Source organism: Photorhabdus sp. CRCIA-P01, assembly GCF_003545805.1.
Classification (GTDB): Bacteria; Pseudomonadota; Gammaproteobacteria; order Enterobacterales; family Enterobacteriaceae; genus Photorhabdus; species Photorhabdus antumapuensis.
Genome location: NZ_NMQR01000004.1, coordinates 173,015 through 230,685, shown reverse-complemented (window position 1 = coordinate 230,685; position 57,671 = coordinate 173,015). Strand labels below are relative to the sequence as shown.

Sequence of the window (57,671 nt, the reverse complement as noted above, 5' to 3'; positions counted from 1 at the left end):
ATGAGAGCGATGGTATCCCGCGCGAGACTCCGACCTATACGCTGGGAGTACGGTTGATCAAGCCGACCAGTGCAGAGTTGGTCACGCTGTTCGGCTTGGATGCGGCTCGCGTACCGCATCGTTACTGGATACGTACCAGCGACGGGACGTTAATCAAACCAAATTTGGAGCCACCAGCGGATCAGACCTTGAACTTCGAAGAGCGCAAACAGACCCGTAGTGCCTGGGATATTCCGGCCGATCTGGTGTTGGCGGGGAGTATTCCGCAGCCCGGTGGTAAGGAAGTGTTTTTCTTCTACAGCAAGGAGAAAAAGGCTCTGTTCCGCCAAGAAGGGCCAGGGCAGGAGGTACTCGACGCTAACCAGCCGAGCGCATTACGGGTCACCACACCGGACTTGGCTAATGTGATCAATGTGAACGGTCACCTGATTGCGATAACCGAGGATGGGTATGTGGCTCAGCTTGATGCATTGGGACAGCTTAGCTACGCAGCGGTTAACGAGCATTGGCTCAAGAAACATACCCACTGGTGGCAGGACTTGGCCGGTGTTACCGGTTTTAGAGCCACTCTGGCGGTGTTCGGGGTCAAGGGCACCAATGGCAACCAGCTGCCGGTGTGGTACCACAACGGCCAGGTGGTGGTGGCTTCGGCTCCCCTGCAAGACAAGCATCTACAGTTTCTGGGTTTTGAAGCGGACGGTTCCAGTGCACAACTGTTCGAACTCGCCAGCGGTAAGTTGTATCGTCAGCCGCCTATGACTGCCGATGCGTTGGCTGCCGCGTTCGGTACCGAGGCGGTGCTTGAAGCCTCGGCGCAGCTTCCCGCCGCCAGTGAGCTGGCGCCTGAACTGCACCTCAAGGCGGCGGAGCAAGTTGATGCCGGGCTGCGCTTGACCACTGTTAAGGGCGAGATCCTGCTGAGAACCAATGACGGCAAATTGCAGTTGGTTGCCGTCGACAAAGGTTGGCAACAGGACAACCTTGCCCGTCTGCCACAAGCACTTGCTGAGGTTGCCGGTCAGTGGTCTACTAAAGGCGTGCTGACCTTGCAAGGCAATGAAACGCGAGGATGGTTCGATGTCGACAGTGGCCAATTGTTCTCCGTTGGTGGTATCCCTGCCGCCGCAAACAACCTTCGTTTCGTCGGAGTTGATGCCGGGAAGAAGGGCGCCTATGTGTACAGCCCAACGGACCAGGCGCTGTACCGGATTCAGGGCGGTGGTATGCATTATACCGGTGTCGAGCGCATTGGTTCGTCGCTGTTGCTTCAGGGCGGGGGAATGAGTGGCTGTCAGGACGAGCTGACACCTCTGCTGATTGCTGGTGTCGACAGCGTGGTGCTGCATGGCGGGGCTGATAGTGATACCTATTGTTTCAATGAGGCGATGTGGTCTCATTACCGCACGATCATCATTGACAACGATGACCCGAGCGAGGCCCTGGATTATTTGATCATACCGGTGGCCGATGCGGAAAAAATTCTCGTCAGCCGTCACGAGGATGACCTGATATTGACCGACTCGGCCAATGGCACGGCCCTGGTGATGCGCAAGGTGTTTGGTAGTCAGGCAGTGACGCACCGGCATCTGAAAATCAAGCTGAAAGGTTCCTCGTCGGTGATCAGCGTTGATCACTTGGTCGAGTGTTTTACCAGGATGGGAGTAGTTAGGGATGGTTTGTTTGAACTGTCTTGGGCCATCCAGTAACCGGTGATGGTGTTTGCGAACACTTGCGGCAAAACTGTCAGACCGCATAGGCGGTACTGGTGTCTTCATTATTTTGAACTAGTAAAAGAAATCACGGGAGGGGCGCAAAGCCCTTTCTGTCTCTTGGCTCCAAGTAGACCATGATCAAACATGAATACTCGTGGAGTCGATAAAGGCGAGCCCCGTAGGTTTCCCTTTCACCTGCCAAATAGCTGCAAAGAGGTCCTAAAACCGAGGAGACGACGCCCAGGAAACGGGTATAGCTGAGCAGGGTGGGAAAGTCTTGTTGAGGGTATCGTCGGATTAATCCAAAGTAGAAATTTTTGAAATTGCGATAATGTGACATATGAAAAGCAGTCACAATGGTCATAATCTCGCAGGCACTTATGCGGCCATGACGTACTGCGCTAACGACGTCCTTCCTCGATACATTGTTGTTCCCAGAGTGGAATGAATACACGGTAAAAATCATCGACATCGCAGAGCAGAAGAGTTCAACTCGTTTATCCATCCCTGATGATCAGTCAGGGGATTATCGCTCTGCAAAAGTGATAATCAAGATATAAGGTTAATTAGTTAGTGTCTAATTTTTGGGGTGCAGTTCAATCCAAGTATAGAGCTTTTGCTGGCAATGGAAAGCGGTTATCATGCCAATTTATTGATTATCAGGAGGTCATGGATCATGCCATCTTTCGATATTGTTTCAGAAATTGATATGCATGAAGTTCGCAATGCGGTAGAAAATGCGCAGCGCGAGCTCGCTAGCCGTTGGGATTTTCGTAATGTCAGCGCCAGTTTCGAATTAAATGAAAAAAGTGAATCTATCAAGATTGCCAGTGAGTCAGATTTTCAGGTAAGTCAGTTGGTCGATATTATGCGTGAAAAGCTGGCTAAGCGTGGTATCGATGGCTCTGCATTGAATATCCCTGATGATATGTTGCACAGTGGTAAGACTTATAGCGTTGAAGCGACTCTGAAGCAGGGGATTGATACCCCTACGGCGAAAAAGATCGTGAAGCTGATTAAGGATAGTAAGCTGAAAGTACAGGCACAGATTCAGGGTGAGCAAGTGCGAGTGACAGGTAAAGCTCGTGATGATTTGCAAAGTGTTATGGCATTAGTTCGTGGCGCAGAGCTGGGACAGCCATTTCAGTTTACTAATTTCCGGGATTGATTTTCCACACAATGGATTGATATATCTAGTTTAATGTGGAGTGGGGTATTCCTAGCCGGGAATACCGCTCCCAATTTACCTTAATATCGAATCGGAGCGAGTAGGGGTTATCTGGTTTGATACTTAATCTATCGTGTCATTATTATTAGCTATCAATTGTTCAAGTTGTGCTCTGCTTGTCAGCTTAGTATCTACTTTTATGTAGGCACTATGCTCCTCCGGAACAATAACGACATCGCAAACGCCGGGCTGAACAAGAATTTTTTGTTCCAGCAATGCCTTATTGACTATATTTTCTGGTAGAGAAATTCTGATGCTGCTGACATAAGGAGGTTGTTTCATCGTTATACTGATAATGAACCAAATGATTGTCAGAACGATACCTGCCGCAAATACCAGCGGTGCTCCTTTTAATTCATATAACCAACCACCAAGGCCACCTCCTAAAGCGACACCTAAAAATTGGCTGGTGGAGTAGATACCCATTGCTGTACCTTTATAACCCGCTGGTGCTTCTTTACTGATGAGTGATGGCAAGATAGCTTCCATTACATTGAAAGCAATAAAGAAAATTTGTATGCCGATAAAAATCACCCATAAGTGATGTCCCGCCGCCCATAATACAATTTCAGCAATCAGCAGCATTGTGATGCACAGTGAAAACACTTGTTTCATGCGACGTTTTTTTTCTGCGTAAATAATGAAAGGTACAACAGATAGGAATGAAACTAGCATAGTGATCAGGTAAACCTTCCAAAGTTGTTGGTTAGGGAGCCCTGCTTGTTGTATCACTAGAGGAAAGGCGACAAAACTTGCCATGAGTAAAGTGTGCAAACTGAGAATGCCAAAGTTAAGTTTCAGCAATTGGCTATCAGCCAGAACCTTACGAAAGCTGTAACGGACAATGCCTGATTCACGGTTAAGCATGTGTTTATCTGCGGAGGGAACAGCAAATAGTGTTATTAGAATGCCACAACCGGCCAGAATGGTAATTACCCAAAACAGACCGTTTAACCCAATGGCATGAGTCAGGATTGGGCCAAGTACAATGGCTATGGCGAAAATTATTCCGAAACTAATGCCAATAAAAGCCATCGCTTTAGTTCGATTTTGTTCTCGGGTTAAATCAGAAAGTAGCGCCATGATTGCAGCAGATATCGCTCCAGTACCTTGTAGCGCTCGTCCAATTATTATGCCCCAGATAGAATCACTGAGAGCAGCAATGATACTGCCAAGGACGAATAGTAGTAATCCACCAATAATTAAGGGTTTAGGACCAATTTTGTCAGAAAGCAGGCCAACAGGGATCTGCAAAATTGCCTGGGTTAAACCATAAATGCCAATGGCGATGCCAATAAGTGTTTTGGTGGCATCTTCTAGATTCTGGCCATAGGTTGTTAATACAGGAATAACCATGAATATGCCTAGCATTCGCAGAGAAAAAACTGAACCTAGGCCCCATGTCGCCCGAAGCTCAAGTGGCGTCATTTTATTATCGTTCATGATTACCTCGAAATATTTTGATGCGTCATTGTAGATAGGTTTTCAATAAGGGGTAAATAGTTAATTGAATTAATAATATTGAAGTATTAAGGAGAGGGGATAATAGGCTGGAAGGAAACTGATGGCAGAGGGGGTAAGCCACTGCCATCAAGGAACATTACCGGACGTAAGTTAGGAAGGCTTCTGAGGGCACATGCGGGTCAATAGACATCATGACACTCAGGGAAGTGATTGCCACAATAGAAAATATAAATAATTTACGAGCCCAAATGCGGTCATTATCAGTTTTGTAACCGGATAACGCCATTCCTAGCCACCAGACGCTCACTGCGGCTGCAACGACCAGATATTTGTAACCAGCGTAGCCGCTGATAGCTAACATAAGGGTTGCAATCATAAATGCCAGGATATAAAGGATAATGTGGTTTTTCGCCACAGATATGCCTTTAATCACGGGCAGTACAGGAATGTTGGCTGCCTGGTAATCTTTGAAACGAAAAATAGCAATGGCATACGAGTGCGGCATTTGCCACAGGCTGAAAATCAGTAACAGGATCAACGCGCCTGTGTCAAACTGACCAGTCACTGCACAATAGCCGATAACCGGAGGTGCAGCACCGGACAAACTGCCGATCAACGTGCCATAAACAGATTTCCTTTTCATGTAGAGGCTGTAAACCCCTACATATACGACAAAACCGATAATCGCTAATTGCATTGCTAAAGCATTGGCTGCTGCATAGAGCAGCACTATGCCAGCAATACCCAGTATTGATGCATAAATCAGGCTGATTTTCGGATCAATAAGCCCTTTTACAAGGACGCGGTTTTTTGTTCTTTCCATGATCCGATCGATGTCACGGTCAATGTAGTTGTTAAATACACAACCAGAAGCCACGACTAATGAAACGCCGAGTAGAGTCGAAATGAACAAAGGGTAATCAATCACCCCTTTCGAGGCGAGTAGAAAACCACCGATGACAGAAATTAAATTGCCGAAGATAATTCCTGGTTTAGTTACTTGCAGGTATTGCTTAATCATATATGCAGCTCTTTAATCAACCATCATATTAATGTTGAGGTTGTACATGATCCATAACGAGCCAACAACAACAATACCGATAATCAAAATAGTGAACAGCAATGCGACTAAGTTCCAGCGCTCTTCTGATGAAGTGTTCATGTGCAGGAAGTAGATAAAATGAACAAGAATCTGCACCACAGCCAGACCGACTACCGTTGTCAGGATAGTGGCATGGGAGGCGGAACCATCCATTACCATCCAGAACGGAATCACTGTCAGGATGACTGAAAGAACAAAGCCGATAAGATAAGACTTCAGGCTACCGTGGCTAGCTCCAGTATGAGCGGTATTGGAATGACTCATTACATAGCTCCTAACAGATAAACAACGGTAAATACACAGATCCATACCACATCCAGGAAGTGCCAGAATAAGCTCAGGCAGTTCAGACGGGTTTTATTTACATCAGTTAAACCGCGGCGGGTTACTTGGATTATCATGATGATAATCCAGACCAGACCACAGGTAACGTGGATACCGTGAGTAGCAACCAGTGCGAAGAAACCAGATAAGAATGCACTGCGGTCAGGGCCGTGGCCGTCAACAATCAGGTGATGGAATTCGTACAATTCCATCGCCACGAAGCCAAGGCCGAACAGGAAAGTCATGCCGAGCCAGGCGTTAACCTGGCCAACTTTTCCTTTATTCATGCCTAACATGGCAAAGCCATAAGTGATACTACTGAATAGCAGTAGGAAAGTTTCGACCAATACGAAAGAGAGGTCGAAAATTTCTTTACCAGATTTGCCGCCTGCGGTTCCGTTAACCAGCACTGCATAAGTCGCAAACAGACATGCGAACAAAATACAGTCACTCATCAAGTAGATCCAGAAACCGAATACTTTAGTGGCTCCCGTATCGTGGTGCCCATGATCCTCATGGGCATGATTGTGGTTAGTCATAGTTTCAGTTGACATGGTTCAGACCTGCCTTGCTAATTTGTTCATGGTGCTGATTCTCAATTTGCTCAACTTCAGCAACTGGTACGTAGTAGTCAACATCGTCATCAAAGCTTTTCGCAATCCAAGTGATAATCATGCCAGCGAAGCCTGCGATAGCCAGCCACCAGATATGCCAAATCATAGCGAAACCAAAAAGCAAGCTGAAGCCAGCAATAATCACACCTGCACCGGCATTTTTAGGCATATGAATTTCTTCATATTTAGCAGGACGTTTATAAGCGATGCCTTTCTCTTTCATATCCCACCATGCATCACGCGTTTGCACATGTGGAACGTCAGCAAAGTTATAAAACGGTGGTGGAGAAGATGTTGCCCACTCCAGAGTACGTCCGCCCCAAGGGTCACCGGTCAGGTCACGGTTTTGGTCACGGTCACGGATACTAACGTAGAATTGAATGACCTGACACAGGATACCAACGGCGATCAGTGCAACACCAATCGCGGAGACGACCAGCAGAGTATGGAATTCAGGGTTGATATTTTGGCTGATACGACGGGTCATCCCCATGAAGCCGAGTGCGTAAACTGGCATAAAGGCGATAAAGAAGCCAATGATCCAGAACCAGAATGCGCGGACACCCCATTTTTCGTTCAGTGTGAAACCAAAGGCTTTCGGGAACCAGTAAGCAGTACCAGCGAAGCAACCGAAGACAACACCACCGATGATAACGTTGTGGAAGTGTGCAATCAGGAACAAGCTGTTATGCAGAACGAAGTTTGCACCTGGAACTGCCAGCAGAACGCCAGTCATACCACCGATAGAGAAGGTGACGATAAAGCCAACAGTCCACAACATCGGTGTCTTATACTCAATACGGCCCCGATACATGGTGAACAGCCAGTTGAAGATCTTAACACCTGTCGGAATCGAGATAATCATGGTGGCTATACCGAAGAAGGCATTAACGTTCGCACCAGAGCCCATCGTAAAGAAGTGGTGCAGCCATACGATAAACGACAATACGGTGATGGCAATGGTTGCCCATACCAGAGAAGTGTAGCCGAACAGCCGTTTTTTCGAGAACGTCGCAGTCACTTCAGAGAAAACACCAAAGACCGGCAGCACCAGAATATAAACTTCAGGGTGACCCCAAGCCCATATCAGGTTGATATACATCATCATATTACCGCCCATATCATTGGTGAAGAAATGGGTACCCATGTAACGGTCAAAAGTTAGCAGGGCAATGGTAACCGTCAGAATCGGGAATGCTGCGATGATCAGTACGTTAGTACAGAGTGCTGCCCAGGAGAATACAGGCATTTTCATCATAGACATGCCAGGAGCGCGCATACGCAGGATCGTGGCAAAGAAGTTAACGCCTGTCAGCAATGTACCGATACCGGATATCTGAAGACTCCATATCCAATAATCGACTCCAACGCCTGGGCTATATTCTATACCTGAGAGCGGAGGATAAGCTAACCAGCCGGTCTGAGCGAATTCACCTATACCCAGAGAGATGTTAATCAGTGCAACACCAACGACGAAGAACCAGAAACTCAGTGAGTTCAGGAATGGGAATGCCACGTCACGAGCGCCGATCTGTAGTGGAACCACGATGTTCATCAGGCCGACAACAAAAGGTGTCGCCATGAAGAAAATCATGATGACGCCGTGGGCGGTAAAAATCTGGTCATAGTGATGCGGTGGCAGGAAACCTGCTTCACTCGCGGAAGCAACAGCCTGCTGACCACGCATCATGATGGCATCGGCGAAGCCACGGAGCATCATGACCAGAGCCACGATAATGTACATAATACCGATTTTCTTGTGGTCAACGCTGGTTAACCACTCGCTCCATAGCCATTTCCATTTACGGAAATAGGTCAGGGCTCCGACAATTGCGAGCCCTGCGAAGAGAATCCCTGCAAGAGTGACCATGACAATGGGCTCATGCAATGGGATTGCATCAAGTGTTAATTTTCCCAACATTACTTTATTCCTCAACTCCGGCATGAGCCGTTTCGCTCATATTCATGTTATGACCTGTCGTTGCACCGTGGCCGCCATGCATATTCATGTTGCCCATAAATTTGGCAATAATGTCTTGATACAGGTTAGGCTTAACGCTTGAGAAGTATTCAACCGGATGGTTTTGGCTCTGTTTGGCTAACTCATCAAATGCTTGCATGGTATCCAAGGTTTTGGGAGAAGCTTTCACTGTTTGAACCCATTGTTCAAAACCTTCACGATCTGCGGTAGCTGTAGCAGTAAATTTCATGCCAGAGAAGCCGTGACCACTATAGCTACTGGATAAACCTTTATAAGTGCCAGGTTCATCGGCAATTAAGTGAAGTTTAGTCTGCATACCAGCCATTGCATAGATTTGACCTCCTAACTGTGGGATGAAGAATGAGTTCATCACAGAATCAGAGGTGATTTTGAAGTTAATGGGAACCCCGGTAGGGAAAGCAATTTCGTTAACTGTAGCGATGCCTTGCTCCGGGTAAACGAACAGCCATTTCCAATCAAGAGAAATAACTTCGATAGTCACTGGTTTTTCATCACTGACCAGTGGCTTATATGGGTCAAGCTCGTGGGTTGTTTTCCAGGTAATGGTTGCTAAAATAATAATGATAATGATAGGAACGGTCCATACTACCAGCTCAATTTTATTTGAGTGTGCCCAATTAGGGCGATAGGTAGCACTTCTGTTGGCTTCGCGGTAACGCAGGGCAAAAGTGAATGCCATGATGATTACCGGAATAACGATGATCAGCATCAGGCCAATAGCCGTGAGTATCAGCGTTTTTTGTTCAGCGCCGATGGCGCCTTTAGGATTCATCAATACCATATCGCAGCCACTCAGCACGAGAGTAGCCGCTAGTATTGACAATATCCCAATACCTTTATTGTATTTCATAAGTCTCATCTAACGACTCCAAATAACAAAAGCTCTATTGTCGTTTCATCAGTGCGGGCATTCTACGGTAAGGCTACTGGAGTGTAAACATTTGTAATAGTTAGTTGAGGGGTTGTTACCCTTTATGTCGATGGGATCACATGCAAGTGGAGGATTAATCAGAAGTTAGCTTGAAAAGGTTATTTAATTGTAACGAAATAGGGCGGAAATACGAATCTATACCAAAGTTATTTTATATTTTTTAGAGAAGAGGAAAAAAATAAAAAAATTTGCTTTAAAAATTTCCACCGCGGCCATTTTATTTAAAAATTAAATTAATTGTGAGCCACTTTTGGTCGCTCACAATTAAAATCAATAATTAGAAATTATATTTGATAGTGTAAACAATCCCATCCTGCCAGAAGTCTTCACCCAGTTTATGATCGGCATATCGATATTGAATGCCGGTTGTGAAGGATTGGTGGGGTGTCCACCATAACGCTATTGCACCATTGATACCGTCCCGTCCACCGTTGCCGTAGCGTTCATTCCGGTTAAGTTCTATTTCATTCCAGTTAGTTATGCTGAATTTTTCTTCCCAGAGTTGAAAGTCGTAACCCGCAACCCAACCAACGACATAGCCGTTATTACCGGAGTAGAAAGTTTGGTCAACATAGTGCAGCGCAACAAACGGTTTGAACCAGACACCGGCGAAATCAGTGTTGTAGCCAATACCGTAGAGGGTATTTACCTCATGGAAATTCCCGCCATGTGCTGTACCTGGGAGGGAGTAAGTACCGTAAACGTGACCATAGAGATTGAAGCCAGTATCAGCCAGATAAAAACGCCCGGTGGTTTTAAAAGTGTATCTTTGGTTATCTCCTGGTTGAGCATGCTGACTGTTGAAGGCATTTTCCAGATCAAAGAACCCGTATAATTCACCCCAGTTAAACCCGGCTCCGCCTTCTAGCTCCAAGTAGGCAAAGTCATCTTTATGGGAGGTTTGCCCTGACTTGTGTGTGGTATGGCTAGTCCAGTCAAGGTAGTTCATACTGATATTAGCAAAGCCTCCTTGATATTCAGCATAAGCTGGAACTGAGACGGTGGTGAATAAAGCAGTAGCCAGAATGGTTGTTCTCATAAATTTCTCTAACGCATCCATGAAAAGAGGTTTTGGGTTTTAAAGCTATATTAAATAACCCTTAAAATGGTAGTCTAATTCTACGCGGATATGAATATTGAACAATCAAATAATCACTTGAAAATAGCACTTTTGGGCAAATGACTATTTGAAGTGTGATCGCTATCACTTAAATATTAAAAAAGAGGACAGAGATATCAAAGGCTGACAGCCGTCAACCTTTAATAAATTAACTTAATGTTTTTGCCTTTTAAGCCAATTTGTTCCTTCTTAATGCGCGATAATCTAGAAAGCTACCGAGAATGATGCCTGTGATACCAATCTGTGCTCCCCATAATAGTAATGTTTCGGCTAGATCAGGTGCATGAGTCCAGTTAAGAGCATTGGTGGTGATGGTAAATAACCAGAATGTAAGCAAGATACTTGCTAATGATAGTAAGCCAAGTGCTAGACGATAAAAATTTCTAAACTCAGTACGTGGCATAAAATCGTTAGCTCGCTGGGTATAAGCCAGAGTCTGGCGGCAGATAAATAACAGTAATAAGCCTGGAACAGAGGCCGCTATAGAGAATAGATAGAAGTCTGGCCAGCCATGTAATTCAACGAACCAACCCGCAATTGGGCCGACATAGACGCGTCCAACAGCAGATAAGGCAGATAATAAAGCAAACTGTGTTGCAGAGAATGATTTATGACATAACGCCATAAGTAAGGCAACAAATGCAGCGGTTCCCATTCCGCCACAGATATTTTCCAGAAAAACGGCGCTGCCCATAGTGTAGATATTTTTGTCAGTAATGGATAACAGCCAGTATCCAATATTAGAAATCGTTTGAAGAATGCCAAAGATCATTAGTGAGCGGAATAAACTCCATCGTTGCATCAGATAACCACCATATAATGCACCAACGATAGTTGCTGTTAATCCCAGAGTTTTGTTGATCATTCCAACCTCACCAGCATCAAAGCCAATACCACGGATAAGAAATGGGGTACTTAGGCTGGCAGCAAAGGCATCTCCCATTTTATACATGACAATTAGCAGCAGTATCAGCCACGCATTATTGCGACTGAAAAAATCGGCTAATGGTTCTATTGCAGCTTGTTGGAGTGTTTTTGGTGGCAGAGCGCCAATTTCAGGTTCTTTAGCTTTTAACGTCGCATAGACGCCAATCAGCATCAGTCCAGCCATCAACCAGTAGGTGTGTTGCCAGCCAATATAGCGGTCTGCGATCCATAATGCTAACCCGCCTGAAACTAACATGGCTAATCGATAACCAAGTACCGAAACGGCAGCACCTACACCCCGCTCTTCGCTACTCAATAAATCGGTTTTATAAGCATCAAAGACAATATCCTGTGATGCAGAACAGAAAGCGACGGTTACCGCCAGTGTGGCTAGCCACCATAAATGTTGAGACGGTTGGAGAAAACCCATTGTAGCGATACAGGCGATGAGTAATAACTGTGTAACAAGTAGCCAACCACGGCGACGCCCAAGAAAAGGGGGGATAAAGCGGTCCATAAAAGGGGACCAAAGAAATTTGAAAACATACGCTTGGCCGACAAGAGAAAAGAAGCCAATTGTTTTAAGATCAATGTTTTCAACGGTCATCCATGCTTGCAGGGTGCTGGCAGTCAGTGCGAGTGGTAAACCAGAAACAAAGCCGAGTAAAAGCAGGATTCGTGAGTTATGTTGGGTAAAAACGGTGAGATAACGATAAGACATGTGCCTCCCAAAACTCTGCCCTTGGCGGGCAGAGTAAATAATTAATCCTTTAATTAGCGAGCATTTTGTTTGATGAAATTGCTGACGGAAGGATCTTGAGCCATATCTGCTATGACTTCTGATAATACAGTATTGACTGCATCAGCAATTTTTTCATTAGTTGCGCCTAAAGGACCTTGTACATTATAGCTAGTGCGATAATTCTTAACTTGTTTACTGCCATTTTGCGCTGTACTAATGATGGAAATATCGGCTTTTGTTGAAATATTATGGCGCAGGCTGCCTTCTTTAACGTCTGCATATAAATTGTTCACAATAATTTGCAGATTGGCATTGGCTGGAGAGCCAATCATATAACCACGGGCAGTCATCTGTTTTTCCAGGATTTCCTGGAGTAGAAAGCGCAGATCACGGGATGGTTTCAGTATTTCCAGCTTCGCATCGCGGTTAACTTGAGCAAGTGTCTGAGACTGACGATTGTCAGCACCGCTGATACTGATGGTAATCGCGCCCATCGTTGGGTCTGCTGTTGGCAATGTAATTTTAGGTTCGATGGTCAGAGTATTACTGGGAGCGGCGCAACCAGCAAGAAGAGCAAGCGCAATGAGTGGGAATAAGATTATTTTCAACATGTTAATTTTCTCATCAGTGATAAGGATATCCAGTAATACTTATCAATAGCATAAATTGCGCCAATAATAGCACTGCCTTTTGATCATGGCATATCCCTGATGAGGTAAACGCATATAAAAACCTTATGATGTGGGATTCGATTAAAAGATATTTTAATGCGTTGATGCTATAACTTATGGAGAATAGACTAAAATTATTAGTATGGTTGGCAGTACGACTGCTGTGCGGTTAAGGAGAATGATATGGTGTATCAGGATATAGAAGAGAAATTACAGGCTGCATTTAATCCCTCATATCTTGAGGTCATTGATGAAAGTTATCGTCACAATGTACCCGTAGGTTCTGAAAGCCATTTTAAAATCGTCATCATCAGTAACAAATTTGTTGGTGAACGTATGCTAAACCGCCATCGTTCCGTTTACGGCGTATTATCGGCGGAATTGTCCGCAGGTGTTCATGCTTTGGCGCTGCATACTTATACAGAAAAAGAGTGGAATGAATTACAGGATACTGTTTTAGCGTCACCGGCATGTCGCGGGGGGAATATTGTTGCCTGAAATCCGCTGATTGATACTTAATTTGGGGCGTTTTTTTACACAATAGAATAAATTCAGCGAGCGGTCTTCGGGCCGTTTTTACGTTTTATATATGATACGTTTTGGATGCAAATTTAGCCGCTGAATAATCGCTATCCTGTGAAGTTGATGAATAGTTCGGCCTTTTTTCAGCAATTCTCGACTCACACCCTCTGCATCGCTATAATGTCGCGTCTAATTTTTAGAATGGTTTCGGGACGCTTCTGACATCAGGGATTCTCGGTTTTTAAATGCGACCGCCCCGGTTCTTAGAGAGTGTTGCGATTGGTACATAATATGTGCTGGTTGTATGGTCTCTGGAGTTGACCGAGCACTATGATTTTTTTGAGGTAAAAAGATGCAAGTTTCTGTTGAAACCACTCAAGGCCTTGGGCGTCGTGTGACAATCACCGTTCCTGCTGCCGATGTTGAAAAAGCAGTTAGTAGTGAGTTGGTCAATGTAGCAAAAAAAGTTCGTATCGATGGTTTCCGTAAAGGCAAAGTGCCTATGAACATCGTTAAACAGCGCTATGGTGCTTCTGTTATTCAGGATGTTCTGAGTGATTTGATGCAACGTAACTTTATTAACGCAATCATCGAACAAAAAATTAATCCAGCCGGTGCACCAAGTTATGCACCAGAACAGTTTAAAAATGGTGAAGATTTCACTTACTCTGTAGAGTTTGAAGTTTATCCAGAAGTTGAATTGAAAGATCTGGAAGCTATTGAAGTTGAAAAGCCCGTTGTTGAAGTAAAAGACGAAGATGTTGATGCAATGCTGGAAACATTGCGTAAGCAGCAGGCTAATTGGAAAGAAACCGAAGAAGCTGTTGGCGCAGAAGATCGTGTGACTGTTGACTTCAATGGTTCTATTGATGGTGAAGAGTTTGAAGGTGGTAAGGCTTCTGATTTTGTTCTGGCTATGGGTCAGGGTCGTATGATCCCAGGTTTTGAAGAGGGCATTATTAGCCATAAAGCGGGTGAAGAATTTACCATTGATGTGAATTTCCCAGAAGATTATCACGCTGAAAATCTGAAAGGCAAAGCTGCTAAATTTGCAATCACGTTGAAAAAAGTGGAACAGCGCGAGCTGCCAGAGTTGAATGAAGAATTCATCAAACGTTTCGGTATTGCTGATGGCACTGTTGATGGTCTGCGTGCGGAAGTACGTAAAAATATGGAACGTGAACTGAAAAATGCAGTTCGTAACCGTATAAAATCCCAGGTTATCGAGGGATTAGTTAAGGCTAACGAAATCGAAGTTCCTGCTGCTGTTGTTGATAGCGAAATTGATGTTCTGCGCCGTCAATCTGCTCAGCGTTTCGGTGGCAACGAAAAACAAGCTCTAGAATTGCCTCGTGAACTGTTTGAAGAACAGGCTAAGCGTCGCGTTGTTGTTGGCTTGTTATTAGGCGAAGTTATCAGTAGTAATGAACTGAAAGCTGATGAAGAACGAGTTAAAGTATTAATTGAGGAAATGGCTTCTGCCTATGAAGATCCTCAAGAAGTGATCGAATTCTATGGTAAAAACCAAGAATTGATGAGTAATGTTCGTAATATTGCTTTAGAAGAACAAGCTGTTGAAGTTCTTCTGGGTAAAGCAAAAGTTTCTGAAAAAGAAACAACTTTCAATGAGTTAATGAATCAGAATCAAATGGCATAAGTTTTATTTTTGCCATGAGATAATCAATTTATTATCTTAGTGAAATGAACCCGCAGATTAACCTGCGGGTTTTTTTATAAATAAGAGGCAAGATTTTTCTTGAAAAAAGTGGGATTACCCCCAGATCCTTTTTAATATTATGTATATGATTGCAAAATTTTTCAGGGGGAATTCCCCCTTGATTGACTAACTTTGAATCATGGTCATCATCGCTTATCTCAAGTAGAATTGGTTATGAATGGCACCAACATGAATTCTATTAGGAGACGAAAATGTCATATAGCGACAAGCGGGATCAATATGCGCCTCACATGGCTTTGGTGCCGATGGTAGTTGAACAGACTGCTCGTGGAGAACGTTCATACGATATCTATTCGCGCTTATTAAAAGAGCGTATTATTTTCCTGACCGGTCAGGTTGAAGATCACATGGCAAACCTGGTTGCAGCTCAGATGTTGTTTCTTGAAGCAGAGAATCCGGAAAAAGATATTTTCTTATATATCAATTCACCGGGTGGTGTGATTACTGCGGGAATGTCCATCTATGATACGATGGAGTTTATTAAACCGGATGTCAGTACTATTTGTATGGGGCAAGCATGTTCAATGGGAGCATTCTTGTTGACTGCTGGGGCAAAGGGAAAACGTATCTGCTTGCCAAATTCCCGGGTTATGATCCATCAGCCATTAGGCGGTTTCCAGGGACAAGCGACAGATATTGAAATTCATGCTCAGGAAATATTGAAAGTAAAATCGCGTATGAACGAGTTGATGGCACAACATACGGGAAGACCTGTTGACGAGATCGCGAAAGATACAGAACGTGATCGTTTTTTGTCAGCAGACGAAGCCGTAGAATATGGATTGGTTGATAAGATTTTCACCCATCGCGATTAATTTATTATTCCCGGAAGCTATAATATAAACATTCGGCTTATCATTTGGTAAGGCTATGACGTTCGGGGTAATAGCAGAAGTTTCCTGCTTTGCCAGACGAATCTGGGTGAGCAGTTGATAAAGTGAGGTTGTGACTGATGACAGATAAGCGCAAAGACGGTTCAGGAAAGCTGCTGTATTGCTCTTTCTGCGGGAAAAGCCAACATGAAGTGCGAAAATTGATTGCTGGCCCGTCAGTGTATATCTGCGATGAATGTGTGGATTTATGTAACGACATCATTCGCGAAGAAATTAAAGAGCTTGTACCACATCGTGAGCGTAATGCATTACCAACGCCTCATGAAATTCGTCAGCATTTGGATGATTATGTGATCGGCCAGGAAACGGCGAAAAAAGTGTTGGCGGTTGCTGTTTATAACCATTACAAGCGGTTACGTAATGGCGATATCAGTAACGGTATTGAATTAGGTAAAAGTAATATCCTGCTTATTGGGCCGACAGGGAGTGGTAAAACCCTCTTGGCTGAAACATTGGCTCGTTATCTTGATGTTCCCTTTACTATGGCAGATGCGACTACGCTGACTGAAGCGGGATATGTGGGAGAAGACGTAGAAAACATTATTCAGAAATTACTGCAAAAATGTGACTACGATGTGCAAAAGGCTCAGCGCGGTATTGTTTACATTGATGAAATTGACAAAATTTCACGTAAATCTGATAACCCGTCGATTACTCGGGATGTTTCAGGTGAGGGGGTACAGCAAGCGCTGCTGAAACTGATTGAAGGTACAATTGCGGCGGTTCCTCCTCAGGGGGGGCGTAAACATCCACAACAGGAGTTTTTACAGGTAGATACCTCTAAAATCCTATTTATTTGTGGTGGTGCGTTCGCAGGTCTGGATAAAGTGATTGGCCAGCGCCTAAATACCAGTACAGGTATTGGGTTTGGTGCAAAAGTCAAAGGTGAGTCAGAAAAAGCGACTGAAGGCGAATTGCTGGCACAGGCTGAGCCAGAAGATCTCATCAAATTTGGTCTTATCCCTGAATTTATTGGGCGGTTACCTGTTGTTGCCACGCTCAGTGAATTGAGTGAGGAAGCGTTGATCCAGATTTTGAAAGAGCCTAAAAATGCGTTGACTAAGCAGTATCAAGCACTGTTTAACCTTGAAGGTGTTGATCTGGAATTCAGAAGTGAAGCCTTGACGGCTATTGCCAAGAAAGCAATGGTTCGTAAGACTGGTGCCCGCGGCCTACGTTCTATCGTTGAAGGCGCATTGCTGGATACCATGTATGATCTGCCATCAATGGAAAACGTTGGGAAAGTTGTTGTAGATGAATCGGTTGTCAATGGTCAATCTGCGCCTTTACTGATTTACAGCAAACCGGATGCCCAAGTTTCTGGTGAATAATTGAGTCTAGGATAGGGAATTCACTAAACGAGATATTATTGAATAAAATGAGGGGATTACCCTCATTTTATTTTTATTAAAGTATCATACTATTGAATGTCAAATTCCTGTCCCCATATATTTTATATTCTATGGAGTGAAACTCGTGAGAACCGCGTTTCACGAGATTCCCTAAAAACTGGCGAAAGCTAAACGAAGAGAGAGCTCTATGAATCTTGAGCGTTCCGAACGCATAGAAATCCCTGTATTGCCTCTGCGCGATGTGGTGGTTTACCCGCATATGGTGATCCCATTGTTTGTAGGGCGTGAGAAGTCTATTCACTGCCTAGAAGCAGCAATGGATCATGACAAACAGATCATGTTGGTTGCGCAAAAAGAAGCTTCAACTGATGAGCCAGGGGTTAATGACCTTTTCTCCGTTGGTACAGTAGCTTCTATTTTACAGATGTTAAAATTGCCTGACGGCACTGTAAAAGTGCTTGTCGAAGGGTTGAAACGTGCCCGCATTACAACTCTGACTGACAATGGCGAACATTTTTCTGCTCATGCTGAGTATCTTGACTCACCGATCGTTGATGAACGTGAGCAGGAAGTTATGATCAGGACAGCTATTAATCAGTTTGAAGGCTACATTAAGCTAAATAAGAAAATACCGCCAGAGGTTTTGACTTCGCTACACAGTGTTGAAGATGCAGCTAAATTAGCTGATACAATTGCTGCGCATATGCCATTGAAACTTAGTGATAAACAGACTGTTTTGGAAATGTCTGATGTCGTTGAGCGTCTTGAATATCTGATGGCAATGATGGAATCAGAAATTGATTTGTTACAGGTAGAAAAGCGTATCCGTAACCGCGTGAAAAAACAAATGGAAAAAAGCCAGCGCGAGTACTACCTGAATGAGCAGATGAAAGCGATTCAGAAAGAACTGGGTGAAATGGATGATGCGCCCGATGAGTATGAAACCCTTAAGCGCAAAATTGAAGCGGCAAAAATGCCCAAAGAAGCTCGTGAAAAAGCCGAAGCTGAATTGCAAAAACTGAAAATGATGTCTCCTATGTCGGCGGAAGCGACGGTTGTCCGTAGCTATATCGATTGGATGGTGCAGGTTCCGTGGGTTGCTCGCAGTAAAGTTAAAAAAGATTTGGTTAAAGCTCAGGAAACTCTGGATACCGACCATTATGGTTTAGAGCGTGTGAAAGAGCGTATCCTTGAGTATCTGGCAGTACAAAGCCGAATTAGCAAAATTAAAGGGCCGATTTTATGTCTGGTTGGGCCTCCTGGGGTGGGTAAAACCTCTTTAGGTCAGTCTATTGCACGAGCGACCGGGCGGAAATATGTGCGAATGGCATTGGGTGGGGTCCGTGATGAAGCGGAAATTCGTGGTCATCGCCGTACCTATATTGGCTCTATGCCGGGCAAATTAATTCAAAAAATGTCCAAAGTTGGAGTAAAAAATCCTCTATTCCTACTGGACGAGATTGATAAGATGTCGTCCGATATGCGTGGTGATCCAGCTTCTGCCTTATTGGAAGTTTTGGACCCAGAACAGAACGTGGCATTTAACGACCATTATCTGGAGGTCGATTATGATCTGTCAGATGTCATGTTTGTTGCAACATCCAACTCTATGAATATTCCAGCCCCATTGTTGGATCGTATGGAGATTATTCGTCTTTCCGGTTATACCGAAGATGAAAAGTTGAATATTGCCAAGCGCCATTTGCTGCCTAAGCAAATTGAACGTAATGCGCTGAAAAAAAATGAATTAACTATTGATGACAGCGCAATTATTAGCATTATCCGTTATTACACTCGTGAAGCTGGAGTGCGTAGTTTAGAGCGAGAAATTTCTAAGCTGTGCCGTAAAACGGTGAAAACATTGTTAATGGATAAAAATTTAAAACATATTGAAATCAACGCAGATAACTTGAAAGATTATCTGGGTGTTCAACGTGTGGATTATGGACGCGCAGATACGGAAAACCGTATTGGTCAGGTTACGGGACTTGCATGGACTGAGGTTGGTGGTGATTTACTGACCATTGAAACCGCGTGTGTTCCAGGGAAAGGTAAACTAACCTATACTGGCTCACTCGGTGAGGTTATGCAGGAATCCATTCAGGCAGCATTAACAGTTGTTCGTGCTCGTGCTGATAAGTTGGGTATCAACTCTGATTTCTATGAGAAACGGGATATTCATGTCCACGTTCCTGAAGGTGCGACGCCAAAAGATGGCCCAAGTGCGGGTATCGCCATGTGTACAGCATTGGTCTCCTGTTTGACTGGTAATCCAGTTCGGGCGGATGTTGCTATGACGGGTGAAATCACATTGCGTGGTTTAGTTCTGCCAATCGGTGGCTTGAAAGAGAAACTATTAGCTGCTCATCGAGGTGGAATTAAAACGGTCTTAATTCCGGAAGAGAATAAACGTGATCTGGAAGAAATTCCCCAGAACATTGTTGCAGATCTACAGATCCATCCAGTTAAACGTATTGAAGATGTTTTGGCTATTACATTGCAGGACCCTGTGTTTGGCGCAGAATTAGTGTCAGTCAAGTAGTACAAAAAATAGTGAACTTTTTCAATAAGTATGAATGAAATATAGGCTGGTAAGTGAATTCAGGCTTACCAGTTTTTTTGTATTATTAACTTGGATAAACTGCTTAATAAATATTTTGTTGTCTTATGATTTCTTGCCAATATCGGAAAGGATTGATATAACGGCACTGCTATCGGGTTATCCGTTGGGATTCTGATGCGGTAGTAAAAACTATATGGGGATGATAAGAGTGAATAAATCACAACTGATCGACAAAATTGCTGCTGACTCTAATATTTCTAAAGCAGCTGCAGGGCGTGTAGTAGATGCATTCATTTCTTCTGTAACGGGTGCATTGAAGGATGGTGATGATGTTGCTCTGGTGGGATTCGGTACTTTTGCTGTTCGTGAACGTTCTGCACGTACAGGCCGTAACCCTCAAACAGGAAAAGAGCTCAAAATTGCTGCGGCTAAAGTACCTGCTTTCCGTCCAGGTAAAGGTTTGAAAGACGCTGTTAATGGGTGATACGAACCAAATATTGTTTATCAGCCCTTGCTATATTGGCAAACAATAGACTGACGAGATAGGTTTGGTAAGTTAAAATAGAAGCGCATCAATTGATTGGTGCGCTTTTTTTCTCTTAGCGCTTGAATTAGCGTAATATGGCGTTTTCAATTTCACCAAAGCGGAGTTTTGCCTCTTTATGATGGACAACCTACGCACGGCGGCAAACAGTCCTGTGCTTAAAATCGTGCTGGCTCTCATTATCCTGTCTTTTGTTTTGACGGGGGTTGGGGGCTACCTGACAAGTGGAGCTGGTAGTTATGCTGCCGAAGTGAATGGCCAGACTATCAGTCGTGCTCAATTGGAGCAGGCGTTTCAGCAAGAGAGAAATGCATTGCAAGATCAATTGGGAGATAAATTCTCGGTGTTGGCAAGTGACGAACAAAGCATGAAGCAGATTCGTAATCAGGCTTTGGATCGTCTAATTAATAATGCGTTGATTGATCAATATTCCCGTGAATTAGGTTTATCTGCTAGCGATGAGCAAGTTAAGGATTCTATCCGAAATACTTCTTACTTTCAGACAAACGGTAAATTTGATAATAACAAATATCTGGAGTTGCTCGACCGTTTCAATATGAGTCCGGATATTTTTGCTGAACAAACACGCCAGAATTTAATTAATCAACAATTAATTATGGCTTTCTCTGGTAGTGAAATAGCATTGCCTCGTGAGGTGAAACTCAATGCTGAATTGTTTCTGCAACAGAGAACTGCCCGTATGGCTACGCTGGAGCTGAAGAAAATTCAGGCGCAGCAGGAAGCAACAGATAAAGATCTGCAAGATTACTATAATCTGAATAGGAACAGCTTTATTGCTCCTGAAGAAGTAAAAGTCAGCTATATCAAGATGGATGCTGTAGATGAAATGAATAAAGTTTCAGCTACATCCGCTGATGTTGATGCTTATTATGAGCATAATTTGAAGCGTTATACTCAACCAGAACAGAAAAAATACAGTCTGATTCAGCTTGCAACTGAATCTGAAGCCGGAACAGTGCTTGATGAGCTAAATAAGGGTGCTGATTTTGGTAAATTAGCGACTAAAAAATCTACGGATAAGCTTTCAGCGAAAAATCATGGTGAGATCGGCTGGATGGAAGAGGACGCTCTTCCTGAAGAGTTGAAACAAGTTAATTTGAAAGAAAAAGGCCAAATTTCTTCTGTAATCAAGGTGCCTAATGGCTTCGCTATTTTCCATTTAGATGATATTAAACCTCAAATAATTAAGCCTTTATCTGAAGTTCGCTCTGAAATTGAGAAAATGGTTACGCAGGAAAAAGCAGTAGATGCTTTCTATGCTCTGCAACAGAAGGTCAGTGATGCTGCTACCAGCGATAATGAATCTTTAGCTGCGGCTGAGGAAATTTCAGGTATTAAGGTTGTGACGACTGATTGGTTTGATCGCAATAGTGTGCCGGCAGAGATTAATTTTGGTGCCATCATTCATGCCATTTTTGAAGGTAATCTTGTTGATGGGCAGGGGTCAACAGGAACTAACTCTGATGTTATTTCCGTTGAAGGTGATCGTGCATTTGTTCTGCGTGTAGATAGTTATAAGCCAGAAACAGTACAGCCTTTTGAAAAAGTTGAAGAGCAAGTTACTGAACTGGTTAAACGTCAGAAAGCTGAAAAACATCTTCAAGTCGAAAGTGAGAAATTACTGGCCGCCTTAAAAGAAGGTAAAGGTGAGCAAGCCTTGAAAGATGCAGGTATTCAATTTGGTGAATCTCAGGTTATTCAGCGTACATCTCAGGATAATGTGTTAGTTGGTTCAGTATTCGCTTTACCACTGCCAAAAGAAGGTAAGGCAGAATATGGTTTGACGAAAAACAGTTTGGATGACGTTGTACTGATCCAACTAGATAAAGTTACTCCAGGTGTTGTACCCGAAGAACAAGTTAAAAGCATGACTGATGGCTATCAGAGTGAAATGGGTAACGCTATGTTGGAGTCTTTACTGATTAGTCTGCGTGAAAAAGCCAAAATTAAGTTAGGTCATACCGAATAAAAATTTGCGGAGAGTATCGCAAATATCTTTGTAATTATCTTGTCAATAAAGGCCGCTTTCGCGGCCTTTCGCATATCTGATCTTCGTCCATTGTGCTCAAATTTATCTGTGGCAATCTTTTTTCCGTTCATAAAACATGGAGGAATTAATATGAAAAAATCGGGAATTTTATCTGTTTTGCTCGCTGGCTTGCTTTATGCGTGTGGAGGGCAATTCGCTATTGCCGCCGAGCAAGTAAAAGATAAAGTAGCTAAAGCAGCCAGTACTACCAGTCATTCTTCATCAGAAAAGCAATTACAGCAGCAGGACGCTTTGAAGGTAGAAGAAAAGGGAAAGGTGAATATTAATACTGCAAGTGCCGAAGAGTTAGCAAGAGCATTAAATGGTATTGGGGTCAAAAAAGCACAAGGAATTGTTGAATATCGAGAAAAAAATGGTGCGTTTACTGCGGTGGAACAATTACAGGAGGTTCAGGGAATAGGGCCAGTTTTTATTGAACGAAACAGAGATAAGTTGAGTTACTAGTATAGTATCTATCATCCTCATTCATGATTTTTTTTGTGAATGGGGATGTTGTGATCAAGGTTGCAAATAAATCACTTTAATTAGTGTGAATTTTTTGTTTTGCTATTGTGAAATCAACCTGGTCAGATGAGTGACTTTAACATTAAGGCAATATTATGAGTTCAATTATAAAAGTTCATGGTTATCATATAGATTTGTTTCAACATGTGAACAATGCTCGCTATTTGGAATTTCTGGAAAGTGCTCGGTGGGAATGGTTACATAAGCATTCTGTAGTGGAATGGATACAGAAAAACAATGTTGGGTTTGCAGTGGTCAACATCAATATTAATTATCGCAGTTCAGCAATTCTTGGCGATGAATTGGAAGTGGATTGCCGATTGACGGAGCTGAGAAACAGAAGTGGTGTATTTTCTCAGGAAATCATACGCAGAAGGAACAATCAACTCATTGCAGATGCTAAGACTACGTTTGTCTGGATTGATAGAAAAACACAAAGAGCATTGTCTATTGAAGGTGAATTACGTGAAATAATGGGAGCTTTGGTGAAAACAGGACAATGAGAGGGGAAGGCTCTCATTGCCATTTGGATTAAACTAAATGTGTTTTTGCTTTCATTTCAGTCATTATTTTCTCCGGAGCATTCAGATATTGTTCCAGTCCGTTAGCTCTGAGATGACAAGCTGCACATGTACCACACCCATTACCTTGAATGCCGTTGTAGCAAGTTAGTGTCTGACTACGAACAAAGTCTAAATGCTGGTAGTAGTCGGACAATGCCCAAGTTTCAGCTTTGTTGAGCCACATCAATGGAGTTTCAAAACGGATATCACGGGCAATACCAAGGCTTACAGCTTTGTTCAGTGCCTTGACAAATTCATCACGGCAATCAGGGTAACCGGAGAAATCAGTTTCGCATACGCCAGTAATAACTGCTTCGGCTTCAACTTGGTAAGCATATATAGCAGCCAGTGTCAGGAATAAAATATTGCGGCCAGGGACAAATGTACTGGGTATGGCACTTTTTTCACTTTCATTGTAGTCGGGAATAGGGATGTTATCGCGAGTTAGACTGCTGAGAGCCAGTTCATTAAGTAATGTGACATCCAGTACTTTATGTGCAACAACACCAAGAGAATGGCTGACATTACGTGCAACATCAATTTCGGCACGATGGCGCTGGCCATAATCAAAAGTGACACAATGTACTTCGTCATATTGATTAATTGCCTGAATCAGGCAGGTAGTGGAGTCTTGCCCTCCACTGAATACAACAACAGCTCGTCTCATTGTAACATCCTCATTGGAATAAAATGGTTATGTTACTTATAACTACGGAAATTGGATAGTTGTTTGAGATAAGGTGAGATATCGCCGATGTTATTTTTTACCCAATCTGGATTGTAATAAGTATCGAGATAACGTTCACCACTGTCGCACAGTAAAGTTACTATTGCACCTTGTTCTCCACGTTCATGCATTTGGTTAGCAAGCAGAAGAGCTCCCCAGACATTAGTTCCCGTAGAGGCGCCAACTTTTCTGCCTAGTAATTTTTCCAACCAGTAAATTGTTGCAATGCTGGCGCAATCGGGTATTTGGATCATGTCATCAATAACTGAGGGAATAAAAGAAGGCTCAGCTCGAGGGCGGCCAATACCCTCAATCTTGCTGCTATAATTGCCACGAATATCACAGCAATTTTGACGGTAGTAGTCATAAAATATAGAGTTTTCTGGATCGACAACAATCAGTTTAGTGTTATGCCCTTGGTAACGGATATAGCGTCCTAAAGTTGCAGAAGTTCCCCCAGTACCAGCGCTCATAACGATATAATTCGGTTCAGGAAATGGCTCCATTTGCATCTGGCGAAAAATACTTTCAGCAATATTATTGTTGCCTCGCCAGTCTGTTGCTCGTTCGGCGTAAGTAAATTGATCCATATAATGACCATTTAGTTCTTTCGCTAGTCGTTCTGACTCGTCATAAATTTGTGCTGAATGGTTAACAAAATGGCATTTACCACCGTAAAATTCAATTTCCTGAATTTTACGTTTCGCAGTGTATGAGGGCATAACAGCAATAAAAGGTAACCCAAGCAAGCGGGCAAAATAGGCTTCGGATACAGCAGTACTACCCGATGAGGATTCAATAACCGGAGTACCTTCCTTTATCCAACCATTACTAAGTGAGTAAAGGAATAAAGAACGAGCAAGCCTGTGTTTCAGACTACCGGTTGGATGGGTGCTTTCATCTTTTAGATATAAATGGATACCTGGAAAAACTGGCAAATTAAGGCGGATAAGATGAGTGTCAGAGCTGCGTTGATGGTCTGCTTGAATCTCTCTGATTGCCTTGGTGGTCCAACTGTGTGACATTAATTATTAACTCTATAATTTAAAAATAATTGGCAGCGGGTAGATTAACTTGATACTGGGAGAAATAGATTGTTATTTTTCTTAATATGTGGTTTCTTTATGGAAAAATTTTCTATAAGAGGTAGCTATGTTGGATAAAACAGACCGCAAGTTGCTTAAGTTACTACAGAAAGATTGTAGTCTGTCTCTGAATGCATTGGCGGAAGCTGTTAATCTTACTTCTACTCCTTGTTGGAAACGGCTAAAACGACTTGAAGATGAAGGCTATATCGTTGGCAAAGTTGCTTTGCTTGATAGCGAAAAATTAGGATTAGGGCTGACAGTGATTGTTATGATCAGAACTCAGCAGCATAGCAGTGGTTGGTATGAGCAATTTGTTGCATTTATAAAGCAAATGCCAGAAGTCCTAGCTTTTTATCGCATGGCTGGTGAGTGTGATTATTTAATGCACGTAGAAGTTGTGGATATGAAAAGTTATGATCTTTTCTACAAGCGTATGGTTAATGGTGTTTCGGGGTTGATTGATGTGACATCGAGTTTTGCAATGGAAAAAATCAAATACACTACAGCATTACCGATACCAGATTAACCAATTATTAATTCATTGCTTTAATTCAATTATTCTGAGTGTCGTTCAACATTTCTACTATCTATTTCATTTCGGGATATACACGTGTGAGATTGTTTTCTCAATTAAGTTGGTACTTCCGTAGCGAGTGGCGTCGCTATCTTGGGGCTGTGACTCTGCTTATTATTATCTCTATTCTACTACTAATTCCTCCATATCTGGTGGGTGTAATCGTTGATGGGATCAGTACTGCATCTATGTCATTTTACCAATTAATGGTGTGGATTGGTGTTATGCTGGTTATCGCATTGATTGTCTATATCTTGCGTTATATATGGCGTTTATGGTTGTTTGGGGCGTCATATCAATTAGCAGTTAAATTACGGAATAATTTTTACCAGCAACTTAGCCGACAAAACCCTGAATTTTATTTGCGTCACCGCACAGGGGATTTAATGGCTCGTGCTACTAATGATGTGGATCGTGTGGTGTTTGCTGCGGGTGAAGGTGTACTTACGTTAGTTGATTCGCTAGTTATGGGCTGTGCAGTGCTAATTATGATGAGCATACAAATTAGTTGGCAATTAACTTTACTGTCTCTGTTACCTATGCCGATTATGGCCATCATTATTAAACGATATGGTGATCAACTTCATCGTCGCTTCAAATCTGCACAAGGCGCATTTTCTGCTCTGAATAACCAGGCTCAAGAAAGTCTGACCAGTATTCGTATGATTAAGGCGTTTGGCCTTGAAGATCTGCAATCAAATCAGTTTGAACAAGTTGCAGTGGAAGCCGGTCGTAAGAATATGTATGTTGCTAGGGTGGATGCTCGATTTGATCCGACAATTTTTATTGCTATCGGTATGTCAAATTTACTGGCTATCGGTGGTGGTAGTTGGATGGTGTTGAATGGTGTTTTAACACTTGGTGAGCTCACTAGTTTTGTGATGTACCTTGGCTTGATGATTTGGCCAATGTTGGCGCTGGCATGGATGTTTAATATCGTTGAACGGGGAAGTGCCGCTTATAGTCGTATCCGTAGCTTGTTGCAGGAGCCTCCGGTCATTAAGGACGGTATTGGCCATTTATTGCCTGAGCGCGGTATTTTGGATGTGAATATCAAAGCGTTTAATTATCCGCAAAGTAACAAAATTGTTCTCAGTCAAATTAATTTCCAGTTATTACCTGGACAGTTATTAGGGATCTGTGGTCCGACAGGTTCAGGTAAGAGCACACTACTTGCGCTGATACAGAGACAGTTTGATGTGACTGGTGGAGAAATTCTTTTCCAGTCGCTCAAAATTGCGGATATCAGGTTAGATGAATGGCGAGCACGATTTGCTGTTGTCAATCAAATTCCCTTTTTATTTTCAGATACTGTTGCCAGGAATATCGCTTTGGGATGTCCTGATGCAACGCAGGAACAGATTGAAGAAGTTGCCCGCCTTGCCAATGTCCATGAAGATATTCTTCGTTTGCCTGATGGGTATCAGACAGAAGTAGGCGAGCGTGGGGTAATGCTTTCTGGTGGGCAGAAGCAGCGTATTTCCATTGCGAGAGCATTACTTTTAGATGCCGAGATTCTGATTCTGGATGACGCTTTATCTGCGGTTGATGGGCAAACCGAATACAATATCCTACAAAACCTCAGTCAGTGGAGGCAACAACGGACGGTTATTATTAGTGCCCACCGCCTGTCTGCATTAACTGATGCGGATAATATCCTAGTGATGCAGCAAGGTTCTATTATACATCAGGGACGGCATCCGGAACTGGCAGAGCAGCCGGGATGGTATCGTGATATGTATTATTATCAGCAACTTGAAGCAGAATTGGATGACGAGGAAACAGCAGAAGGAGATAAAGATGACTAAAGTTCGTCAATTGTGGCCGTCTCTGAAGCGTCTGCTGGTTTATGGAAAAAATTATCGTAAGCCGTTGGGGTTGGCTGTACTCATGTTATGGGGGGCTGCAATTGCGGAAGTCAGTGGTCCGGTTCTTATTAGTTACTTTATCGATAATATGGTTGCAACGGGTAATATGCCTACTAGAGTGGTTATCGGGCTAGCTATAACCTTTATTGTTCTGCAATTGATTACGGCTGCGTTACACTATTTTCAGGCTTTATTGTTCAATCAAGTGTCAGTCGATGTGGTTCAGCAGCTTCGTACTGATGTGATGAATGCAGCATTGCGCCAGCCTCTGAGTGCTTTTGATAATCAACCGGTAGGGCAGTTGATTTCGCGTGTAACGAATGACACCGAAGTCATTAAAGATCTTTATGTTAATGTAGTTCCTGCGGTATTTCGCAGCATGGCATTGATTAGTGCGATGCTGATTGCCATGTTTGTGTTGGAATGGCGCATGGCATTGATTGCAATTCTTATTTTTCCTGTCGTATTGATTGTTATGGCAATATATCAGCATTTTAGTACACCAATTGTCCGCCGGGTACGCAGTTATTTGGCTGATATTAATGATGAGTTTAACGAAGTCATTAATGGAATGAGTGTTGTTCAGCAGTTCCGGCAGCAGGCGCGTTTTGGTGAACGTATGTTGTTAACCAATCGGGCTCATTATCAGGCGAGAATGCAAGCGTTGAGATTAGATGGGCTTTTGTTACGCCCATTACTGAGTTTTCTATCTGCTATGGCATTGTGCGGTCTTATCGTGTTGTTTGGAATTAGTGGGCCAGGGGTGATTGGTATTGGGGTATTGTATGCTTTTATTAATTATTTGGGGCGGTTGAATGAACCTCTTATTGAGCTGACATCTCAGCAATCGATTTTGCAACAAGCTGTCGTTTCTGGCGAGAGAATATTTGAATTAATGGATAGCCCTCAACAAGGCTATGGCATGGATAGTCAGCCACTGTCCAGTGGTCGAATTGATATAGAAAATGTCAGTTTTTCCTACCGACATGGAAAAATAGTTTTGCAAGATATTAATTTACAGGTTCCGGCTCATGGTTTTGTTGCTTTGGTTGGTCATACCGGCAGTGGTAAAAGTACGCTGGCAAATTTGCTGATGGGGTATTACCCATGGCAGAAAGGGGAAATTTATCTTGATGGCCGGCCTGTATCATCCCTGTCTCATTCGGTATTACGCAATGGTGTGGCAATAGTTCAGCAGGACCCGGTTGTTCTTGCGGACTCTTTCTTTGACAATATTACGCTTGGTCGGAATATTTCAGAAGAGAAGGTTTGGCAAGTACTGGAAACTGTTCAATTAGCTGAGTTAGTACGTACATTGCCTGATGGACTTCATACTATCTTGGGAGAGCAGGGTAATACGTTGTCAGCCGGTCAAAAACAATTGCTTGCTATGGCGAGAGTGTTAGTGCAAACGCCACAAATTTTGATCCTTGATGAAGCGACTGCAAATATTGATTCCGGTACGGAACAGGCGGTACAACAGGCTTTGAGATTGATTCGTCAACAAACAACATTGATCGTGATTGCTCATCGTCTGTCTACCATTGTGGAGGCTAATGCTATTCTGGTGCTGCATCGTGGTGCAGTTGTTGAACAGGGATACCATCAACAATTATTTGCGAGTCGTGGACGTTACTATCAGATGTATCAGTTGCAACAAGTCGGTGAGACATTAAATGAATGTAGCATAATCTCTGAGAAAGAGATGCTAATTTAATCAAGTTTGCACTGATTCGGTGCACTCAATGGAGAGTATATTTGCTGCTCTCCTCCCTTCTTATTCTCCATAATTTTTACTCTCTTTATTATTATTTGATTTTTATATGTTTTTAGTTTCTGGCACACCCCTTGCTATTTCCTTATTGAAAACATAATAGCCGGATGGAAGGGGGATATATGAAGCTCATTACGACAATTATAAAGCCATTCAAATTGGAGGATATTCGGGAAGTTCTCTCTGGTCTTGGTGTTCAGGGGTTGACTATAACAGAGGTAAAAGGATTTGGGCGTCAGAAAGGACATGCGGAGCTTTATCGTGGAGCTGAATATAGTGTCAATTTTTTACCTAAAATAAAGATAGATATTGCTGTAGCGGATGAATTGGTTGAGGGGGTAATTCATGCTATTCAGCAATCAGCTTTCACTGGAAAAGTTGGCGACGGTAAAATCTTTGTCATCGAATTGCAACAGGCTATTCGTATTAGAACAGGAGAAACTAACGATGCGGCACTGTAACTAACTGATAGAGAAGATAGATATGAAAAGGCAATTCTCAGTGGCTGCCGGTGTTGTGGCCGGTTGTGTACCATCATTATCTCAGGCAGCGGAAGGTGCGGCTGATAAAGCTGATAATGCTTTTATGATGATTTGTACAGTTCTTGTTCTGTTTATGACCATTCCGGGAATTGCTCTGTTTTATGGTGGATTGCTACGGAGTAAAAACGTTTTATCGTTAATGGCTCAGGTCATGGTGAGCTTTGCTTTAGTCTGTGTATTGTGGGTGATTTACGGTTACAGCTTGGCTTTTGAACCAGGGAATGGTTTTTTCGGTGGTTTTAGTCAAATGATGCTAAAGAATTTGGCATTCACTGACTTAAGTGGCAATTTTTATCAGCTAATTCATGTGGCATTTCAGGGCTCTTTCGCTTGTATCACAGTTGCTTTGATTATTGGTGCGTTAGGAGAGCGTATTCGTTTTCCAGCTTTGTTAATTTTTAGTGTGCTGTGGTTGACATTTTCTTACCTGCCTATGGCACACATGGTTTGGGGTGGTGGTGTGCTTTCACAGGATGGAGCATTGGATTTTGCTGGTGGTACGGTTGTCCATATTAATGCTGCCGTAGCTGGATTGGTTGGTGCTTACTTACTGGGAAAACGTACTGGTTTTGGGAAAGAAGCATTTAAACCACATAACTTGCCGATGGTCTTCACTGGTACTGCTGTGCTCTATATTGGTTGGTTTGGTTTTAATGCTGGTTCTGCTAATGCTGCTAATGAGATAGCTGCTCTGGCATTTTTAAATACCATTGTGGCGACTGCTGCCGCTATTCTGTCATGGGTTTTTGCAGAATGGCTTTTCCGTAATAAACCGTCTCTTTTAGGGGCATGTTCAGGCTGTATTGCTGGTCTGGTTGGTATTACACCTGCGGCGGGAATGGTTGGTATTGGTGGTGCATTAATCATTGGTCTGATCGCGGGTTTTACCGGACTTTGGGGGGTGGTGGCCTTAAAACGGTGGTTACGTGTTGACGATGTGTGTGATGTATTCGGTATACACGGCGTATGTGGGATCGTGGGTTGCCTCCTAACAGGGGTTTTTACGGCTAAATCTTTGGGAGGAACCGGCCATGCAGAGGGTATAACCATGTTGGAACAAGTTGGTATTCAGGCTTTTAGTATACTGGTTTGTGTGATTTGGTCAGTCGTTGTTGCCTTTATTGCTTTTAAAATAGCAGATCTGTTGGTAGGGTTGCGAGTTACGGTTGAAATTGAAAGGGAAGGGTTGGATATTAATTCTCACGGAGAGAGTGCTTATAATTAAGTTGTAATATAAAAGGGCAGCGATAAGACCATAAAATGTAATGCTGGTTTCTTAGTTTGCTGCCTTATTCATTTATCTATTGCGTTTCCTAATCAGACCTTCCTGTACAGTGGAAGCAACAAGTATCCCTTCACGATTATAAATCTGTCCCCGAACAAAACCACGGGCACCAGAAACTGACGGACTATCTATAGCATATAGCAGCCAGTTGTCTAGTTTAAACGGGCGGTGGAACCACATAGAATGGTCAATTGTTGCTATCTGAATATTTTTCTCAAGAAACCCGACACCATGTGGCTGTAATGCTGTTGGTAGAAAATTAAAATCGGAGGCATAGCCAAGTAGATATTGATGAATAAAAGGATTATCAGGCATATTGCCGTTACTGCGGAACCAAACATAGCGTATAGGTTCTTCTGGTGGACAATTAAATGGACTGTGATATTTTACGGGTCTCATTTCTAACGGGCAGGGAAAAAGAAGAGTATTCTGCATCTTCTGTGGCAGTAGATGCGACATTTTTTTCACGATTTCATCCTGAGGGATAAGTTCTTCTGGGTAGGGTACATCCGGCATTATATTTTGGTGTTCAAAACTTTCTTCGTGACTTTGAAATGAGGCAGTCATATAAAAGATAGGCTTACCATTCTGAATTGCACTAACTCGCCGGGCACTAAAACTTCCTCCATCACGTAAAATCTCAACGTCATAGACGATAGGTTTGTGACTGTCACCGGGACGTAAGAAATAGCTATGGAAAGAGTTGCCCATTCGGTCATCGACAACGGTTTGTTTGGCAGCATACAGTGCCTGACCAATCACTTGTCCTCCGAAAACCTGAGGAAAACCGAGATCTTCGCTTTGCCCTCGGTAAATACCTTCCTCAATTTTTTCCAATTTCATCAAATTTATCAGATTCTGTAATGACTTGCTCATAATACGCCTTTGTTTTCTATTAGGTTATCGAGAGTACAAGGGATGATTATTGTCTCATTAATAGATGATTAATAAATAACTAAATTGTAAATGTTTTAAGTCCTGACAGTAGTGCAATAAAGAATATGAGATTTATTGGTGTTTTATGTTCAAATTTTTAATCTATAATTCAAATGATTTAGATTTTATGATTTGATATTTCAATTTATTTTAATATTTATATAGATTAGTTAATAATGGAGGAATGTGTATGAAATTATGGCAGCTCCCCGCTGGCGTATTACTAGCGGTTGCTTTGGTCGGGTGTAATGCCAAAGGTGCTGAGGTGGTGGATACCCAGGTGGAAAAGATTGAAAATCCAATGAAACGGTCTTTTGTTGAAGGCAATATTAATATACTACAGCGTATCGCATTGCCAGCAGATGCTGTCCTGACGGTGGCCTTATCTGATGTATCTTTGGCTGATGCACCTTCTGTTACTCTGTCTCAGAAGGTAGAGCGTTTAGGTGGGAAACAATCACCTTTCCATTTTGTTTTGCCTTATCAGACAAACAAAATTAAGCCGAATGCACGCATTGTTGTCAGAGCTTCTGTTTCGTTGCATAGCCGCTTGATGTTTGTTACAGATACAGCATATGAAGTGATTAATAATGGGAAGACTAAAGATGTCGAAATTACGTTGAAAGCCGTTAGATAATACATTTCCTTATTGTATTAATTTGCAATGTGCAATAAATCAGCATTCGGGCCTGCTTGTCTTGCTATTTAAGTAGGTATGAATGATAATGGCGCCGCTTTGAAGTTAAAGCAACACGTCACAATGGGGGCTCTGTTGGTTCTCCCGCAACGCTAACTTGTTAACTTGGTCAGGTCCGGAAGGAAGCAGCCATAGCAGGGGATGTGTGTGCCGGGATGTCGCTGGCAGAGCCCTCGCCAATTTCATTGGTAACCTAATAAGCCGATAGCACTTTACCGGCTCGGATCACTCTCTATCTGATAAAGACTATTTTAGCGAACATATTTCCATACTGAAGGTGGAATTCTATCATACAGTTTATTCATGGTCAGCTCAGCTAGGCGGTGATCCGCAGCAGAGTAGAATAGTTCAAGTTCATCTCCTGAAAGTTCGTATTTGTTCTTTTCAATCACACGTTCCAGTGTATCAATCGTGGTGCATTTTCTTAAACGCATCAGATAATCAGTTTTAGTCATAATCGCCTTTCTTATTTAACATATATAAAAAATTATTGAGGGAAATATTCAATCAAGTTTTGCTCAAGGAGCAATTTAAATCCTGTAACAGGACGCTGGTTAAGCGTTCATTAGTTTTTTTACCATTCCATAAGTTTAGAAACGCTAATCTTAATTTGTTTCCAAGCAAAGTATAAGTATATGTATTATCAATACATTTATCAATTCAAGTGAGAAGGTTGAAATCATCAGAATATTTTATTTTAAAGTACTAAACGAAAGTTGATATGTATTCAATCTATTTGTTTAGCTTTAAATTATCCTGACATGTAAAAGCTATTTCTACAACCAGTCTCATCTCTGTGTACTCTGCACTAGAAGTGCTTCTTGCCTTGGATTTTCACATAAGCATTCTAATTCATCAATATTATGTCATCTTGAGTGAATCTTCATCCATGCTATGTTGATCTTCCTGTATATGCCATTACTTAATTTTTTGAGTTAAACACTAAGCATATACATGTATTATAAAATTTTTTTCGAGAGATTATTATTATGTATCTATAATCGTTCTTTGGGATTATTTATCTTTTTTACAGATGGCTCTGATTCGCTTCCTAGTAAATCAGAATCAGCTCTTAACAAAAATTCATACCTTAACTCAATAAACTATAAATATCGGCTAGTATGTGTGAGTTAATATGCAGGCTTATATAAAACAGTATTACCCTCAGATACCAGTAACGGCAGATTATAGCCTGATGGCTACAATAATCAATGAATATAACATCATTATTACATAAGTCACTATGTGCTGGTATTGTTTTTTGTCATTTAGTGTAAAAAAAGATAAAGTAATTTTTGTTCGACGACTTTCATATTAATTTTATTAAAGTCACTAATGCTTGGATTTTTAAAGCTATTTTATACTCATAAGTGGTAATTATAATTAAATTTAAACAAAATTACTTAAATATTAAGCGGATAGATTAATGATCAGAATCTTGTCAGATGGAAGCAACTATTATATTTAAGAAGGCCGATTTGACGGCCTTCTGGTTATTGTTGGTAGCATTTAGTGAGATTCTGACGCGGGTTCAATCTCCTCCGCTTTCTTACTGAAACGTCGTTTTATAACCACAAAGAATACCGGTACGAAAAAGATTGCTAGCGAGGTTGCTGCAATCATTCCGCCTAATACCCCAGTACCCACTGCGTTTTGAGAGCCGGATCCTGCACCATTACTCAGTACTAGGGGGATAACACCCAGCATAAATGCTAGTGATGTCATTAGGATTGGGCGAAGACGCATTCTTACCGCATCTAGGGTAGCTTCTATCAACCCCTTGCCCTCTTTTTCCATCAGGTCCTTGGCGAATTCAACGATAAGTATCGCGTTCTTAGCTGACAAACCGATAGTGGTCAACAAGCCAACTTTAAAGTAAACATCGTTATCCAAACCGCGGAATGTTGTTGCTAACAAGGCTCCAACGATACCTAATGGTACTACTAGCATAACTGAGAATGGAATTGACCAGCTTTCATATAGTGCAGCCAGACAGAGGAATACCACTATCAATGATAATGCATATAGAGCTGGGGCTTGATTACCAGATAGGCGTTCCTGATAGGACATACCTGTCCAGTCGAAGCCGATTCCATTTGGTAGCTTAGATGCCAATTCTTCCATCAGGGCCATTGCATCACCAGTACTTTTACCCGGAGCTGCTTCACCCAGAATTTCCATTGATGGTAAACCGTTGTAACGTTCCAGACGTGGCGAACCGTAGGTCCAGGGTTCTTTGGACGTATCTGTAAAGGCAGAGAATGGAACCATTTCACCCTGTTTATTACGGACATACAGTTTGTAGATATCACTTGGCAACATACGATAAGGTGCTTCCGATTGAACGTAAACTTTTTTGACACGACCGCGATCGATAAAGTCGTTCACATAGTTACTACCAAACATTGTGCTGAGTGTTGAGTTAATATCAGCTATGGAAACACCGAGAGCTTCAGCTTTTTCTTGATCGATCCTGAGCCGATATTGAGGGGTATCTTCCTGACCATTAGGACGAACGCCTACTAACATATCTGGATGCTGTTGTATCATGCCAAGTAATTGGTTACGGGCTTCTGTCAGTTTGTCATGTCCAAGGTTTGCTTTATCAATTAATTCAAAATCAAAACCGGTCGCTGAACCTAACTCTACAATTGCCGGGATGTTAAACGCAAAAACCATACCTTCTTTGATTTTCTGGAAGTGGGCACTAGCTCTGGCAACAATAGCAGGTACTTTGTTTTCAGCACCAGGACGTTCACTCCAGTCTTTCAGGCTTATAAATCCCAACCCTGTGTTTTGCCCTTGCCCACTAAAACCAAAGCCACTGACGGTAAATACAGAAACCACACGATCTTTTTCTTCTGTATTGAAGTAATCGCTTATTTTATCTAGAACTTTTTCTGTTTGTTCCTGTGTTGCCCCCGCAGGTAATTGAACCATTGTCAGCAATACTCCCTGATCTTCTTCAGGAAGAAAAGAGGATGGTAAACGTGTGAACATGATGGCCATACCCGCCACCAGGAATACATAAATTACCAGGTAACGGCCTGTATTGCGTAGAATGCGACCAATGCTGTCAGTATAGTGGTGGGTACTTTTGTCAAATACTCGGTTGAACCAGCCAAAGATGCCGGTCTGCTTACCATGGCTACCTTTGGCAATGGGTTTCAACATAGTGGCACATAGAGCTGGTGTTAGGATTAATGCTACCAGCACAGACAATACCATTGCAGATACGATAGTGATCGAGAATTGACGATAAATTGCACCGGTTGAACCACCGAAGAAGGCCATTGGGATAAATACAGCAGACAGCACCATTGCAATACCAACTAGGGCGCTTTGGATTTGCCCCATTGATTTCCTGGTTGCTTCTTTCGGTGATAGACCTTCTTCCTGCATAACACGTTCAACGTTTTCTACAACAACAATGGCATCATCTACCAATAAGCCAATGGCGAGAACCATGGCAAACATGGTTAATGTATTTATTGAATAGCCAAATGTAGCGAGTATTGCAAATGTTCCTAAGAGCACGACTGGAACCGCAATGGTTGGAATGAGTGTTGCACGGAAATTTTGGAGAAATAGGTACATTACCACGAACACCAGCATGATGGCTTCAACCAGTGTTTTTACCACTTCGTTTATAGAGATTTTAACGAATGGTGTGGTGTCATATGGATAGACGATTTTCAGCCCGTGAGGGAAGAAAGGTTCCATATTTTTTAGCGCTTCTTTTACTGCTTTGGATGTATCCAGAGCGTTAGCGCCTGTCGCTAGTTTGACACCGATACCCGCAGCAGGTTTTCCATTATAGCGGGCAATGATGTTATAGCTTTCTGCACCTAGTTCCACCTTTGCTACATCTTTCAGACGGACCTGAGAGCCGTCAGTATTGACGCGCAGAAGAATATTGCTGAACTCTTCCGGTGAGGTTAGACGTGTTTGAGCAATGATCGAGGCATTCAAGCGTTGACCTGGAACGGGAGGGGTTCCCCCTAATTGACCAGCGGCTATTTGGTTATTTTGTGCTTTGATTGCATTTATTATATCCAGAGTCGTCATTTTGTAATTAACGAGCTTGTCAGGATTTAACCAGATGCGCATGGCATACTGGTTACCAAAAAGCATTGTATCACCCACACCAGTTACACGGCTCAGAGGGTCTTTGACGGTTGCACCAACATAGTCAGAGATATCGTCCTGTGACATAGAGCCATCTTCAGAGATGAATCCGGCAACCATCAAAAAAGAGGTCGTGGACTTATCTACACGTATACCTTGCTGTTGCACTTCTTGTGGTAACAGAGGCATAGCGAGTTGCAGCTTGTTTTGTACCTGTACCTGTGCAATATCGGGATCAGTACCGGCCTCAAAGGTTAGTGTGATGTTCATGTTTCCAGCAGAATCACTGTCGGAAGACATATAAACTAGGTTATCGATACCATTCATGTTCTGTTCGATAACCTGAGTCACTGTGTTTTGCACAGTAGTGGCGTCTGCGCCGGGGTAAGTTGCAGAGATAGAAATCGCCGGTGGTGCAATAGTAGGGTATTGCGCTACGGGTAATTTCATAATTGCCAACAGCCCAGCCAGCATGGTGATAATTGCGATTACCCATGCAAAGATTGGCCGATCTATAAAAAATTTAGGCATGAATCACTGACTCCTATGACTCCTAAATTAAGACTTTTTCGCAGGTTCAGCTTGGTTCGCAGCAGATTTTGCATTTAAGTTCACTTCTTCTGCTTTAACCGGTATGCCGGGTTTAATTTTTTGCAAACCAGTAACGATGACCCGATCACCTGCTTTCAGACCGGAAGCTACTAGCCATTTATCACCAATAGCTTGGTTGGCAGTGATAACGCGCGGTGCGACTTTTTCATCTGCACCAACCACCATGACAGTAGCTTCACCACGAGGTGTACGGGTAACCCCTTGCTGAGGAACCAGTATTGAATCCTGGCGAATACCTTCTTCCAGTTTTGCACGAACAAACATGCCTGGAAGTAGCTCTTCATTCGGGTTAGGGAATATTGCACGGATAGTGATAGAGCCCGTTGTTTCATCTACAGTAATATCAGAGAATTCCAAGTAGCCTGTTTCACTGTAATTTTTACCATTTTCCATGATCAGGTGAACTTTAGCCTTACTGTCCCCTTTCTGCACGGCACCTTTAGCGATTTCATTTTTAAGACGCAGATAGTCATCACTTGACTGAGTGACATCCACATAAATTGGATCCAGCTGTTGAACCGTTGTCAGTGCTGTTGGTTGACCAACAGAAACCAGAGCACCTTCAGTTATAGTAGATTTGCCGGAACGACCACTAATCGGTGCTGTAACTTTGGTATATGCCAAATTGATACGGGTGGTCTCTACGGCCGCTTTTGCCGCCTGTACTATAGCATTTGCCTGCGCATAGTCGGCACTGGCTTTATCAAATTCCTGTTGACTAACATAGTTTGTACCTAACAGTGACTTGTATCGATTCACTGTCAAGCGTGCGATCTCTGCATTAGCCTGAGCTTTTACCAAATCAGCTTTAGCACTGTCATAGTCAGCCTGGTAAGTTGCTGGATCTATCTGATATAAAGAAGTGCCTGCTTTTACATCGCTACCTTCTTTATAATTTCGTTTCAGAATTATACCACTTACTTGTGGACGAACTTCTGCAATGCGGAAGGCTGATGTTCGGCCTGGAAGTTCCGTCGTGACCGTCAGAGGTTCAGTTTTCAGCGTCACGATACCGACTTCAGGAGCCTGTTGGTTCCCAGCAACCTGCTGAGAGTCTTTGTCGTTACATCCTGAAAGAGCTAAGCTGCCTGAGAGTACCAGTACTGTAGCCAGAGGCAAAACTCCCCTGTTTATTCGCATAAGTAAACCTCAATATTTTTAGATGTTGACCCTTCAATCCGTAAAACCATTACTCCATTAATAACAGCATGCTATAATACAAACATACGTGAATGTATGTAAATCCATTTTAGGTTAAAATTAGAGTGTATGGCACGAAAAACTAAACAACAGGCTAAAGAGACCCGGCAACAGATTATAGACGCAGCTATAAAAGAGTTTTCTGAGCGCGGTGTCTCTGCTACTTCACTGACAGATATTGCCACAACGGCTGGGGTAACCCGTGGGGCAATTTACTGGCATTTTAAAAACAAAGTAGACCTGTTTTCCGAAGCCTGTAGAATAACAGATTCTAAGATTGACGAATTAGAAAAAGAGTATCAAGCAAAATATCCTAATAATCCACTCCTGATTTTAAGAACTTTAATCATCCATATCCTGACGTCGGTCGTTGATGATCCGAAAAACCGGCTATTAATGGAGATTTTTTTCCACAAATGTGAGTTTGTTGGTGAAATGTCTGCCTTGGTGGAAGTTCGTCAGGAACTGTGTGTTGCAGACTATGTTCGTATTGAAGAGTCTCTTTCTGGTTGTATTGCATCAGGCCAGCTTCCTTATAATCTTCATCTGCGGCGAGCGGCTATCATGTTAAGAGGATTGATAACGGGCTTGTTGGAAAATTGGTTATTTGCACCAGATAGTTTTGATATTCAGAAAGAAGCGGAGTCGTTAGTGGATAGTTTTATCGATATGCTTAAATATAGTGAGCATATGAAAGTCGCTGAAAAATGAAGAACCAGAATAATAAAGGTGAATTCTATTTTGGTAATTGCTAACAATGTGGCTAATTGCCAAGAGTCATTATCTTATGCCTTTTGTTTATCTGTTGCTATATAAGAGATAAGACTGAGAAACTAAGCTGAAATTATTTCTAATGTCAGATACTGCTGCCGGTTTTGTTAGAGAAGAGATCAAAGAAAGGCTATAACCTAAGGTAAATGTTGAAGATTCTGACTGTGTAAAATGTACTGATTAAATTCGGCAAGGGTAAAGTGAGAGCTCGTAATATCAGCAAGTTGGAACTGATTGATAACGCTGAAATCAGTGCATTGATTGAATTTTTCTTACGGATTTTGCAGGCAGACACAGTGCTAAGTGGGATCAGTGTTAAGTTGCTGGCCGCAATGTTAAGAGATAATCATCTATGTTGGAAATACGAAATGTAACGCACGCCTATGGTGAGCGTGTGATATTGAAAGAATTAAATTTGCAGCTAAAGGAAAAACGAATTGCCATCATAGGCAGCAACGGTTGTGGCAAAAGTACATTCGCACGTCTTCTTAATGGATTATTGGTACCGAAAAGTGGTGATGTTTTGGTGGATGGTTTGAACACCAGAACGGAAGGTAAAGCGATCCGGCGTAAGGTTGGTTTTGTATTTCAGAATCCTGACAATCAGATCGTTTTTCCAGTCGTTGAAGAAGATTTGGCCTTTGGAATGAAAAATCTCGGTTTTTCCAAGGATACGATTCGGCAAAGAACGCAGGAGGTGCTTTCTCGATATGATTTACTTCAATTTAGGGAGCATCCTGCCCATCTTTTAAGTGGTGGTCAGAAACAACTCCTTGCGATTTCTGGTGTTCTGGTGATGGAGCCCGATTACATCATTTTCGATGAGCCTACAACCTTGCTGGATTTACGAAACAAACGTCGTGTTGCCGAAGCAATCGATAACTTATCTCAAACTGTGATTGTAGTTTCTCATGACCTTGATTTTTTGGCGGGATTTGATCGTGTTCTGGTTTTTGATAATGGTCGTGTCGTTGTTGATGACAGACCCTCTATTGCTATTCCTGAATACGTAAGGATGATGTTATGAGCCTGTCTGGATATAATCCTGGTTCATCATTTGTGCATCGAGTTAGCCCTGGGCTCAAAATTATTTCTTTGCTTATTTTGGGAACATTGCTTTTCGTTGTTCCGCGTATTGATCTTTCTGTTGCGGCATTGACAGGCATCGTACTTTTATACTTGTTAGCCAAAATCTCATTAAAAACTGCTTGGATGCAATTACGGTCGGCACTATGGATACTCGCACTTATTTTTATAGTCCAATTGTTTCTACACCACTGGACCGCAGGTGTACTTGTGGTGGTTCGTCTTGTCTCTCTTTTGTTGCTGGCCTCGCTTGTTACTCTCACTACGCGCTCTTCTGATATGATCGATGCATTGGAAAAAGGGCTTTGGTGGTTGTACTATCTTGGCATCAATCCTGGAAAAGTGAGCTTGGCTCTATCGCTTGCCTTGCGGTTTATCCCTGTTCTGGCGTCAATTACAGGAGAAGTACGAGAGGCACAGAAAGCAAGGGGTCGCGATAAGAGTGTCATTGCAATTGCAGTCCCTGTTATTGTGCGAATGCTCAAAATGGCAGACGATATCTCTGCTGCTATTGAAGCTAGGTCCTATGACCCTGGATTTGATAGAAAGAAATTGGGCAGCAAGTAAAGCGGGATTTGTGGTTTTATCGAAAAGAAAGAGGGGATTAAATGTCTACCAAAGATATTGTTTATATAGCTCTATTTGCCTCTCTAACCGTAGCATTGGGTTTATTTCCGCCATTGACACTTCCCGTTGTGGGCGTTCCGATAACAGCGCAGTCGATGGGAGCAATGCTTGCTGGTGCCATTATTGGTGCGAAACGGGGTGGATTAGCATTGTTGCTTTTTTGTGTGCTTGTGACCGTTGGATTACCAGTAATGGCTGGAGGGCGGGGAGGATTGGGTGTCTTTCTCAGTCCAAGTGGTGGTTTTATTTTAGCATGGCCGATTGCCGCTTTTGTTATCGGCTATTTGTATGAGAAAAATCTTACAAAACTAAATACCTTTAAAGAAGCTGCATTTCTTGTCTTTGGTGGAGTTATGGTTGTTTATGTGATCGGTATCCCGTGGGTTGCCGTACTTGCCAATATCAGCATCTGGCAAGCAACCGTAGGTTCGATTGGATTCGTACCGGGAGATATTATCAAAATAGTACTAGTTATTTTGATTGCGAAAACGGTTCGTCGGGCTTATCCCACTCTTGAACCGCGTTCTTAAGGGGCAGTTTTTGTCGTGGGTTGATGTTTGTTTGTGATTACCCAATAGTTACCGCTAAGTGTCATCATTGTGCCGATTATGGCCCAAATGGTTGGACGATAGCCCTCTGTAACGCTGGAGATCGTTAAGGCTACGAGTGGAACGATAAGCATGGCATAAGCTCCTCGTTCAGCCCCCAAACGACCGACAACGGCAAAGTAAGTTGTATACCCAATTACCGAAGGAAACAGGATCAAATAGAATAGAGATGTTACATAGGCTGGTGATAGATCAAAATCAAATGTTTGCTTGGTCAAAAAGGCATAGCTGAACAAGAATATGGTGCCATATCCCATAGAAATCCCGGTCATTGGCAGAACAGTGACACCTTTTCTCTGTAACTGAACTGCGGAAATGTTAGCAAATGAGAATGTCAGGGTTGCTGCAATTGCGTAACCGAACCCTGTCCAATTCCACTCATTATTTAAAAATTCTGGGCTAAAGACTAAAATTATCCCAGTTAGCCCGACTACAGCGCCTACCAGCACTGTCCATGAAATCGATTGCCGTAGAAAGAGAATTGCATTTATGGCGTTGAATAATATGACTGAAGAGTAGGTAAGGGCGATTAAACCGGTAGTGATCAAGGCCGTAGCCTTGTAAATCAGCAAGAATGTGACAGCGAATCCGAATGTACCAAGTGCGGCAAAAGAGAGGTGCTCGCGCCAGGTGTGTGTAAGTCTTTCCCGTGAAATTACAGCAATCAGAAGTAGCAGTACTGACGCACATCCAAAACGGTAAATCAGGGATATTACAGGTGAAACATCAGTTAATTGTAGTTTTGCTGCATACCACGATGTTCCCCCAGTGATGATCGTCACGACATATAGAGCAGCAGTGGAGTAAGAAGAGGCACTCTTCATATTCAGGCCCCAAATGTTTCGCTGAGATGTATTACGACCATAAGGTTAACTTTTTCTCATTTAATACACCGATGAAGGAGCCTGTTGCAATGCGATTGCTACTTGCAGGTAGGACAATATGAGGGTTAGTTGTGTTGAAAATGACGACTGAACCAACTTGAGGTCGGAAAGTGAAAGATTCGCAATCAACTAATAGAGAACTGTCATATGGCTTGTATGTTTTATCGACTACAGTACTCTTGAATGGTTGATTATAGATCACGGTTTCTCCTCCCTGAGAGGGAGATAAAATATAGAGGTTCCAAGCAAGCTGAGTCGATATATCTCCGATGATTAAATTTCCTTTCGCAAAAGTGGGTGCGTAATCTATATGTAGATCCGAGCCACTGGAGATAATTCGGACGATACCAGCAAAATAGGGGCCGAACCCCGGTTCTTCTGCGACTGAAATGCTGAAATTTGTATCGTGATTGATGTATCGCATGAACCGATCAACTGGATCAAAAGCTTGATTGATAATTTGGATGCGATCTTGCTCAGCTACGCTAACTTGAGCAAAATATTGCTCTTTTGGTCGATCACGGTAATGGGCAAGTGAATTTCCCAAATAGAATCCCGGCCTTCCAAATTCATATGGCTTTGCCTGTATGCTCAGTATTGCAGACGAAAGCTGTTCTGCTTCTTCCATAGTTGCAAAATCATCTATCATCACTGCTGGAATCTTATTATCTATGATTGCCTGCAAGCTTTCTGATGATAATTTGACAAGCTCGTTTGATACCCACCGTGACGACATAAGAGTCGACTCCTAGCCGATTTTATTTATATTAGAAAAATTGATCTATTGATGGTCAGTGTCAATCGTATAACATTGATTGTATAAAAATGCAATATTTGATCACATTTGGGAATGTAACAATGACAATATCTCTGAGAGGTCATCACCTTTTGTGTATTCTTACCTACGCAGGTAACGGATATTCCCCTGATTTTGTCGAAAATTACAATAGGATTATTCCTCGAATTTGGGACGAAGATATCTTGATTGTGGCAGGACCGGATGACATATGTATTCCTTTGCTTGGAGAAGATGAACCTCATTGTTTTGGCGAGAGTGTTATTATCCGGGATAGTCGAGCTTTGAAAGCAGTTAGCGCTCTTATGGGCCGACCAATTGAGATAGGTCATACGTTGAGGCTTGATGAGACCTATTTAAAACAGGCGCGATGGGCTTTCAGTCGTGGGATCATAAGATCCGCTTGTATAGGCTGTGAATGGGAACCGCTTTGCACTCGAATTGCTGCGGATGATTATTCTTCAACGTTTCTTAAACGAAATAGTGGAAAGAGCGAGTGACGATATAAAGCCGTTTGAAATTTTGCAAAGGCTGATATTGATATGAATGTATGATCATATACTTAAGACAAACGTGAATCTTTTATAGTATCGATCAAGATATCTATTAAGGTGTTTGAAGTAAATCGTTCAATATTCCTTCGTCGACTGTGATTGCTTCGCTAATTTTGCTTGATAGTCGTATTTGACTATTTCCAGTGCGGCGAGTGCGATTTCAGGAGTGATTTCATTACATTCCAGTAAATAGATCAGATCAACAGCAAGTTGAACTTCAGGTGGTGCTTGTTCGACTGACATAAAACATTCCTCATTTGAATCGTTAATCCATGTTCTCTTTGTATTCGATTGATTTTTCAATTCGCGTCAGAGATTGGCGGCAACGTGCTAGTCTTCCGGCTAATGCCGCGATCTCTTTCTGTATTTTTTGCTGGTTACTCAGTGTAGTTTGTTGATTTAATTTTAGCTCTCTATCATTGATCATTGCGAGCAGACGGCGTTCATAATCCTGATGTTCAGCCAGTTTGTGATACAGGTCAGTAGCTTGTTGTTTATGTTCGAACCTGCTCTCTTTTTTTCTCAGTGGCTGGGTGGACAATTCACGCCTTAATGCTTCTATTTGGGCAACTAAGCGCTCAGTCAGAAATGCAACCTGTTCGGTTCGGTGATCCTGTACACATTCTTTGAGTTGTACCATGTTGTGCCTGACCTCTTGTAGATAACCACGGAGTTTATCGCTATGTCGGTTAAATAAAGCCTGATCAAACCGGGCAGTAGAGAATGGTGTATCTGCTAATGGTGCTAGCTCTTCGGCCAGTATATCGACCTGTTTTTCGAGTAAATTTAATAACGGTTGTGTACTCATTTATACCCTGCGATGATTATGTTCTGCGAAGCAGAATTAACTTGGAACGACAAAAAATAGGCTGATGCATGTTCATCAGTTGCTTTTTTTTATCAGTTTGCATAGATTTTAGCACTCTCGTTGTTCTACTCACTGGCACCGATTATGACCGCAAACGCGCAGCAACTGCAATTTATTAAAGACAGTATTGAAACTATTCCTGATTACCCTAAACCGGGGGTTCTTTTTCGTGATATCACGACTTTATTGGATAACCCTCTTGCCTACCAGGCAACAATTAATCTTCTGGTAGAACGATATCAGGACAAAGGAATCACAAAAATTGTGGGTACTGAGGCTCGCGGTTTTCTATTTGGAGCTCCAGTTGCGTTGCGTCTCGGTGTTGGTTTTATCCCTGTCCGTAAAGCAGGCAAATTACCTCGTGAAACATTGAGTGAAACTTACGATTTAGAGTATGGCACCGATACACTGGAAATACATAAGGACAGCATTAAAGAAGGTGATAAGGTGTTAGTTGTTGATGACCTGCTGGCAACGGGTGGCACTATTGAGGCAACTGTTCGCTTAATCCGTCATTTAGATGGTGAAGTTTCTGAAGCTGCCTTTGTTATTGGCCTGCCTGATTTGGGAGGGAGTGAGCGTCTGCAAAAACAAGGCGTGAACAGCTTCACTCTATTGGAATTCCCAGGCCATTAATCTGCTTATTTTCGTATTACTAACATATCGGCCTCGCTGTCTGTAGTGAGGCTGTGTTAGCATGGTACTCAACTGTATTCGATTTTTTCCGGTATCAATGAGCTATCAGGTACTTGCCCGTAAGTGGCGCCCACAAATATTTTCTGATGTAATTGGTCAGGAATATGTCCTGACTGCGTTAGCTAATGGTCTTGCCCATGGTCGGCTTCATCACGCCTATTTATTTTCTGGCACTAGAGGTGTTGGGAAAACAACGATCGCCCGTTTGTTTGCCAAGGGGCTAAATTGTGAAATAGGTATTACGGATAAGCCTTGTGGTAAATGTGTTAATTGCCTTGAGATTGAACAGGGGCGATTTGTCGATTTAATTGAAATTGATGCGGCTTCCCGTACTAAAGTTGAAGATACGCGCGAATTGCTGGATAACGTGCAATATGCTCCGGCTCGTGGGCGTTTTAAAGTCTACCTGATTGATGAAGTGCATATGCTTTCCCGCCACAGTTTCAATGCATTATTGAAAACGTTGGAAGAGCCGCCTGAGCATGTGAAGTTTCTACTGGCAACGACTGATCCGCAAAAATTGCCTGTGACTATTCTTTCCCGTTGTTTGCAGTTCCATCTCAAATCGCTGGATATTGGTCAGATAAGTGATCAGCTTGAGCGTATTCTTAAAGCTGAACATATAGAGAGTGACAGCCGTGCTCGTCAGCTATTGGCTCGTGCTGCTGATGGCAGCATGCGTGATGCGTTGAGTCTGACAGATCAGGCTATTGCTATCGGACAAGGGCTGGTGACAGCTGAAATAGTCAGCTTGATGCTAGGAACTTTAGATGATGAACAGCCGTTATCAATTATTGAAGCATTGATTCGAGCTGACGGTCAGCGGGTTATGGCATTGGTGGAACAAGTCGCTGCGCGGGGGGCTGACTGGGAGGATTTGCTGGTAGAAATTCTTGCATTGCTGCATCGTATTGCAATGCTCCAGTTGTTACCTTCTCAGCCAGAAATCGCTTCTTCATCAATTGAAGGCCGTTTGCGGATATTGGCAAAAGCTGTTTCACCGGAAGATTTGCAACTTTATTATCAAACTTTGCTGATTGGTCGTAGGGACTTGCCGTATGCACCGGAGCGTAGGATGGGTGTTGAAATGGCTCTGTTCAGAGCTTTGGCATTTCATCCGAAAGCCGTTATTGAAGAGGTTGTGGCACCGGTGGTACATTCTGCGGTTATACCATCAGTTACAGCACGGCCGAAACATAGTGATCAGGGGGATGTGCCACCTGCTAATTATATTAATGAACCGGCACAATTGGATAGAGCTTCTCAGTCGGAGCCCCAGATACCACAGGCGCTTGCATCAAGCCCAACAGCGCAGTTGCTGAAAGCAAGGAATGTGTTATCCCGACAGCAAGAGCAAACGTCAACAAAAAAGCCTGAATCAGCTACGCCTGTTAAGATGAAGTCAGCAACTTCAGCATTGGAACGGCTTGCCGCAGTGTCAGGACAGCGACCTCAGCCATCAATAGATAAAAAACAGGAAAACAAACCTGAGAAAAAAGAAGCTTACCGTTGGCGTGCCAAGAATATTGAGGAGAAAACAGAAACTCATGTGGCCACACCAAAGGCTTTAAGAACAGCTTTGGAACATGAGAAAACATCAGAGCTGGCAGAGAAATTAACGGAAGAGTCTAAACAGAGAGACGCATGGGCCACAGAAGTTGGTAAACTTAAAATTCCTAAACTGGTGCAGCAATTGGCATTAAATGCATTCAAAGAGCAGGTTAGTGCAAATAATATCCGTTTACACTTGCGTTCGAGCCAGCGTCACCTTAATTCCGCTTTCGCACAAAAGTCATTAGCGGGGGCTTTAAGCGAGTTGTATGGCGTAACGGTTGAATTCAGTATTATTGAAGATGATAATCCTGCGGAGAAAACTCCGCTGGAGTGGCGACAAGCCATTTATGAAGAGAAATTGGCACAAGCTCGCCAATCAATTATTGCGGATAAAACTATTCAAACATTGCGGCAGGTATTTGATGCTGAATTGGATGAAGAGAGTATCCGGCCGGTTTAACCATGCTGCAATCTGTACCTTTGTACGATGTAGCCATAGCGAAGAGAGAAATCTATGTTTGGTAAAGGTGGTTTGGGCAATTTGATGAAACAGGCCCAGCAAATGCAGGACAAAATGCAGAAAATGCAAGAAGAGATCGCCAATCTGGAAGTGACGGGGGAGTCGGGTGCAGGTCTGGTTAAAGTGACTATCAATGGTGCTCATAATTGCCGTCGTGTTGAGATCGATCCAAGCCTGATGGAAGATGATAAAGAGATGTTGGAAGACCTGATTGCCGCTGCATTCAATGACGCAGCCCGTCGTATTGAAGAAACTCAGAAAGAGAAAATGTCAGGTATTTCCAGTGGGATGCAATTGCCACCAGGCTTTAAGATGCCATTCTGATGCAAACTAGTCCTCTCCTTGAATCCTTGATGGAAGCGTTACGCTGTTTACCAGGGGTTGGCCCTAAATCTGCACAGCGGATGGCTTTTCATCTGCTACAGCGTGATCGCAGTGGTGGAATGCGTTTGGCTCAGGCATTGACCAGAGCAATGTCAGAAATTGGACACTGTAAATATTGCCGGACTTTTACCGAACAGGAACAGTGTACAATTTGTGCTAATCCACGCCGTCAACAAAATGGTCAAATCTGTGTGGTTGAAAGCCCTGCGGATATTCATGCTATTGAACAAACCGGGCAGTTTGCCGGGCGTTACTTTGTATTGATGGGGCATTTATCCCCATTGGATGGCATTGGCCCAATGGATATTGGTTTAGATTGTCTTGAGGATCGTCTCTCTACTGAAGAGGTTTCAGAGGTGATTTTGGCGACTAATCCGACAGTGGAGGGAGAGGCCACTGCCAATTATATCGCAGAGATATGCTTTCAGTATGGTGTAACAGCAAGTCGTATTGCTCATGGTGTACCGGTTGGTGGTGAACTTGAGATGGTAGACGGTACAACATTGTCTCATTCAATTGCCGGGCGGCAGAAGATTACTTATTGATTTTCCATTAATGGCTTACGGTTTTATCTAGTTGGAAAGGAATAGTGTTGTAATTTTGTTTAGATCAAATCGTAAAGACTTTGAGGCGCTACATTTATGTGGCGCATGTCTCTTAGATCATTCTGCTATGATGAAAGTTATTTCAAACTCTTTTGGATAATCAAACTTGAAATTCAACTTATTTATCCCCATCTGCATATTATCGTCTGATTTTGTCTGTCTGAACTGGATTTAGATTGAGGTAATAAATGAGTATGAAAGGTCAGGAAACCCGTGGATTTCAGTCTGAAGTAAAACAACTTCTGCAATTAATGATCCATTCACTCTATTCCAATAAAGAGATTTTCCTTCGTGAGCTAATCTCAAACGCTTCCGATGCTGCTGACAAATTGCGTTTCCGCGCATTATCTGCGCCAAAACTTTATGAAAATGATGGTGAACTACGCGTTCGCCTTTCTTTTGATAAAGAAAAGAGAAGCATCACGATTAGTGATAATGGCATTGGTATGACTCGTGATGAGGTTATCGATAATCTTGGAACAATCGCTAAATCAGGAACAAAAGCTTTTCTGGAATCTATTGGTTCAGATCAAGCTAAAGACAGCCAGTTAATTGGTCAGTTTGGTGTTGGGTTTTACTCCGCATTTATTGTGTCTGATAAAGTCACTGTACGTACTCGTGCTGCCGGCGCTTCAATTGATCAGGGTGTATTCTGGGAATCTGCCGGAGAAGGCGATTACACAGTTGCTGATATTGAAAAAGAGACGCGCGGTACAGAGATCACCCTTCATTTACGTGAAGGAGAAGATGAATTCCTGAATGACTGGCGTTTGCGTTCTGTTATCAGTAAATACTCTGACCATATTGCCTTGCCGGTTGAAATTGAAACCAAGAATAAGAGCGAAGAAGAGGGTGAAGAGGACACAGTAACGTGGGAGAAGATTAATAAAGCTCAAGCTTTGTGGACTCGTGGTAAATCTGAAATTACAGATGAAGAGTACAAAGAGTTCTACAAACATATTTCTCATGATTTTTCTGATCCTCTGATCTGGAGCCATAACCGCGTAGAAGGTAAACAGGAATATACTAGCATGCTCTATATTCCATCTCAGGCTCCGTGGGATATGTGGAACCGTGAGCATAAGCACGGGCTGAAATTGTATGTCCAGCGTGTGTTTATTATGGATGATGCGGAACAGTTTATGCCGAACTATTTACGCTTTGTCCGTGGCCTGATTGACTCCAACGACTTGCCGCTGAACGTTTCCCGTGAAATTTTGCAAGATAATTCTATTACCCGTAATTTACGTAATGCATTGACTAAACGTGCATTACAGATGCTGGATAAACTGGCGAAAGATGATGCGGAAAAGTACCAGCAATTTTGGCAACAGTTTGGTCTGGTGATAAAAGAAGGTCCGGCAGAGGATAGTACCAATAAAGAAGCTATCGCTAAATTGCTGCGTTTTGCTTCTACTCATAATGACAGCTCGGCACAAACAGTTTCTCTGGAAGAGTATGTTAGTAGGATGACGGAAGGTCAGGATAAGATCTACTACATCACCGCAGACAGTTATGCTGCGGCGAAAAACAGTCCTCATCTGGAGTTGTTTCGTAAGAAAGGTATTGAAGTTCTGTTGCTGTCAGATCGCATTGATGAATGGATGATGGGATACCTCACTGATTTTGATGGTAAAAAATTCCAGTCAGTCAGTAAAGCCGATGAATCCCTGGATAAACTGGCAGATGAAAACAAAGCTGAACAGGAAGAAATTGAAAAACAACTGGAGCCGTTTGTTGAGCGTGTGAAAACATTGCTTGGTGATCGAGTAAAAGAGGTTAAATTGACTCACCGTCTGACTGATACTCCGGCAATTGTGACTACAAATGCAGATGAAATGAGTACGCAGATGGCGAAATTATTTGCTGCGGCAGGTCAACAGGTGCCGGATGTTAAGTACAATTTTGAACTGAATCCTGATCATCAGTTAGTAAAACTGGCTGCTGATATCAGTGATGAAGCTCAATTCGCGGATTGGATTGAACTGTTGCTTGATCAGGCATTGTTTGCTGAGCGTGGCACGTTGGAAGACCCAAATCAGTTTATTCGCCGTATGAATCAGCTATTGTTGTCTGAGAAAGCTTGATTTAATCATTTTTGGTGACGATTGGAAACCACGCCTCTGATAATGTGATGGGGCGTGGTTTATTTTTATAGAAAAATATCACGAAATCGTTTACCTGTTTCCTTGAGCGAACCCCATGCTAAATGGTATGGTGACTCGTTTTCTCAAAATATAAAAACTAACTAGCAAGGGGATTTACGCAATGCGTATCATTCTGCTGGGCGCTCCGGGCGCCGGTAAAGGGACTCAGGCGCAATTTATCGTGGAGAAATATGGGATCCCTCAAATTTCTACTGGCGATATGTTGCGTACTGCGGTTAAGGCTGGCACAGAATTGGGTTTAAAAGCGAAAGCGTTGATGGATCATGGTAAGCTGGTTACCGATGAACTGGTTATTGCTTTGGTCAAAGAGCGCATCAAACAAGATGACTGCCGTGATGGTTTCTTGTTGGATGGGTTCCCCCGTACTATTCCCCAGGCTGATGCAATGAAAGAAGCGGGTATTAATGTTGATTATGTCTTGGAATTTGATGTTCCCGATGAACTCATTATTGAACGTATCATTGGGCGTCGTATACATGCGCCATCTGGCCGTGTCTATCACATCAAATTTAATCCGCCGACAGTAGAAAACAAGGATGATATTACGGGTGAAGAGTTGACCGTTCGTAAAGACGATCACGAAGATATCGTGCGTAAACGTTTAGTTGAATACCATCAACAGACAGCACCTTTAGTATCTTACTATCAAAAAGAAGCAGAGGCAGATTATACCAAATATTTTAGAATTGATGGTACTCGTAAGGTATCTGAGATTAGTGAAGAATTATCTAAAATTTTGGATTAATCAACCTAAATGATTCTTAGAGGGCGACTAATAAGTCGCCTTATCCTATATTATTTATTTACTGTATCAGGTAAATTAGTCGGTTTTTCTTCACTGTTTTCGTAGATAAACATGATTTTCATCTGTATTTTATTATGTTAGGGTTTTCACCAGCGAAACAATAAAGGATCGACATAATGAACAACGGTAAATTTGGTGTTTTATTAGTTAATCTTGGCACTCCTGATAAACCGACAACTACGGCTATAAGACGTTATTTAGCTGAGTTTCTTAGTGATAAAAGAGTCATAGACTTATCTCGATTTATCTGGAAGCCAATATTATATGGTTTTGTTTTGCCTTTCCGCTCTTCACGTGTAGCAAAGTTATATCAGAAAATTTGGACTGATGAAGGTTCTCCTCTGTTAGTATATGGCCGTCGGCAACAGAAATTACTGGCAGAAAGACTTGCTGACATCCCTGTTGAACTGGCAATGAATTACGGTTCTCCATCTCTTGAACAAGCGATTGACAACTTACTTAAGCAGAATGTTGAGCAGCTGATTGTTTTACCACTTTATCCCCAATATTCTGGTTCCTCATCTGCGGCTGTATTTGATGGTGTCAGTCTAGTATTACAAAAATACCGCACTATTCCTGGGATTCACTTTATTCGTAGTTATGCTGATCATCCGGCTTATATTTCCGCACTGAAAGAAACTATTGAGCAGAGTTTCGATAAGCATGGTCAACCGGACAGATTATTGCTTTCCTATCATGGTATTCCGCAGCGTTTTGTTGATACGGGTGATATTTATGCTGAGCAGTGTAAATTAACAACACGGTTGCTAAAGCAAGCTATTCATTATCCGGCAGAGCGGGTAATGATGGCTTATCAATCACGTTTTGGTCGTGAGCAATGGCTGACACCATACGTAGATCAAACTATGAAAACTCTACCTAATCAGGGAATAAAACATATTCAGGTACTTTGCCCTGGTTTTTCGTCTGATTGTCTGGAAACGCTGGAAGAGATAAAACAGCTAAATAAAGAGATGTTTCTTAATGCTGGTGGGGAAAAATTTGAATATATTCCGGCGCTTAACGACAATGCTAGTCATATTTTACTACTTGAAGAGTTGGTCAACGGGTTGGTCAGAAACAGAAATGAATAGTGATAGGATTAATCTATCATTAGGGTCCATTGGCTTTTTAAGGTATATTGCTACACGGATGCCAGCCTCGTGGAACTGCCATACTTGTTTCAGAGTAAATGGGAATTAACCTATAGGCGCAGTGGAATGATGTTCTGTATATCAATGAGTAACAGCATATTTGAATTTGGATATAAATAATGAGTAATAAACCGATTAAAGGCACTAATTTCAGTGAAGAATATTTTAATTATTACAATTCAAAACGAGATGATGAAATTGATTTGTTTGAGTTATTCTCTGTTTTATTTCAATCAAAGTTATTGATTATTGCTGTTACTATCCTTTTTGCTGTCATTGGCTTTGCAGCGGTATCTTTGATGCCACAAAAGTGGAGCAGTTCAGCTTCTATTGTTAAACCTCAACTTGAAGAGATACAGCCACTTAAAAATCTTCTGACTAAGTTCGAGGTTTTAAGTTTACAATCATCAGTAACTTCGTCGTCACTGTATAATAGTTTTTTAAATAATTTTAATTCACGGGTTTTACGTGAAGAATATCTGGTTAATACAGAATATTTTAAAAATCTGGTGGCTAAATCAGGTGATCGCTCACCACTTGCAGAAAGAAAACTTATTGAAAAGATTGTGAATGATAATATTTCATCTTCTTCAAAAGCGGAAAAAGATGATGAAAATAGTGAAACTAAATTGACTTTTAGTGCTGGAACCTCAGAAGATGCATATAATCTGTTAAATGGCTATATTGACTATGTGTCGTCTATTGTCCATGAACAGGTGAAGAGTGAATTAAGCGATATGGTGAAACAAAAGCTTGCTTACTCTGAAGGTTTGTATAGCGTTGATTTAAACCGTGTGAATAATATACAGGAAGCTAATATTGAGCGATTGAAATATGCATTATCTATCGCCAATTCGGCAGGAATTAAAAAACCTATTTCCAGTGAAGGGGCGATGATCAAAGACGATCCAGATTATTCCATTGCTTTGGGTGCTGATGCATTACAACGTAAGCTGCAAATTACGGAGGAGATCAAAGATCCAGCCTTGATTGATGCTGATTTACGTAACCGATTGTTTTATATAAAGGAGCTGAAAGCGCTTATAATAGACAAAGTTAACTTCCAACCATTTAGATATATGCAGGCTCCTTATGAGCCAACAGCGAAAGATTCACCAAAGCGTCTACTTATCTTAATAGGCGGTGCTTTCCTTGGGCTGATCTTGGCTGTGGTGTTTGTTTTAATTCGTCATATGGTACGTAGTCGTCAGCAAGCGGTTTAAGTTTTCCTTGGCAGTAAATGTCGTCGTGACATTTGCTGCCTGTCAGTTTTTATTGTGCTAATATGCTGCACCTTTTGGCGTCATAGCATCAATCAAAAATGAAATTCCCTGGTAAACGTAAATCAAAACACTATTTTCCCGTCAGTCTGCGTGATCCTTTACTCCAGCCAATTAAAGAGATGATGGATGGTGAGAATAACCGAGCTTATATCGTTGGTATCGATCAGACATTAGTGGATATTGAGGCGAAAGTAGATGAAGATTTTATCCAGCGCTATAACCTCAGCCAAGGGCATTCATTAGTTATTGAAGATGATGTAGCTGAAACCCTGTATAAAGAACTTACTGATAATAATCTTATTAGCCACGAATTCGCGGGTGGCACTATTGGTAATACTTTACATAATTACTCAGTTCTTGCCGATGATCGTTCCGTCTTACTGGGTACTATGTGCAGTAATATTCAGATTGGTAGTTATGCTTACCGCTATTTATGTAACACGTCTAGCCGGACTGATCTGAACTACTTACAAGGTGTGAACGGGGCAATTGGGCGTTGTTTTACGCTAGTAACGGAAAATGGTGAGCGCACTTTTGCCATTAGTCCTGGGCAAATGAATCAACTTAAACCGGAAAGTATTCCTGAGAAGATTATTGCTGAAGCTTCTGCTTTGGTATTGACTGCTTACTTGATTCGTTGCAAGCCGGGAGAACCCATGCCAGAAGCAACCATGAAAGCTATCGAATATGCGAAAAAGCATAGTGTGCCTGTGGTTCTGACGCTAGGGACAAAATATGTTATTGCTGATGATCCACAATTGTGGCGTGATTTTCTGGTTGAGAATATTTCTGTTCTAGCAATGAATGAAGATGAAGCTTATGAGCTTACTGGTTTCAGTGATCCACTATTGGCTTCAGATATTGCATTGGATTGGGTCGATTTAGTTTTGTGTACTGCGGGGCCGGCTGGATTATATATGGCAGGTTATACGGAAAAAGATTATATGCGTCAGACAACCCACCCATTGTTACCGGGTGCTATTGCTGAATTTAATCGTTATGAGTTCAGTCGCGCTATGCGTAAATCTGATTGCCAAATCCCGATGAAAGTTTATTCCCATATTGAACCTTATATGGGGGGGCCAGAAAAAATCATGAATACCAATGGGGCAGGTGATGGTGCTTTATCTGCTTTACTGCATGATATAACGGCCAACAATCACCATAGAATGAATGTGCCTAATTCCAGTAAACATATCCGTACTTATCTGACATATTCATCACTTGCTCAAGTGTGTAAATATGCCAACAGAGTTAGTTATCAGGTATTGAGTCAGCATTCCCCTCGATTAAGCCGTGGTTTACCTGAAAAGGAAGATAGTTTGGAAGAATCTTACTGGGAACGATAATTATAAAATTCTGGCACCGTATAAATTAATGCGGTGCTGAAATTTAGGTATAAAATTATTTATTAGGATTGTGAATGGTAGTTAGGATTTATTTTATTATAAGTAATGATTTTTCGTTGAATGTATAAAAGCCAAAGTATCTCGTTATTATTTATATATCTGTTTGAATAAATTCACATAATATTTGAATCTATCTAGAATGTTTATATCACTTAGATAGCAATAATATGTAAATTGAATTCTCTGTTTGTCTTTTATCTTTCAATGATCCTTTTGTTCTATGTATGGAAATTCCACATGATGGCGTATTGCTAATATAGTTGGATGTCGTTAGTATTACCAACACTAATCATGCTGATTTAATTATTTCTCTAATTTTTCTATTTATTTTAGGAGGGATTAGATAAAGGATGATTTTGAACTAAAATCACATTTTTTAAAAATCTTGGAACTGAGTTTTCAATTGTTGATTCTACTAATTATAATCAAGATGATTGGCTAGAAAACATTCCTTCATTAGTAATATGTTGAAATGATATTGGCTGTGTATTGAAATGATATTCTTTATATATTGAAATGATATTGCCCATATATAGAAATGATATTAGTTATACATGGATTGGAGCTGCTATATTTTAGGAATATTCCCCAAGTTGATACGGAATTTCATATTTTTGTATAGTATTGATATATGGATTAGTGTTTTCTGATGCTAATTTAGATAACGAAACTTTGGCGATGATTGATAACTAAGAAGGATCATTTAGCGAAATACTTTTTGTTTTCTGTAATTATTTTATTTTGTTGCCTATATTAGGAAAGATTTTTTGTATCTTTTATTACTGAATTGGAGTTATTGAGATTACTAACATTTAGAGAAAAGACGAGACTAATAGCTATTAAGTGAAAGTAATGGTATTTAATGACCATAACTTATTATTGTTAATTTAGAGAGAAGGAGGAGCATGATGAAATTTTTTACTAAAAATTTCCTATTATATTTCAAATGATTAATTATTATGCATAACAGCCATTGAGGATACTATGAATAGTTACTACGATTATATAAGAATTGCCAGTATGGTGAGCATGGTCCTAATTATGCCAGGACCAACAAATACGCTTTTGGTATCATCTGGATATTCACATGGTTTTATTAGTACACTCAGGCTGATATTGGCTGAGGCATTTGGTTATATAACAGCAATTAGTTTGTGGGGATTATTTTTATCCACAGCCTCGCACACTTTTGTGTGGTCACTGGTCGCCTTAAAGGTTTGCGCTTCGACATACATTGCTTATCTAGCCTTGAAAGTTTGGCATTTCTCATTAGACAAAAACAAGACGAAAGTCCATTTTGTCACGGTATTATTTACCACACTGTTGAATCCTAAGGCTTTTGTGTTTGCTACATATGTATTTCCTCTTACTGCATTTACTTTGTGGTCAGAATACATTCCATGCATGACAGTTTTTGTTTGTGCATTATTACCCGTTTCCCTGATTTGGGTTGGGGTTGGGAAAATGCTATGTATAGAAAAGTTAGCAAAAGGGAGTTTAAAGCCTGATTTGTTTTATCGTCTTGCTTCTTTAGTGTTATGTGTTTTCTCAGTCTCAATGTTTTACACGTCAATGAAAGGTGTTTTATATCTTTAACGCAATGAAATGTTTGATATTGCGATCTTCTGATTAATTGGCTTTTTCATGAGGCTAATGGTGATTGAAGGTGGCTGAAATTGTGTAGAGTGTCTTTATTTTAATTGGGTAAATACCATGATCATGTTAAGTAACGCTAAAAATTCAATGCATGGTATTTACCTTCCCTATTAATAAAAAACATTTACCTCAATGAGTTGCTGAATCTTGTTTTGAATGGGCTAAGGATTAATTGATAATCCGATTGATTTTTGTTGTACAGAATTGAATAGCTACTTTAGCTGA

General features: G+C 42.0%; 52 protein-coding genes, 1 other RNA gene and 1 pseudogene (1 of these 54 cut by a window edge). 34 read left to right on the top strand and 20 right to left on the bottom strand.

What is annotated here, in order from left to right:
- A protein-coding gene (locus tag D3222_RS04785; RefSeq protein WP_118985119.1) for a TcdA/TcdB pore-forming domain-containing protein crosses the window boundary here: on the top strand, nt 1–1,706 show its 3' end. Its footprint begins 7,141 nt before the window's first position; the window shows 1,706 of its 8,847 coding nt (coding positions 7,142–8,847); its start codon lies off the left edge, out of view; its stop codon occupies nt 1,704–1,706.
- A 147-nt stretch (nt 1,707–1,853) separates the two neighbouring features.
- On the opposite strand, the pseudogene D3222_RS25800 reads toward D3222_RS04785, so the two are convergent.
- A pseudogene (locus D3222_RS25800) lies at nt 1,854–2,194 on the bottom strand (IS982 family transposase); the annotation flags it as partial.
- Nucleotides 2,195–2,388: 194 nt separating this feature from the next.
- Here D3222_RS25800 and D3222_RS04775 point away from each other — a divergent pair.
- Complete coding sequence (locus D3222_RS04775) at nt 2,389–2,880, top strand: YajQ family cyclic di-GMP-binding protein (protein ID WP_118985118.1); 492 nt, start codon at nt 2,389–2,391, stop codon at nt 2,878–2,880.
- Between the two features lie 123 nt (nt 2,881–3,003).
- Here the strand turns inward: D3222_RS04775 and D3222_RS04770 are convergent, their stop codons facing one another.
- The 9 genes from D3222_RS04770 to D3222_RS04730 form a co-directional block, all read right to left on the bottom strand.
- On the bottom strand, nt 3,004–4,383 hold the full coding sequence (locus D3222_RS04770; protein ID WP_118985117.1) for an MFS transporter: 1,380 nt from the start codon (nt 4,381–4,383) through the stop codon (nt 3,004–3,006).
- Between the two features lie 157 nt (nt 4,384–4,540).
- Nucleotides 4,541–5,425, bottom strand: coding sequence for a heme o synthase (gene cyoE / locus D3222_RS04765; protein ID WP_011148018.1), 885 nt, complete (start codon nt 5,423–5,425; stop codon nt 4,541–4,543).
- 12 nt (nt 5,426–5,437) lie between these two features.
- Entirely contained in the window at nt 5,438–5,770 is a 333-nt protein-coding gene (locus D3222_RS04760) for a cytochrome o ubiquinol oxidase subunit IV (protein ID WP_118985116.1), read from the bottom strand.
- On the bottom strand, nt 5,770–6,384 hold the full coding sequence (locus D3222_RS04755; protein ID WP_118985115.1) for a cytochrome o ubiquinol oxidase subunit III: 615 nt from the start codon (nt 6,382–6,384) through the stop codon (nt 5,770–5,772). The genes D3222_RS04760 and D3222_RS04755 overlap by 1 nt, the downstream gene beginning before the upstream one ends.
- Nucleotides 6,374–8,365 (bottom strand): cytochrome o ubiquinol oxidase subunit I, encoded by a 1,992-nt coding sequence (gene cyoB / locus D3222_RS04750; protein ID WP_118985114.1) that lies wholly within the window; start codon nt 8,363–8,365, stop codon nt 6,374–6,376. The genes D3222_RS04755 and cyoB overlap by 11 nt, the downstream gene beginning before the upstream one ends.
- A 4-nt stretch (nt 8,366–8,369) precedes the next feature.
- Complete coding sequence (gene cyoA / locus D3222_RS04745; RefSeq protein WP_118985113.1) at nt 8,370–9,305, bottom strand: cytochrome o ubiquinol oxidase subunit II; 936 nt, start codon at nt 9,303–9,305, stop codon at nt 8,370–8,372.
- 349 nt (nt 9,306–9,654) lie between these two features.
- Entirely contained in the window at nt 9,655–10,416 is a 762-nt protein-coding gene (locus D3222_RS04740) for a nucleoside-specific channel-forming Tsx family protein (RefSeq protein WP_118985112.1), read from the bottom strand.
- 250 nt (nt 10,417–10,666) lie between these two features.
- Nucleotides 10,667–12,145, bottom strand: coding sequence for a muropeptide MFS transporter AmpG (gene ampG, locus D3222_RS04735; RefSeq protein WP_118985111.1), 1,479 nt, complete (start codon nt 12,143–12,145; stop codon nt 10,667–10,669).
- Nucleotides 12,146–12,198: 53 nt separating this feature from the next.
- Nucleotides 12,199–12,777 (bottom strand): lipoprotein, encoded by a 579-nt coding sequence (locus D3222_RS04730; RefSeq protein WP_118985110.1) that lies wholly within the window; start codon nt 12,775–12,777, stop codon nt 12,199–12,201.
- A gap of 243 nt (nt 12,778–13,020) precedes the next feature.
- Here D3222_RS04730 and bolA point away from each other — a divergent pair, with 243 nt between their 5' ends.
- The 9 genes from bolA (at nt 13,021) to D3222_RS04685 (ending at nt 23,527) form a co-directional block, all read left to right on the top strand.
- Nucleotides 13,021–13,335 carry a transcriptional regulator BolA gene (bolA, locus tag D3222_RS04725; protein ID WP_118985109.1) on the top strand — a complete coding sequence of 105 codons (315 nt, stop codon included), beginning with the start codon at nt 13,021–13,023 and terminating at the stop codon, nt 13,333–13,335.
- A 376-nt stretch (nt 13,336–13,711) separates the two neighbouring features.
- Nucleotides 13,712–15,016: a trigger factor gene (gene tig / locus D3222_RS04720; protein WP_118985108.1), complete on the top strand. Its 1,305-nt coding sequence runs from the start codon at nt 13,712–13,714 to the stop codon at nt 15,014–15,016.
- Nucleotides 15,017–15,288: 272 nt separating this feature from the next.
- Nucleotides 15,289–15,912 (top strand): ATP-dependent Clp endopeptidase proteolytic subunit ClpP, encoded by a 624-nt coding sequence (gene clpP / locus D3222_RS04715; protein WP_118985107.1) that lies wholly within the window; start codon nt 15,289–15,291, stop codon nt 15,910–15,912.
- Between the two features lie 137 nt (nt 15,913–16,049).
- Entirely contained in the window at nt 16,050–17,321 is a 1,272-nt protein-coding gene (gene clpX, locus D3222_RS04710) for an ATP-dependent protease ATP-binding subunit ClpX (protein WP_118985106.1), read from the top strand.
- Nucleotides 17,322–17,529: 208 nt separating this feature from the next.
- Nucleotides 17,530–19,884, top strand: coding sequence for an endopeptidase La (gene lon, locus D3222_RS04705; protein ID WP_118985105.1), 2,355 nt, complete (start codon nt 17,530–17,532; stop codon nt 19,882–19,884).
- Between the two features lie 220 nt (nt 19,885–20,104).
- Nucleotides 20,105–20,389 (top strand): nucleoid-associated protein HU-beta, encoded by a 285-nt coding sequence (gene hupB / locus D3222_RS04700; RefSeq protein WP_202926130.1) that lies wholly within the window; start codon nt 20,105–20,107, stop codon nt 20,387–20,389.
- 178 nt (nt 20,390–20,567) lie between these two features.
- Nucleotides 20,568–22,439, top strand: coding sequence for a peptidylprolyl isomerase (gene ppiD, locus D3222_RS04695; protein WP_118985104.1), 1,872 nt, complete (start codon nt 20,568–20,570; stop codon nt 22,437–22,439).
- Between the two features lie 150 nt (nt 22,440–22,589).
- Nucleotides 22,590–22,964: a ComEA family DNA-binding protein gene (locus D3222_RS04690; RefSeq protein WP_118985103.1), complete on the top strand. Its 375-nt coding sequence runs from the start codon at nt 22,590–22,592 to the stop codon at nt 22,962–22,964.
- 155 nt (nt 22,965–23,119) lie between these two features.
- Nucleotides 23,120–23,527, top strand: a complete 408-nt coding sequence (locus D3222_RS04685) for an acyl-CoA thioesterase (protein WP_118985102.1) — start codon at nt 23,120–23,122, stop codon at nt 23,525–23,527.
- A 28-nt stretch (nt 23,528–23,555) separates the two neighbouring features.
- Here the strand turns inward: D3222_RS04685 and queC are convergent, their stop codons facing one another.
- Together queC and D3222_RS04675 are read right to left on the bottom strand one after the other, a co-directional pair.
- Complete coding sequence (gene queC / locus D3222_RS04680) at nt 23,556–24,254, bottom strand: 7-cyano-7-deazaguanine synthase QueC (RefSeq protein ID WP_118985101.1); 699 nt, start codon at nt 24,252–24,254, stop codon at nt 23,556–23,558.
- Between the two features lie 32 nt (nt 24,255–24,286).
- Complete coding sequence (locus tag D3222_RS04675; RefSeq protein ID WP_118985100.1) at nt 24,287–25,339, bottom strand: PLP-dependent cysteine synthase family protein; 1,053 nt, start codon at nt 25,337–25,339, stop codon at nt 24,287–24,289.
- A 127-nt stretch (nt 25,340–25,466) separates the two neighbouring features.
- Between D3222_RS04675 and D3222_RS04670 the strand changes: the two genes are divergently transcribed.
- From D3222_RS04670 to amtB, 5 genes are all read left to right on the top strand, one after another.
- Nucleotides 25,467–25,928 (top strand): Lrp/AsnC family transcriptional regulator, encoded by a 462-nt coding sequence (locus D3222_RS04670; RefSeq protein ID WP_118985099.1) that lies wholly within the window; start codon nt 25,467–25,469, stop codon nt 25,926–25,928.
- Nucleotides 25,929–26,014: 86 nt separating this feature from the next.
- Complete coding sequence (locus tag D3222_RS04665) at nt 26,015–27,784, top strand: SmdA family multidrug ABC transporter permease/ATP-binding protein (RefSeq protein ID WP_118985098.1); 1,770 nt, start codon at nt 26,015–26,017, stop codon at nt 27,782–27,784.
- Entirely contained in the window at nt 27,777–29,561 is a 1,785-nt protein-coding gene (locus tag D3222_RS04660) for a SmdB family multidrug efflux ABC transporter permease/ATP-binding protein (protein ID WP_118985097.1), read from the top strand. Before D3222_RS04665 ends, D3222_RS04660 begins: the two co-directional genes overlap by 8 nt.
- A 179-nt stretch (nt 29,562–29,740) precedes the next feature.
- Nucleotides 29,741–30,079, top strand: a complete 339-nt coding sequence (gene glnK / locus D3222_RS04655; RefSeq protein WP_113024568.1) for a P-II family nitrogen regulator — start codon at nt 29,741–29,743, stop codon at nt 30,077–30,079.
- A gap of 22 nt (nt 30,080–30,101) precedes the next feature.
- The gene (amtB, locus tag D3222_RS04650) at nt 30,102–31,385 is read left to right on the top strand and encodes an ammonium transporter AmtB (protein WP_118985096.1); all 1,284 of its coding nucleotides are present in this window, start codon (nt 30,102–30,104) and stop codon (nt 31,383–31,385) included.
- 72 nt (nt 31,386–31,457) lie between these two features.
- On the opposite strand, the gene tesB is transcribed toward amtB, so the two are convergent.
- A complete protein-coding gene (tesB, locus tag D3222_RS04645) occupies nt 31,458–32,321 on the bottom strand; it encodes an acyl-CoA thioesterase II (protein WP_118985095.1) in 864 nt (287 codons plus the stop codon).
- A 250-nt stretch (nt 32,322–32,571) separates the two neighbouring features.
- Here tesB and D3222_RS04640 point away from each other — a divergent pair, with 250 nt between their 5' ends.
- Both D3222_RS04640 and ffs read left to right on the top strand, forming a co-directional pair.
- Entirely contained in the window at nt 32,572–33,018 is a 447-nt protein-coding gene (locus tag D3222_RS04640) for a YbaY family lipoprotein (protein WP_118985094.1), read from the top strand.
- Nucleotides 33,019–33,151: 133 nt separating this feature from the next.
- Nucleotides 33,152–33,248: signal recognition particle sRNA small type (ffs, locus tag D3222_RS04635), an RNA gene on the top strand.
- Between the two features lie 81 nt (nt 33,249–33,329).
- Here the strand turns inward: ffs and D3222_RS04630 are convergent.
- The 3 genes from D3222_RS04630 to D3222_RS04620 form a co-directional block, all read right to left on the bottom strand.
- Nucleotides 33,330–33,533 (bottom strand): HHA domain-containing protein, encoded by a 204-nt coding sequence (locus D3222_RS04630; protein WP_011147992.1) that lies wholly within the window; start codon nt 33,531–33,533, stop codon nt 33,330–33,332.
- 1,054 nt (nt 33,534–34,587) lie between these two features.
- Nucleotides 34,588–37,737, bottom strand: coding sequence for an efflux RND transporter permease subunit (locus D3222_RS04625; RefSeq protein ID WP_118985093.1), 3,150 nt, complete (start codon nt 37,735–37,737; stop codon nt 34,588–34,590).
- Between the two features lie 27 nt (nt 37,738–37,764).
- Nucleotides 37,765–38,958, bottom strand: coding sequence for an efflux RND transporter periplasmic adaptor subunit (locus tag D3222_RS04620; protein ID WP_118985092.1), 1,194 nt, complete (start codon nt 38,956–38,958; stop codon nt 37,765–37,767).
- A gap of 129 nt (nt 38,959–39,087) precedes the next feature.
- Here D3222_RS04620 and acrR point away from each other — a divergent pair, with 129 nt between their 5' ends.
- The 5 genes from acrR (at nt 39,088) to D3222_RS04600 (ending at nt 42,032) form a co-directional block, all read left to right on the top strand.
- The gene (acrR, locus tag D3222_RS04615) at nt 39,088–39,729 is read left to right on the top strand and encodes a multidrug efflux transporter transcriptional repressor AcrR (protein WP_118985091.1); all 642 of its coding nucleotides are present in this window, start codon (nt 39,088–39,090) and stop codon (nt 39,727–39,729) included.
- 260 nt (nt 39,730–39,989) lie between these two features.
- Complete coding sequence (locus D3222_RS24960) at nt 39,990–40,163, top strand: hypothetical protein (protein WP_157975288.1); 174 nt, start codon at nt 39,990–39,992, stop codon at nt 40,161–40,163.
- Nucleotides 40,142–40,816 carry an energy-coupling factor ABC transporter ATP-binding protein gene (locus D3222_RS04610; protein WP_118985090.1) on the top strand — a complete coding sequence of 225 codons (675 nt, stop codon included), beginning with the start codon at nt 40,142–40,144 and terminating at the stop codon, nt 40,814–40,816. The genes D3222_RS24960 and D3222_RS04610 overlap by 22 nt, the downstream gene beginning before the upstream one ends.
- The gene (locus D3222_RS04605; protein ID WP_118985089.1) at nt 40,813–41,442 is read left to right on the top strand and encodes an energy-coupling factor transporter transmembrane component T family protein; all 630 of its coding nucleotides are present in this window, start codon (nt 40,813–40,815) and stop codon (nt 41,440–41,442) included. The genes D3222_RS04610 and D3222_RS04605 overlap by 4 nt, the downstream gene beginning before the upstream one ends.
- Before the next feature lie 41 nt (nt 41,443–41,483).
- Entirely contained in the window at nt 41,484–42,032 is a 549-nt protein-coding gene (locus D3222_RS04600) for a biotin transporter BioY (protein WP_118985088.1), read from the top strand.
- Here the strand turns inward: D3222_RS04600 and D3222_RS04595 are convergent.
- Nucleotides 42,029–42,892 carry a DMT family transporter gene (locus D3222_RS04595; RefSeq protein WP_198672739.1) on the bottom strand — a complete coding sequence of 288 codons (864 nt, stop codon included), beginning with the start codon at nt 42,890–42,892 and terminating at the stop codon, nt 42,029–42,031. The genes D3222_RS04600 and D3222_RS04595 overlap by 4 nt on opposite strands.
- A gap of 73 nt (nt 42,893–42,965) precedes the next feature.
- Nucleotides 42,966–43,730, bottom strand: coding sequence for a 2OG-Fe(II)-dependent halogenase WelO5 family protein (locus tag D3222_RS04590; RefSeq protein ID WP_118985086.1), 765 nt, complete (start codon nt 43,728–43,730; stop codon nt 42,966–42,968).
- A gap of 122 nt (nt 43,731–43,852) precedes the next feature.
- On the opposite strand from D3222_RS04590, the gene D3222_RS04585 reads away from it, so the two are divergent.
- Nucleotides 43,853–44,290, top strand: a complete 438-nt coding sequence (locus D3222_RS04585; RefSeq protein ID WP_118985085.1) for a DUF1284 domain-containing protein — start codon at nt 43,853–43,855, stop codon at nt 44,288–44,290.
- 129 nt (nt 44,291–44,419) lie between these two features.
- Here D3222_RS04585 and rsmS read toward each other — a convergent pair whose 3' ends face one another.
- Together rsmS and priC are read right to left on the bottom strand one after the other, a co-directional pair.
- A complete protein-coding gene (rsmS, locus tag D3222_RS04580) occupies nt 44,420–44,587 on the bottom strand; it encodes a pleiotropic regulatory protein RsmS (RefSeq protein WP_118985084.1) in 168 nt (55 codons plus the stop codon).
- Between the two features lie 22 nt (nt 44,588–44,609).
- Nucleotides 44,610–45,152 (bottom strand): primosomal replication protein PriC, encoded by a 543-nt coding sequence (gene priC / locus D3222_RS04575; protein WP_118985083.1) that lies wholly within the window; start codon nt 45,150–45,152, stop codon nt 44,610–44,612.
- A gap of 144 nt (nt 45,153–45,296) precedes the next feature.
- Between priC and apt the strand changes: the two genes are divergently transcribed.
- From apt to D3222_RS04525, 10 genes are all read left to right on the top strand, one after another.
- Nucleotides 45,297–45,848 carry an adenine phosphoribosyltransferase gene (gene apt / locus D3222_RS04570; protein ID WP_118985082.1) on the top strand — a complete coding sequence of 184 codons (552 nt, stop codon included), beginning with the start codon at nt 45,297–45,299 and terminating at the stop codon, nt 45,846–45,848.
- A 97-nt stretch (nt 45,849–45,945) separates the two neighbouring features.
- The gene (gene dnaX / locus D3222_RS04565) at nt 45,946–47,922 is read left to right on the top strand and encodes a DNA polymerase III subunit gamma/tau (protein ID WP_118985136.1); all 1,977 of its coding nucleotides are present in this window, start codon (nt 45,946–45,948) and stop codon (nt 47,920–47,922) included.
- A 54-nt stretch (nt 47,923–47,976) separates the two neighbouring features.
- Entirely contained in the window at nt 47,977–48,306 is a 330-nt protein-coding gene (locus D3222_RS04560) for a YbaB/EbfC family nucleoid-associated protein (protein WP_118985081.1), read from the top strand.
- Entirely contained in the window at nt 48,306–48,911 is a 606-nt protein-coding gene (gene recR / locus D3222_RS04555; RefSeq protein ID WP_118985080.1) for a recombination mediator RecR, read from the top strand. Before D3222_RS04560 ends, recR begins: the two co-directional genes overlap by 1 nt.
- 254 nt (nt 48,912–49,165) lie before the next feature.
- A complete protein-coding gene (gene htpG / locus D3222_RS04550; protein WP_198672743.1) occupies nt 49,166–51,058 on the top strand; it encodes a molecular chaperone HtpG in 1,893 nt (630 codons plus the stop codon).
- Nucleotides 51,059–51,239: 181 nt separating this feature from the next.
- Nucleotides 51,240–51,884, top strand: a complete 645-nt coding sequence (gene adk, locus D3222_RS04545) for an adenylate kinase (RefSeq protein WP_118985078.1) — start codon at nt 51,240–51,242, stop codon at nt 51,882–51,884.
- A gap of 176 nt (nt 51,885–52,060) precedes the next feature.
- Nucleotides 52,061–53,038 carry a ferrochelatase gene (gene hemH, locus D3222_RS04540; RefSeq protein WP_118985077.1) on the top strand — a complete coding sequence of 326 codons (978 nt, stop codon included), beginning with the start codon at nt 52,061–52,063 and terminating at the stop codon, nt 53,036–53,038.
- Between the two features lie 179 nt (nt 53,039–53,217).
- On the top strand, nt 53,218–54,321 hold the full coding sequence (wzz(fepE), locus tag D3222_RS04535) for an LPS O-antigen length regulator Wzz(fepE) (protein ID WP_118985076.1): 1,104 nt from the start codon (nt 53,218–53,220) through the stop codon (nt 54,319–54,321).
- 98 nt (nt 54,322–54,419) lie between these two features.
- The gene (locus D3222_RS04530; RefSeq protein WP_118985075.1) at nt 54,420–55,730 is read left to right on the top strand and encodes an inosine/guanosine kinase; all 1,311 of its coding nucleotides are present in this window, start codon (nt 54,420–54,422) and stop codon (nt 55,728–55,730) included.
- A 1,044-nt stretch (nt 55,731–56,774) separates the two neighbouring features.
- Entirely contained in the window at nt 56,775–57,386 is a 612-nt protein-coding gene (locus D3222_RS04525) for a LysE family translocator (RefSeq protein WP_118985074.1), read from the top strand.
- The last annotated feature ends 285 nt before the right edge of the window (nt 57,387–57,671 follow it).

Excerpts from the sequence above, each read along its gene's own strand:
- D3222_RS04560 (WP_118985081.1), top strand. The coding sequence starts at position 47,977 with ATGTTTGGTAAAGGTGGTTTGGGCAATTTGATGAAACAGGCCCAGCAA.
- ampG (WP_118985111.1), bottom strand. The coding sequence starts at position 12,145 with ATGTCTTATCGTTATCTCACCGTTTTTACCCAACATAACTCACGAATC.
- tesB (WP_118985095.1), bottom strand. The coding sequence starts at position 32,321 with ATGAGCAAGTCATTACAGAATCTGATAAATTTGATGAAATTGGAAAAA.
- D3222_RS04630 (WP_011147992.1), bottom strand. The coding sequence starts at position 33,533 with ATGACTAAAACTGATTATCTGATGCGTTTAAGAAAATGCACCACGATT.
- htpG (WP_198672743.1), top strand. The coding sequence starts at position 49,166 with ATGAAAGGTCAGGAAACCCGTGGATTTCAGTCTGAAGTAAAACAACTT.
- queC (WP_118985101.1), bottom strand. The coding sequence starts at position 24,254 with ATGAGACGAGCTGTTGTTGTATTCAGTGGAGGGCAAGACTCCACTACC.
- lon (WP_118985105.1), top strand. The coding sequence starts at position 17,530 with ATGAATCTTGAGCGTTCCGAACGCATAGAAATCCCTGTATTGCCTCTG.
- rsmS (WP_118985084.1), bottom strand. The coding sequence starts at position 44,587 with ATGTCAGTCGAACAAGCACCACCTGAAGTTCAACTTGCTGTTGATCTG.
- bolA (WP_118985109.1), top strand. The coding sequence starts at position 13,021 with ATGGTGTATCAGGATATAGAAGAGAAATTACAGGCTGCATTTAATCCC.
- D3222_RS04685 (WP_118985102.1), top strand. The coding sequence starts at position 23,120 with ATGAGTTCAATTATAAAAGTTCATGGTTATCATATAGATTTGTTTCAA.
- D3222_RS04675 (WP_118985100.1), bottom strand. The coding sequence starts at position 25,339 with ATGTCACACAGTTGGACCACCAAGGCAATCAGAGAGATTCAAGCAGAC.
- D3222_RS04590 (WP_118985086.1), bottom strand. The coding sequence starts at position 43,730 with ATGTCGTCACGGTGGGTATCAAACGAGCTTGTCAAATTATCATCAGAA.
- D3222_RS04730 (WP_118985110.1), bottom strand. The coding sequence starts at position 12,777 with ATGTTGAAAATAATCTTATTCCCACTCATTGCGCTTGCTCTTCTTGCT.
- D3222_RS04660 (WP_118985097.1), top strand. The coding sequence starts at position 27,777 with ATGACTAAAGTTCGTCAATTGTGGCCGTCTCTGAAGCGTCTGCTGGTT.
- cyoB (WP_118985114.1), bottom strand. The coding sequence starts at position 8,365 with ATGTTGGGAAAATTAACACTTGATGCAATCCCATTGCATGAGCCCATT.
- ppiD (WP_118985104.1), top strand. The coding sequence starts at position 20,568 with ATGATGGACAACCTACGCACGGCGGCAAACAGTCCTGTGCTTAAAATC.
- tig (WP_118985108.1), top strand. The coding sequence starts at position 13,712 with ATGCAAGTTTCTGTTGAAACCACTCAAGGCCTTGGGCGTCGTGTGACA.
- D3222_RS04755 (WP_118985115.1), bottom strand. The coding sequence starts at position 6,384 with ATGTCAACTGAAACTATGACTAACCACAATCATGCCCATGAGGATCAT.
- D3222_RS04775 (WP_118985118.1), top strand. The coding sequence starts at position 2,389 with ATGCCATCTTTCGATATTGTTTCAGAAATTGATATGCATGAAGTTCGC.
- hemH (WP_118985077.1), top strand. The coding sequence starts at position 52,061 with ATGAACAACGGTAAATTTGGTGTTTTATTAGTTAATCTTGGCACTCCT.
- apt (WP_118985082.1), top strand. The coding sequence starts at position 45,297 with ATGACCGCAAACGCGCAGCAACTGCAATTTATTAAAGACAGTATTGAA.
- D3222_RS04760 (WP_118985116.1), bottom strand. The coding sequence starts at position 5,770 with ATGAGTCATTCCAATACCGCTCATACTGGAGCTAGCCACGGTAGCCTG.
- D3222_RS04640 (WP_118985094.1), top strand. The coding sequence starts at position 32,572 with ATGAAATTATGGCAGCTCCCCGCTGGCGTATTACTAGCGGTTGCTTTG.
- D3222_RS04625 (WP_118985093.1), bottom strand. The coding sequence starts at position 37,737 with ATGCCTAAATTTTTTATAGATCGGCCAATCTTTGCATGGGTAATCGCA.
- D3222_RS04585 (WP_118985085.1), top strand. The coding sequence starts at position 43,853 with ATGACAATATCTCTGAGAGGTCATCACCTTTTGTGTATTCTTACCTAC.
- recR (WP_118985080.1), top strand. The coding sequence starts at position 48,306 with ATGCAAACTAGTCCTCTCCTTGAATCCTTGATGGAAGCGTTACGCTGT.
- glnK (WP_113024568.1), top strand. The coding sequence starts at position 29,741 with ATGAAGCTCATTACGACAATTATAAAGCCATTCAAATTGGAGGATATT.
- D3222_RS04605 (WP_118985089.1), top strand. The coding sequence starts at position 40,813 with ATGAGCCTGTCTGGATATAATCCTGGTTCATCATTTGTGCATCGAGTT.
- D3222_RS04690 (WP_118985103.1), top strand. The coding sequence starts at position 22,590 with ATGAAAAAATCGGGAATTTTATCTGTTTTGCTCGCTGGCTTGCTTTAT.
- hupB (WP_202926130.1), top strand. The coding sequence starts at position 20,105 with ATGATAAGAGTGAATAAATCACAACTGATCGACAAAATTGCTGCTGAC.
- D3222_RS04600 (WP_118985088.1), top strand. The coding sequence starts at position 41,484 with ATGTCTACCAAAGATATTGTTTATATAGCTCTATTTGCCTCTCTAACC.
- adk (WP_118985078.1), top strand. The coding sequence starts at position 51,240 with ATGCGTATCATTCTGCTGGGCGCTCCGGGCGCCGGTAAAGGGACTCAG.
- D3222_RS04610 (WP_118985090.1), top strand. The coding sequence starts at position 40,142 with ATGTTGGAAATACGAAATGTAACGCACGCCTATGGTGAGCGTGTGATA.
- cyoE (WP_011148018.1), bottom strand. The coding sequence starts at position 5,425 with ATGATTAAGCAATACCTGCAAGTAACTAAACCAGGAATTATCTTCGGC.
- D3222_RS04770 (WP_118985117.1), bottom strand. The coding sequence starts at position 4,383 with ATGAACGATAATAAAATGACGCCACTTGAGCTTCGGGCGACATGGGGC.
- clpX (WP_118985106.1), top strand. The coding sequence starts at position 16,050 with ATGACAGATAAGCGCAAAGACGGTTCAGGAAAGCTGCTGTATTGCTCT.
- D3222_RS04670 (WP_118985099.1), top strand. The coding sequence starts at position 25,467 with ATGTTGGATAAAACAGACCGCAAGTTGCTTAAGTTACTACAGAAAGAT.
- D3222_RS04525 (WP_118985074.1), top strand. The coding sequence starts at position 56,775 with ATGAATAGTTACTACGATTATATAAGAATTGCCAGTATGGTGAGCATG.
- cyoA (WP_118985113.1), bottom strand. The coding sequence starts at position 9,305 with ATGAGACTTATGAAATACAATAAAGGTATTGGGATATTGTCAATACTA.
- dnaX (WP_118985136.1), top strand. The coding sequence starts at position 45,946 with ATGAGCTATCAGGTACTTGCCCGTAAGTGGCGCCCACAAATATTTTCT.
- D3222_RS04620 (WP_118985092.1), bottom strand. The coding sequence starts at position 38,958 with ATGCGAATAAACAGGGGAGTTTTGCCTCTGGCTACAGTACTGGTACTC.
- D3222_RS04740 (WP_118985112.1), bottom strand. The coding sequence starts at position 10,416 with ATGAGAACAACCATTCTGGCTACTGCTTTATTCACCACCGTCTCAGTT.
- amtB (WP_118985096.1), top strand. The coding sequence starts at position 30,102 with ATGAAAAGGCAATTCTCAGTGGCTGCCGGTGTTGTGGCCGGTTGTGTA.
- priC (WP_118985083.1), bottom strand. The coding sequence starts at position 45,152 with ATGAGTACACAACCGTTATTAAATTTACTCGAAAAACAGGTCGATATA.
- clpP (WP_118985107.1), top strand. The coding sequence starts at position 15,289 with ATGTCATATAGCGACAAGCGGGATCAATATGCGCCTCACATGGCTTTG.
- acrR (WP_118985091.1), top strand. The coding sequence starts at position 39,088 with ATGGCACGAAAAACTAAACAACAGGCTAAAGAGACCCGGCAACAGATT.
- D3222_RS04530 (WP_118985075.1), top strand. The coding sequence starts at position 54,420 with ATGAAATTCCCTGGTAAACGTAAATCAAAACACTATTTTCCCGTCAGT.